Genomic DNA, 56,962 nt, shown 5'->3' with positions numbered 1-56,962 from the left:
AAAAATCTGCGAACTGACACGAATTCGTTATAGAGCGAAATAATAACGCATATTTCTGACCTTTTAATTAAGAAGTCACTTAATAACCTTGACGTACAGTAAACCGACAGTTACTTTTCAAACATAACATATTATAAAATCTCATCCGGTTGGCTCTATTATTACAATTACAAATAAAGTACCGCTAGCACCTTTGTCCTAGCTCAGCAAAAAGAATAAAACTCAAAGGGCATATGATGAAAAAGATAGTCGCGCTAGGTCTGTTTTTTGTTGCGCCATTCTTATCTGCAAGTACGATCGTATTTAGCAGTAGCCAACAACCTAGTGTCACATTAAAACTGGAAGAGATTCAATCTTTACCAACCACCAGCTACACAACCACGCTGCCTTGGATCCCTGCTTCTTCTGAATTTCTTGGGGTCAAACTTAGCACGCTCCTCACCCACGTCTATGGCAAAGTGCCAGAACAAGTTGATGTCAGTAGCTTGAATGACTATCACTCGACACTGTCTCGACAAGACATTCTTAGATACCAACCAATACTGGCTTACCAACAAGATCAACACTATATAAAAGTCAGGAATAAGGGGCCATTTTGGGTAATATACTCTCTTAGTCTCTATCCTGAGCTCAACTACAATAAATATCACGCGCAAATGGTCTGGCAAGTAAATGAGATGAAAGCAAAATAATAAGAATGAAGTTATCAGAACCCACCCATCAAAAGCAGAGAGCACCACAATACTCTACAACTAGTAAAATGTTACTTGTGGTGTTTGCCACTTCTTTGCTTCTCGCAAATGTATTGCTTCTGCAGCAGACACGCGCACTGTCACAAAACTTTAATAATGAGCAAAAACAAGCAACCTGGTTTTTATTCCAACTCTCTAAAGAGCTTTCGGAACTTGTCGGAGAAGCGAGACGAGTCGATGAAAATGTATTAAATATCGAAGGTGCAGAGCTGCAATATGAATTGGCCTGGAGTAGATTCGATTTATTAATTAGTAGTAATGAAGCCTACACTTTTTTCTCTCGAAATAATATGCATCAGTATTTCATTGATCTTTTTGAGGAATTTCAGGGGCTGGAAGCGCAATTAGTTGAAGCAAGAACTGGCGATAGCCAAGCTGCGGCTCAATTTTATCGATCCACTCAAACACTGTACTTAAGCTTGGTCGATTTCGTTAATCAGAACTTTCGCCTAAGCAGCAAAGTCTATGAGGCACAGAAAGGAGAAACGCAACGGTTAATGCAAGCGCAGTATATGCTGTTTGCTACATTCGTTTTGTCGATCCTGTCTCTGACTTATTTCTTTTATCGTGAATCCCATTTCCATAGAAAACTGGCGCTCAGCGACCCACTGACTCATCTTGGAAATCGCAATGCACTATTTATCAACCTGAATGAGCTCACTCAAGAGAAAAGGCCTTTTTCTCTGTGGATTTTAGATTTAAATGGTTTTAAAAGTGTCAACGATACACACGGTCACCAAGTGGGAGACACCGTACTACGTGAAATTGCTAGACGGCTTAAATCTATGGCGTTGAATGATTTTACCGTCTATCGCATGGGAGGCGATGAGTTCGCCGTCATCCTCGAAGGGGAGCATGTTGATGAAGAAGGCGTTCGTGAGCATATCAATGCGGTATTTGATGCGCCAATACTAAATTCCGACAACGTCGCAACACTATCAACCAGCATGGGCTTAGCCCAATACCCAAAAGACAGTAACAATGTTGACTTTCTTATCAGCATAGCGGATAAGCGCATGTACAAAATGAAATTTCAACGTTAAACGGTATTTATGATGAGAAAGTTCATGCAAGTACTGCTTCTACTAGCAGTCATTGCGGCAGGTGTGTTGGCTTGGGTATTTATCCCATCGCACGAAACCATCGGGCAAAAAACGCTTGAGCAGGCACTCAACGACGACTACAGCCTCGTTGGGCATCGAATCTACTCAACCGATCCGGATGCTGGCAACCGATTCGGCTACTTCGTATTGGCAACGGGACAGAGCATTGAAGAACAAGAGCCGTTTTTGGTCACTTCGGATCAGTTTATTCGCATGGAACAAACGGGTGATAATACCTTGTCTGTGACCGTCAATGGCCGTATCTACCAATACCACAACGATTTGTGGGTACCAAAATCGGATGGAAAGTTGCAGCACTTTTTAGTCAGCGCAACCGCTAAGTACGTACGCTAAAAAACGGGAACATTACTACCCCATCCCACCACACACAAAAAAAAACAAAGCCCCGCATGTACTGCGGGGCTTTTTACGTTAAGAAGAAAGTAACATCGAAAGGAGGGCGTTACTTCGCTAACACTTTCTCTTTAATCACTTTGAGTACCCCAGCCTCTTGGTTGCTTGGCGCAGAATAACGAGCGATTTTCTTAATCTCTTCATGCGCGTTAGCAACCGCATACGAATGCTCACTGACTTGCAGCATTTCGAGGTCGTTGAGGTAATCACCAAACGTCATGGTTTCTGCCGGAGTAAAATTCATCGTCTCTTGAAGATGCTTAATGGCGGCGCCTTTAGAGGCCTCGGCATTCATAACATCCAGCCAAATTTTTGCGCTCACTACAACTTTATGCGTTGCGCCAAACTTCGCGTTCATGGTCGGGAACAGGAGCTCTTCCGAACCGTCAAAGTGACAAATCGCTACCTTGATGAACTCGTCTTCGACCTCAAGCAAATCCGTCACCGTTTCACAGCGATGGTAGTACTTTTGAAACTCTTCCAGTGATTGCTGATCATGCGTTTCGATGTACGCCGAGCGCTTGCCACATAATACGATGTTCGCCCCGTCAATTTCACGAGCCGCTTTCACAATCTCCGCCACTTCCGCTTTAGGAATGGTGCAACTGTAGAGCTCTTTGTCTTGGTACATCACCAAGGTGCCGTTTTCGGCCACATACAACACTCGATCTTTGATTGGCGCGAACGTGTCTCGCAGGCTGTAATACTGACGACCAGACGCAGCGGAGAACAAAATACCTTGCTCTTCCAATTGCAAAAACAGATCGAAAAACTCTGGATCCAAACGACCGTATTGGTCAAGCAAAGTGCCGTCCATATCGGAAGCAATAAATTTTATGCGAACTTGTGACATTAACTAAAACTCTAAATGACGCTGCGAAAAATATATCCATGTAAGGTACAGGATCTTGTATGAATCTCAAGCCGGGATGACGAGGCCTTTCGCGATTACCAAGGGTGCTGTTTAAAGTAATCTTCACTGTGATCGATGAACGCTCTCACCGCAGGAGACAAGTGTTTACGCGATGAATACAGCGCGTAAATGTTGAGATCATTTGGCTTCCAATCCGGCAACACCGACTCAAGCTGACCCGATTGCAGATAGATATTGCTCAAATAGGTTGGCAGCATCGAAATACCCATGCCTTGCAAAGCGCCATGCAATAACGCCGTGGCCTCATTGCTGGTTAGGCTACACTCAATTCCCACCGATTCGAACTGGTCGCCCTGAGACAAATGCCACACGTGACGCTCAAAGTTTTTGTAACCCAAACAGTCGTGTGAAGATAAATCTCGCGGATGCGCGATCGCGCGATGAGTTTGCAAGTATTGCGGTGATGCCACCAACACCGATTCACACACCGCAATCGGCTTACCAATCAAAGAAGGATCGGGATCTGACGCAATTCGGATCGCTAGATCGATGCGTTGCTCGGTTAGATCACTCACTGAATCTTGCAGATCAATGTCGATATGCACTTTGGGGTGCTTTTGCATAAAACTGTTTACTGCTGGGATCAACTGTGAGAACCCAAATGAAGTGCTAGACGCGAGACGGATTTTTCCGGACAGCTCACCATCAACGGCAATGTTTGACGTCAACGTATCGGCCTGTTTTAACCAGCGCTCAATCTGAGGCAAGCTGCGTTCCCCTGCGGTGGTGAGGGACACCTTGCGCGTGGTGCGGTGCAACAAACGAGTTTGTAGCCAGTTCTCCATCGCCTCTACATAACGAGTCACCATTGGCCGAGACATGTCTAACCGCTCGGCGGTCGCGGTAAAACTGCCAGAATACACCACATCCACAAATACTTTTGCTGCCGTTACTCTGTCCATATATTTGCTCGAAATAAGAAATAGTGATGCACATTATTGTGTATTTTTCCGAGCGTATCAATTTCCTAATATAGCTCCCGTTCCCAAGCCATCGTCGCTTGGCCCCAAATTCTTTAGGAGCTTATTATGAAAAAATTCACTTTTATTGCTACATCCATTTTAATGGCAAGCCCTGTCCTAGCGGCAAACCACTCTCCCCTTACTCTTGAGGTTTACAACGCCGACGGTAACAGCTTCCACGTTAACTCAACCTTGGTATACGGTAAGACTGATGCCATGGTCATCGACACTGGCTTCACCAAAGCTGACGCGATGCGCATTGCCGCCAAAGTGTTGGACTCAGGCAAAACGCTTAAAACCATTTTCATCAGCCAAGCCGACCCAGATTACTACTTTGGCGCAGAGGCCTTACACCAACAGTTCCCTGATGCGCAGATCATCACAACGCCAGCGGTTCAAAAAATTATTAAAGAGAAGTTGGCTGGAAAGCTGGCGTACTGGGGACCAAAACTTGGCGCAAACGCACCGGTAAAACCAGTGATCCCTGTCGCGTACGACAAAGCATCATTAGAGCTAGAAGGCCATAAGATTGAAATCCGTGGTAACCATGGCACATCAGCACACCGCCCTTACCTATGGATTCCAGATAACAAAGCGATTCTGGGTAACGTAGCCGTGTACTCAAACGTGCATTTATGGATGGCCGATGCCGCTGACCAAACCGCCATCAATGCTTGGGAGCAGCAGCTTAGCGAGATGCTTGCGCTTAAACCTCAAGTGGTCATTCCTGGTCACATGAAAGCAGGCACAAAGCTGAACGCAGACACCATTCGCTACTCGCAACAATACTTGCAGGATTTTCAGCAAGCGAAAAAACACAGCAATAACAGCGCTCTACTCATTGACACCATGTCAGCGAAATACCCAGAAGCTCAATTGCCAATCGCGCTAGAAATCGGTGCAAAAGTGCATACTGGTGAAATGTCATGGTAACCGTGCATTACTTCTTCGATCCCATGTGTGGTTGGTGCTACGGGGCATCACCACTCATCGAAGCCTTGATGGACAACTCTCAATTTAAGGTAGTGCTTCATCCCGGCGGCATGATCGAGAAACGCGCGATTGAGCCTGAATTTCGTCAGCACATCATCAACAGTGACACTCGTATCGCAACCGAAACGGGAGCAACGTTTGGTGAGGCTTATTTACAACGCGTGAAAAGCGAAGATGCGTTTGTTCTTGATTCTTATCTACCAACACAAGCGATCTTGAGTGCGGAGAAAATGGGGCGGAATCCATGGCACATGCTAAAGGCCATCCAATCCGCGCATTATCAGCTCGGGTTAAAAGTGAATGAAGCATCGACGCTCAAAGCCATTGCAGAATCGCTAGGTTTAGCAAACGATGTGTGGGAGCAAAACATGACGTTAAGCGAAGCCGATCTAGATGAGAAAATTCGCTCTAGCCGACAGTTGATGCGCCAGTTACACGTTGGTGGTTATCCAACCCTGATTGCAGAAGTAAATGGCGAGTACCTGACCTTGCCGCACTCGGCCTACTACGACAAACCGGCACAGTGGAAGCTGGCATTACAAAAACTGCAATAAGCTCTTCCCCACTCGCTCTTGTTCTTAATCCAAGAGCGAGTGCCAACACCGACATGGCAATCCTGACTCAAACAGGTACAATCCTCGCTCGATTTTTTACTCGCGCGGATACCCACCATGCACTCGCCTGAACATTGTTTTACTCGTTTTACTGCTGATACTTCTGACTATGAATTACCAACGCAGTTTACGTTTCCGTTCTACTACACGCCGCATCCTCTTTGCGTTATGGCTGCAAAGCAATTGCAACAGCACTTATTAGCGCAAACCGACTTCGAACACGATTTTGGTTTGGTTAATGAAGAAACGGGACGAGGCAAAATGTTTGGCGTATTACTAGTAGAAAGCTCTCAAGGCGAGCTCGGCTTTTTAAGTGCGTTTTCTGGCAAAATAGCTGACCAAAACTTGATTCCAGGATTTGTCCCTCCTGTGTACGACATGCTGACCGATGAAGGCTTCTTCCGTGCAGAAACGGATGCCATCAACGCCGCCAATGCGGAGTACAAAACCTGTGCCGCGAATCCGGAATTGGCGGAGCTTAAAGCGCAAATCCAAGCCGACCGAGCCGCTTATCAGCAAGAGGAGCAAACACAGCGCCAAGTGATGATTGACGGCCGCGCCGCACGCAAACAACAGCGCCAACAGGGCGAGCAAACGCTCAATGCCGATGACCTCAAAATCTTGTTGGATGAGTTGGGTAAGCAAAGTGTCGCCGAGAAAAACGTTCTCAAATACTTAAAGCAAGCGTGGGATGAAAAGCTTGCAATCAAAGAAGCTCGCTTGGCCGAGTTAGAGCAGCAACTTGCTCATCTGAAAGAGCAGCGCAAAACGCTCTCCAACGCTTTGCAGCACAAATTGCATAAACAATACCGCTTCCTAAACAACCATGGCGAAGCACGCGACTTGGTGGACATTTTTTCGGACACCACAAACCCAATCCCACCAGCAGGTGCGGGGGAATGTGCTGCGCCAAAACTGCTTCAATACGCGTTTAAACACGGATTCAAACCGCTGGCGTTGGCAGAATTTTGGTGGGGTGTGTCGCCAAAGTCTGAAGTTCGCCAACACAAAAAATTCTACCCATCATGCAACAGCAAATGTCAGCCGATTTTAGGCCATATGATGCAAGGGCTGGACGTCGAACCCAACCCATTAGCGGAGAATTGGGCAGAAGACAAAGAGCTGGAGATAATCTACCAAGACGACGCTATGGTCGTCGTCAACAAGCCCTCGGGCTTACTTTCAGTGCCTGGTAAAACTATCAAGGACTCTGCTTATACGCGCCTACAAGCGATGTACCCTGATGTGGAAGGGCCGTTTGTGATTCATCGCCTCGACATGGCGACCTCTGGCATTTTGGTGTTTGCCTTAACCAAGCGCGCGAACAAAAGTCTGCAAAAACAGTTTATGGCTCGCGACGTACAAAAACGTTATATGGCACTGCTCGAAGGCGTATTAAACGAGCCTGAAGGGGAAATCTCACTGCCAATGCGTGGTGACCCCGACGACCGCCCACGTCAACTGGTGTGTTTTGAACACGGGAAACATGCAGAAACCTACTGGCAACTGATTGACGTCAAAGATGGACGCAGCAAGGTATACATGTATCCGAAAACCGGGCGAACTCACCAACTACGTGTACACAGTGCTCATCACATGGGATTAAACATGCCAATGGTTGGTGATGGTTTATACGGCGAAAAAGCGAATCGCTTGCACCTGCATGCTGAGATGCTAGAGCTGGATCATCCATACAGCAAAGAGCGTATGGTGTTCCAAGCTGAGTGCGAATTCTAACGTCTTCCCGATTTTAAATAACAAAAAGGCACTGACTAACAGTGCCTTTTTTGTTTTCTAACAACAGAATAAGCGTGATGCGCAATACCGAAAACCGTTAGCTCACCTTAAACTTGGTCCACACCTGAGAGCGCCAACGTCTTGCCATGATGATACCACGTACCCATTCATCGAGTGCGATTGCCATCCAAGCCCCTAAAACGCCATAACCCAAGTGGATGCCAAAGATGTAAGAGAAAAGCACGCCTAATCCCCACATACTCAAAATCCCCATTTGCACTGGGAACTTGATGTCACCCGCGCCTTTGAGCCCCGCGATAAAAATCAGGTTAAACACACGTCCAGCTTCGAGCAAAATTGAGCCCATGACTAACGAGCTTGCCAATGCGAGTATTTCCGGTTGATCGGTAAATACGCGCAGAATCTCTTCTCTAAACAGGTAAACCAGTGTGGTTGCAGCCGTTGATGCCACAAATCCCACTAAGAAGTAGATTTGTACGCGTTTTAAAATGCTACTCACCCAACCTTTACCGATGTAGTAACCGGTCTGAATTTGCGCAGCCTGACCAATTGCCAGCGCGAAAGCAAACGAGAAACGGGCAATGTTTTGCGCATAAGTGAAAGCCGCTAACGATGCCGTCCCCATTTGCACCACAAAGTACACAATGCAGATTTGCGCCACATTGTAAGACAGCACTTCACCCGCGTTCATACCGCCGATTTTTAAGATTTTTTTGTAAATCTCTGCCGGTACTTGTTTCATAGTCGACATTGGTAGTTCAATGCTACTGCGAGCGAGAATAAACCATAACATTAACGTACCGATGACTTGGCTGACGACGGTTGCTATTGCTACACCTTGCACACCATACACAGGTAAACCGAATGGCTGGTAAAGCGCAATATAGTTACCAATGATGTTGAACACACCCGAGATCAAGTTCACCACCATTGGAGAGCGCGAATAGCCATGGCTACGCAGAATGGTCGTAAAGACTATGCCTATGGTGACGTTGAACGTCGTCGCTCCGCTGATCAGCAAATATTCACGTGCGTATTGCTCGACTTGCGCCTCCAAACCGTAATACGGGAGCAGGAATATCGCACCAAGCACGGCAATCACACTCAATAGCACACCGACGAGCACAGACAACGCAATACTCGCAACACCAACGCTCACAGACTCTTGCTCGCGCCCTGCGCCATTGTATTGGGCAATCAAAATCCCCGTTCCGCTGCTGACAAACGTCGAAACGATGATTAAGAAAAAGGTAATCTGCGTGATCACACCAACAGCGGATACGGCTTTGTCCGAGTAGCCACTCAGCATGAACACGTCACTGGTTCCTAAAGCCGTCCGTAGCAAAATTTCGACAAGAATCGGCCAAGCTAACGCCACAATAGACATTCGCTGGTTGATGTTCTGGCTTTTAGGCATGTTTGTAACCTTTCCTACAACTAAAAACTGCCTCACAAAATGTGTGAAGCAGTTTGGAAAAAGAGTGACTCGAACGAAGCTCGATATGAGGTCGTGATTTAGCGCGGATTCTAGTCGCATATTGGTCACAACGACAACAATATTTCGCTCTGTTTCGGAAAAATATTTCTAATGCTTTTTCACAACGAAAAACTCATTGCCGGAACTTAGAGATCGTCGATTGACGAACAATGAGCTCAATAGGTAGAAGGCGCAGTTCATGCTACTCCCAACAGAGTTGAGTCAGGATAGATCCTGCAAATACGGCGGTGGAAATGCATTACTTTGAATTATAAATAGAACTATCTGAAGCCATAAAGATCCGCCATGGAAAAATTTATAAGCTTGTGTTGTGCTTTGAGCACTCTCACCAAACCACATTTCTAGGCCCATACTAAAAATGACTGACATCACATTTGGAAACTTTGTTGTTCTATTTATCGCTAAAATACCGCCTAGAATAAGCGTACACGTTAATTAAGTAAGGATACGTAATGTCGACATTGGCTGGAGCACGCTTAGAGGAAATGGCGGATATCCGCTCAACAAGAAAAAAGAAAATTGTCTTTTTATGCTCCAGTATCGCCGCGGCATGTTTAACTTATGGCTCCATTGCTCAATTGTTTGAGGATAATTGGGGATTAAGCTTTTTCCATGCTCTGTGTGCCTTAGCCTGTTTAGGTATCAGTTATGTGATAAAGGTTCAACGACATCATCAATATGCCGACCTATGGCTGAGTGCAGTTTTGATGTTCGAAGGGTTATTGCTACTTCTGTATAACGATGCCCCCTCAGGCAAACTACTATGGCTATACCCTATTGTCGCCACTCTGGTGCTGATCAATGAGTTTAAAGTCGGTCTGCTGTTTAGTGGCACCTATATCTTACTGATCTTTTTTGGCGTCGTTTTTTTAGATCGGCTACCAACAGCCAGTGACATCATAGAACGACGATTTATGCTGACCCTGATAGCAACTGCATTTGTGTGTCACACATTCTCGTATTACTACACAAAAGTCCTCAACTACATTCAAACACTTTATCGTGAAGGGATTGAAGAGTTGGCGTATTTTGACCAACTCACAGGGCTTGCCAACCGCTGGAGCTTTGAAACTTGGGCGCGAGCAAAGCTCGATGAGATCAACCATTCATCTGATGACAGCATCACTGCTCTGGTCTTCCTAGATATTGATAACTTCAAACATATTAACGACACCTACGGACACGATATTGGTGACCAAGTGCTTCAAGCCTTTGCAACTCGATTAAAAAACAATGTTCGCCATAAAGACAGAAAAACCGACAAACACGACTACTCCATCGCTCGATTTGCGGGCGACGAGTTTGTGCTCATGCTGTACGACATAAACAGTAAAGATGACCTCGACAGCATTTTGAAGCGTATTGTGAATCTATTCCCAAAAGGCTACCGAAGCTACGATATGATTAACGAGTTAACAATGAGTGTGGGCGCTGCTATCTACAAACAAGATGCGAAGGATTTATCTGAATTGACTCGGTGCGCAGATAAAGCAATGTATGCGGCTAAACACACAGGGAAAAACCAATACGCGTATTACGAACACTGCAATACCGAAGAGAAGTCAGCCTCTGAAACGCCGGCTGTGTCAGAAGCTTGCTAACGGTTAAGCGAATACATGCATCACCCATAGCCCCAGCACCAGAAATACGATTAGCCACACAGCTTGCAGCACTCTGCTCGGCTTATCTTGCTGGCGACCGAATTGGCCTTTAAACGCACGGTCCTTCACTTTGCCCATTAAGCCTTTTCCTAGAGCACGTCGATAGAATTCACGTCTCTTATGGGCTGCATTGGCGACCTCGGTAAAACGATGTCTTTGCTCATTGGTGAGATCTTTGTCCTCGTAACGAGGAGGGAGATCAGAATGCTTGCGTTGTACTGCCATCACTTCCTCCCTGGTCGATGGGTACATTTTTATTAAGTATATACCCAAATAACCAAAAGATGCGTTATAAGTGAAGGACATAGACGAAAAAACCACCCGAAGGTGGCTTTGTTACAGGCAAAAAGGACGCTTTAGAAGTACTCACATAAATACGCAGTCGCGTCTTTCACTTGAAGTTCAAATGAGGAGTTCCCTTCCACTTCAAAAAACTCACCACTTTGGTAAGTCGTCCAATCACTCTCGCCGACACGCTTGACCACAAGTGCACCTTTTACAACCGTCATACGCTCAGGCGCTTGAGTGCCGAACGTGTATTCACCAGGAAGCATTACACCAACGCTAACGTCCTGATCATTCTGGTTAAAGCCTAGTGATTTTACACTACCTGCAAAATAGCTATTTTCCTTAATACTCATTATTGGTTTCCTTATCAAAAGTCCGCTCTTTTTTACCTTGTTTCTTCCTGTTACTCAAGCTCTGAAAGCCATTAAGCTCAACGTTATAAAGCACATCCTTTGCTACTGAGCGAGGCCACCTTTTTCTAGGCTTAACCAGACGACGTAATTAGTGAGATAAAGTCGGTGAATTAGTTAACGCTAGCAAACAATAAAACCATCAATAAGAGTGTATCCGAATGTAAAAGTGGACATTAGATCATAATTTCTTAGTCTTAATGGCGGGATTGTTTGTTTTTGAGAAGGAAGGTTTCCACCATATTAAAAAAGGGAAGAAAAGTAGACCAATGACGGACTCAGCTCGCCGAAGGCGGAAAACAAGACAGGAACCAAAACTTTCATTTTGGGCTCGCCACCAATCCAAAGTCCTCAAAAGCACATTTGCCGTTTTTGGGGTGGGTCTTTTGACGTTTTTCAGCTATCAAATCCACCTATCCTATCAAGACCATATTGACCCGGAAAAAGTCTACGGCGAGTGGATTGAGATCGGCGCGCCACCCTACCAAACAGAACGTCTGACTTTCACAGAGGATGGGGTATATCGAAACCATCGACTCATCACGACAGAATTTGAATTCGATGGAAAGGTCATCACGTTGAACACTGGATTAGGAAAAACCGCGTACCAGATCTCGGGCTCTCACCTTTCACCTCAGATTCGCCGTATTGAGCCTCTTATTCCAGATCAACGATTCATCCGTAAGGGATTTGAGCATACCGTTCAAGGCTCAGAAACCGGAGCGGCTTCAAAACGTCGCGCTGCATTAAGTGAACATTTCAGCCGTGACTAGCACGTCTTCACGGCTATTTCTCCTTTCAATTCTCTTTCTACTTCGATGAAACAAAACCTTAATAAACAATGAAATAAGGTGTTCATCGCATTTATCACACTCGCTACTGAGTAAACAATAATTTTAGTTTCTGCTGAGATTTTATAAATTATTGACTCAGTCTGACACTTTCTGTGTAACAGAGTGCGAGTTTTAGTTAAGTTCTCTCAAGTGCCTCGAAAACCGTCTTAATTTTTTTTGACGAAAAAAAACTCTCTGAAATGCTGAGTGTGATGCTTTTGCACATGGAGTAAATCCAATCATCTTATCTGGTGCAAGAGCAGCCTATGTTCTAGGTAGAACATGAATCCAAGGATTGAGAGAGAAGTTATGATTCGATTTAACCTATGTGCAGCTGGCGTTGCTTTAGCACTATCAGGTGCTGCAGTTGCGGCTCCAACCGCGCCAAGTATCGATATGTACGGTTCCAACAACCTTCAGTTTTCTAAAATTGAACTCGCGATGGAAACCACGTCAGGCTACTACGACATGGTGAAATACCATGAGCAAGCGAAGATCACTGTTAAGTTTAACCAGTGGAGTGGCACGCCAGGTGATACTTACAACGTCTATTTTGATGGTGCAAAAGTAGCAACCGGCCCAATCACTGGTAGCCAAACAACAGCGACATTTGAATATGGTCAGGGCGGCCTATACCAAATGGAAATCGAGGCGTGTGATGCGACAGGTTGTGCGAAAAGCGCACCAGCTGAAATCACGATTGCAGATACCGATGGTTCTCACTTGAAGCCACTGACGATGAACGTTGATCCAAACAACAAAACGTACAATACCGATCCAAGCGTCGTGATGGGTACGTATTTTGTTGAGTGGGGCATCTATGGTCGTGACTACACGGTCGATAACATGCCAGTCGACAACTTGACTCACATCCTTTACGGTTTTATCCCAATTTGTGGCCCAAATGAGTCTGTGAAGTCTGTTGGCGGCAACAGCTTCAATGCACTACAAACCGCTTGTACAGGCGTGCCTGACTACGAAGTCGTGATCCACGACCCTTGGGCCGCTTATCAAAAGAGCTTCCCACAAGCTGGTCATGAATACAGCACACCTATCAAGGGTAACTACGCAATGCTAATGGCATTGAAACAACGTAACCCTGATCTAAAAATCATCCCATCTATCGGTGGCTGGACGCTGTCTGACCCATTCTTCGATTTCGTAGACAAGAAAAACCGAGACACATTCGTCGCATCGGTTAAGAAGTTCCTGAAAACTTGGAAATTCTACGACGGTGTTGATATCGACTGGGAATTCCCTGGTGGCGGCGGTGCAGCCGCGGATAAGGGCGACCCTGTAAACGATGGCCCTGCTTACATCGCACTGATGCGTGAATTGCGCGTAATGCTTGATGAATTAGAAGCTGAGACAGGCCGTACTTACGAGCTAACGTCAGCTATCGGTGTCGGTTACGACAAGATTGAAGACGTAGACTATGCAGATGCGGTTCAATACATGGACTACATCTTCGCGATGACTTACGACTTCTATGGCGGTTGGAACAACGTTCCTGGTCACCAAACTGCGCTTTACTGTGGTTCATTCATGCGCCCTGGTCAGTGTGACGGTAGTGGCGTTGATGAGAACGGCGAACCGTACAAAGGTCCTGCTTACACAGCAGATAACGGCATCCAGCTTCTTCTTGCTCAAGGCGTTCCTGCGAACAAGCTAGTACTTGGTACAGCAATGTACGGTCGTGGCTGGGAAGGCGTAACTCCAGATACGCTCACTGATCCAAACGACCCAATGACAGGTACTGCTACAGGTAAACTGAAGGGCAGCACAGCGCAAGGTGTTTGGGAAGATGGCGTAATCGACTACAAAGGCATTAAGTCATTCATGCTAGGTGCAAACAACACTGGCATTAACGGCTTCGAGTACGGCTATGATGCACAAGCAGAAGCACCATGGGTGTGGAACCGCACAACGGGTGAGTTGATCACATTTGATGACCATCGCTCAGTGCTAGCAAAAGGTAGCTACGCTAAGTCTCTAGGTCTAGCGGGTCTATTCTCTTGGGAAATCGACGCGGATAACGGCGACATTCTCAACGCAATGCACGAAGGTATGGCTGGCGGTGTAGTTCCTCAACCAAACCGTAAACCAACCGCAGCTGCTGGCGCAGATCAATCTGTAACTGGCCCAGCAAGTGTGGTTCTAGATGGTAGCCTATCGAAAGACTCTGACGGTACTATCGCGAGTTACGCGTGGGAACAAGTATCTGGTACAGCAGTGGTACTAGCAGGCGCAGACACAGCGAAAGCAAGCTTTGATGCAGCAGAGGTTACTGTTGAGGAGCAATTAACTTTCAAGCTGACAGTGACTGACAACGAAGGTGCAACGGCATCTGACCTTGTTGTAGTAACTGTGAAGCCAGCAGGTGTGGTTGACCCAGCGAACAATGCGCCAGTAGCGCAAGTTGTTGCTCCAGCAACAGCAAACGCTGGTGACGTTGTGGTTGTAGATGCGTCAGCCTCTAGCGATGCAGACAACGATACTCTTACTTTCAACTGGACGCTGCCTCAAGGTTTGAACGCAACGGTTGAAGGTTCTAAAGTAACTTTCACTGCTGCTGAATACCCGCAAGACACTAGCCTAAGCTTTACCGTAAGTGTGAGCGACGGCAAAGCGTCTTCAACGGCAAGCGCAACTGTTGTTGTTGCACAGCATACCACCGATCCAAACCCAGGCACCTGTGACAACGCATGGGATGCAAGCGCAGTGTACACAGGCGGCAACCAAGTCACTCATGCAGGTAAAACTTGGGAAGCGAAATGGTGGACTCAGGGTGACGATCCTAGCCAATCTGGCGAATGGGGCGTTTGGAAAGAAGTTGGCGTAGCTAACTGTAACTAAGCCCAACCTTGCAGACTTTCTGTAAAGTTAACGATCAAAGGACAGCTTCGGCTGTCCTTTTTTGTTTTTATCTCATAACGAGAAAGGCGATACCATAGACGAAAAACAATCCGAGGTATTGCTTTCAAATCGAATTAGCCCAAAACGGACCGAGCCAATTAGCAAGCATGAAGATTACCAAGCACGATCGAGTAAACGGTCAAAACTACTGAAGACTTGTGCACACTTCATCACTCGGCCATGGCCTTGACCTTGCGTTGTCACTAACTCAACATTTTCAATCTCTTCAGCGGCTTGTGCAGAGATACTGTACTTAGTGAACTTATCCTGCTCATCATGAACAATGATGGCTGGAGACGAGCGCTCAGCCAAACGCTTCAGCGGATCAATTGACTGTAATGGGTAACCAAATTGATCTTCAACTTCAGAAACTACGGCATTAAAAAGCTTCATCGAATAACCTGAACGCGCAATGCTACCGAATAGGTTCTCTACGTAATTCAATACCGGTGCAATAAGCAGTAAAGGCTTGTTTTCTAATTTGCTATGTCGGCACTCAAGAGCAGAAGCGGTGCCCATGCTGTGCCCAACTAGACCAACAATATCGTCTACCGTATCTAACACATCTTCTAACCCTTTGACAAAACCCGGAATGTGCCCATACTGCCCTTCACTCTCACCATGTGCTGGATGATCGTATGCCAAAGCGGTGAAACCTTTCGACGCAATATGTTCCATCAACGGATAAAACTGACTTGCGGTGCCAGACCAACCATGAGTTAACACCCAAATAGGTCCAGAGCCCAAAGTGTAGGTTTTGATAATGCCTGCATGCCCTTTAATTTCACCTTTGGCAAGTCCTTGAGGTTCGGTGTTTTTAGGTGCTGTGCGAGCAGGTGTCAGGAGCAACTTACGCGCGGTATTCTTTGCATGGGAAGGGGCCAGCGTATGGTGTAAACGCGTACTGATGTTCACCAAACTGCGCTTAATACTGAAACGTTGCGATGTATTAAAGTAAATTTTTTCACTCATGATTATGTCCTTAACTATCAGCTACGCACAAAAATAGAACGGTCGTGCTTTTTATGCTGATAAGAAAGAGCGAACTCAGCCGCTCTTTATGATTTTATGTCTACAAATCTGGAAAGCGAATAACTGGTATCAGCCTTTCCAGCGAGAAAATAAGTTGTCGATCCCTTGCCAAAACAGGCGCAAGCTTTCTTCCTCACCTTTAATTGAGTAAAAAACATGCGCACTCAAATAAAGACCGTATAAATCAAACGTTGCTTGGCGTGTATCTAAGTCTGCTGCAAATTCTTGCTTCTCTTTGCCTTTCGTTATTTGGATCTCCAAATAGCTCAGCCAAGTGTCTATGGATTTACGCAGTCCGGCCTGAAGTGGGCAATCTTTATCTGCCGTGTCATTCCAAGCGTCTAGAAACATACAACTTCCTTGAAATGCGTGGTTCCAAGTCATCCAAGAGTCGAGCAACCCTCGAATTTTACGTTCGATATTGCCATCCCCTGCTTCACGAACAGGCTCAATAACTCGGGCGGCGAACACTTTATTGGCGTGCTCCAATACCGATAGTTGTAAATTCAACTTCGAATTGAAGTGGGCAAACAGACCACTTTTCGACATACCGCATTGCTTGGCTAACTCACCAATCGTAAGACTTTCTAATCCGTCTTCGCTGGCGATCTCAAAAGCCCGTTGCAGAATAAACTCTTTTGTCACTTTTCCTTTTTGCATAATCTTATTTTTAGCACGATCGTTCTTTTTTGCAATCTAGAGTTAACTGGTCTAACCATACATTAGTGTCATTTTCGACTCGCTAATCACGTATTGAGTTGGTTAATGGGTTAATAATTAAGAAGTTTGAAGTAAGTCTTAAATTTAAACACAGCTTCAGTGTAAGCGCGAGTCTGTTGACTTTTTCACGCATTAATTCAGCCACAACCTGCTACTTTCACCTAAGTTTTTTTTATTTAGGTAAGTAATGTAATGGCAAAGAAACAAAAAATAGCCAGCTTAGAGTTTGCGCGTATTATTGCGATGTTTGCAATTATAGGATTGCACTGCCAGATGGCCCTGACATACTGGCAATGGGATGGAATACCGTGGGTTGGCTATATACTCAACCAATTGGCTCGTTTTGCTGTGCCACTGTTTTTTCTCATTTCTGGTTATCTTATCCAGCCCAAGCTAAGCCGCGCACCTATCGAAACACTAAAAAACTACGCCAAACCACTGATGAAGGTTTGGCTCATTTGGAGCGTGATCAGTTTATTGATGCCATTCCAGTGGCAAACTGTCGCTGAGGCGGGGTATCTCGCCGAAAGGCAGGGCTACTGGGGCTACTTAATGTCGACCCCGCTCAATTCACTCGTCGAAGGCGGGCTCGTTCACCTGTGGTTTATTCCAGCTCTGGTTATTGCCGTTGCCTTAATTGCCTTCCTCGTGCATATCAATATGGCTCAATTGGTACTGCCAACCGCCGTATTGCTATACATATACGGCGTGTTTGCTGGCAGTTATTCGACCATTACCGACCTGCCAGCGCCTTTCTTTACTCGTAATGGGCCGTTTTTCAGTACGTTGCTGGTAACACTGGGTTATCTAGCACGAGAAGAACAGTGGCGATGGTCGCGAAACAATACGATTCGATGCATTCTTCTTGGTATGGCGCTGCACTTTGGTGAAGCTTATTGGCTAATGCAACACGAGGTCGCTTTTAATTCTCACGACTTCCTGTTTGGTACTGTTATCTGGGCCCTGGGTGTCTTTATGTGGCTCTTAGTCCACCCACATTTTGGCGATATGCCTTGGGTATTCAAACTATCTCCTAGCGTGTTAGGCATTTATGTTAGCCATCTGCTTGTGATAATTATAATGATGAATGTCGCTGGATTTATCGGGTTGCAACACCTCGCGAAAGACGCATTTATTTATCCTGCAACGATTGTCGCAACCATAATACTTATGAAAGCAATTGAGGCTTCGCCGTTGAGAAAATGGCTGCTGCGCTAAATCCATTCAGCGCTCGATATAGCTAGCTCTAGCTCAAAAGGGTTAGAGCTAGCCAGTTAAAAATGAGATTTCTCTCTCACTGACCAATTTTTGACTTTCTAATCCTTCAGAATTTGCCGTCACTCACAAAAAACATTGTTCATTTCCTTTAAATTGGCTCGACTATTACAACATTGCTCATTAAACGGAGGCTGTATGTGGGCAGGTCAAGGACTCGTTCCTTTTTTAGAGATTAGCCATTGGTTAACTTACGGTTTGTATGCCGCTGTGGTTTTATTTGGCGCAGCAAGCATTGCGTCACTCAGAAAATAGTGGCGCACACTATCATTTCCTAACTCCTACTGTTAATTCGAGCTCTCTCACAACTAACTCATTAATTTGTGGCTAATATTTCTCCAACCAGACAAAGGAGAAATGTCTATGCCAATCTATCCAATTGTAGCTTTCTGCTGTTTGTTGTTCTCTAGCGCCACCTTTGCTGCCCCCACCAATGAACTGAACCTTGTTAATTCTGGTGTTGGTTACGCGGCTCTCATTATCTTTTCGATTGCTTACATACTGGTTATGTTGGAAGAGTATCTGAAAATGAGAAAATCCAAGCCTGTGCTGCTCGCTGCAGGGTTAATTTGGATTCTAATTGGCTACACCTTTGCTCAACACAACCAGCCAGAAATCGCCAAATCCGCACTAGAGCACAACTTGTTGGAATACGCGGAACTGCTGCTGTTTTTGTTAGTAGCGATGACTTACATCAATGCTATGGAAGAGCGCAAACTCTTCGATGCCTTACAGGCGTGGATGGTCGGCAAAGGCTTTGGCTTCAAAAAGCTGTTTTGGCTGACGGGGTTTATCGCCTTTATTATTTCACCGATTGCCGATAACTTAACCACAGCCCTCTTGATGTGCGCTGTGGTGATGAAAGTCTCTGGTGATAATCCTAGATTCGTGAATCTTGCCTGTATCAACATTGTTATCGCTGCCAACGCTGGCGGTGCATTCAGCCCGTTTGGTGACATTACGACCCTGATGGTGTGGCAAGCCGGGCATGTCAGCTTTGCTGAATTCATCCCGTTATTCGTCCCGTCACTGGTGAACTATTTGGTTCCTGCGTTTTTGATGTCACTCTTTGTTCCAAACACCAAACCGAATACGATTCACCAACACGTAGAACTGAAACGCGGCGCGAGACGTATTGTCGCACTATTCATTCTGACGATTGCCACCGCAGTCTCTTTCCACGCTTTACTGCACTTCCCACCCGTTATGGGCATGATGATGGGCTTGGCTTACTTACAATTTTTCGGCTACTTCTTACGCCAAACACTCAAACATTCCTTGGCAAAAAAAGCGGCCATGGCAATTGCCAATGGCGACGATCACGCATTAAAACGCTTAGGTTCAGTCGTTCCGTTTGACGTGTTCCACCGTGTATCTCGCGCAGAATGGGATACCTTGCTGTTCTTCTACGGCGTAGTGATGTGTGTCGGCGGTTTGAGCTTACTTGGCTATCTCGAACTGGTTTCAAACGTCATGTACAACCAATGGAACCCTGTCTGGGCCAACGTGATGGTTGGTGTTCTATCTGCCATCGTCGATAACATTCCGGTTATGTTTGCTGTACTGACTATGGAACCAAGCATGTCGATGGGGAACTGGTTACTTGTCACATTGACTGCGGGTGTGGGGGGCAGCTTGCTTTCAATTGGCTCTGCGGCAGGTGTCGCATTAATGGGAGCCGCGCGTGGTCAATATACCTTCTTTGGCCACCTAAAATGGGCTCCCGTCATCGCCTTGGGTTATGCCGCCAGTATTGCAGTGCACTTGTGGATGAATAGCGGTTTATTTACCTAAAAGCACCGTGAGTCAGGCGCTTAACTTGCGATATAACCTAACTGTCGGATGGATGGTTAACGCCATCCATCACTTCGATAGTTCCCAATTCATATGGGTTGACGCCCTCTAAACAGCCGACATTATAGCCGTACTCACTCGGGTCAGAGCGACGCTGATGGTGCGTATAAATACCACATTCGCCACAGAAAAAGTGCTTCGCTGTGCGAGTGTTAAATTGATACAGCTTCAAAACGTCTTCGCCTTGCACGATACGAATACCATTCAGAGGCACAGATGCCACAATCGCGCCGCGACGTCGACACATGGAGCAATCACATCGTCTCGGCTTCTCAATACCATTAGGTAATGCAAGTTCCAGCTCAACTTTTCCGCAGTGACAACTCAGTCGATGTAATGCGTTGATTTGGGTAGTGCCGACTGTCTTAATCATAACTTTTCCTTGTTGTTTTTCTACCTGTGTACATTATGTTAAACAGGCTAGCATCAGCACAATCTTGTCCAAAAACTCGACATTCATCACTTTTCGCGACATTTTATTGGCCGATTTGTTAGTTGCTATTTTGGCAACTGTTTATCGCGTTGGATGGACGTGTTGTCTCCGGCGCGTTTTTTAAACCAAGGAAAAAATTTTATGGATAAAGATCATAGCCTAAGAGAGAACCTCTTGGCTCTGACGCTCGGCAGTGCGTTAGTGTCGCTTGGGGTAATATTTTTCAGCAAAGTAGGATTGCTCACTGGCGGTACGGCTGGTTTGGCGATCTTCCTTACCAAAGTGAGTGACTTCAGCTTTGGTCAGATATTTTTCGCTCTCAACCTCCCTTTTTATATTTTGTCTGTAATGCGCATGGGATGGCGCTTCACCATTAATACCTTCATTGCGGTCTCGATTGTTTCTTTTGCGGTCGATCATCTGCACCATGTGATTGAAATTTCACGAATCGAACCTTTCTATGCAGCACTTCTAGGTGGTGGGTTAATTGGAATAGGTATGTTGGTGATTTTCCGCCACAAGATGAGTTTAGGCGGTTTTAACATTTTAGCGTTGTACCTTCAGGAACGTTTTGGGATTCGAGCAGGTAAAGTTCAGATGGCACTCGATTGTGCCATCGTAGTGATGTCGCTGTTCATTGTGGATGTGCACCTTATCGCTCTATCCGTCCTAGGTGCCGTGGCGACAAACTTGATTTTGGCGATGAACCATAAACCAGGACGATACCAGGCAAAAGCGCAAATAGCTTAATCAACATCGTGTAATGAGTGAACTTACAAAATATGAGCCCCGAGCCATTCGCTCGGGGCTTTTTTATTCAACGTTGAGATCATGTCAACGAACTCGTTGTGCAGTATTGCTGCATCCCCACATCCACTTGAGCTTTATATTTCTGGCTAAGATGGAAGTGCACTTGCATCAGCAAATCATGCGCATGGAACAGCTCAAACGCGTCACCACCATTTTGCTGACAAATGGCTTCGCAGCGCTCGGCATGCTGCTTGGCTTGTCCGGCTTCACCCGCTTTGAGTAAACTCATCGCTAAGCGATACTCAGCACGTTCTTCTTGCATCCAACCACCCGCCACTTTCTAGTAATCCAACGCGAGCTTCGCCGCTTCTAGCATCCTCGATTTTTCCACATCCGTGCGCTCAGCCAGCGCTTCATACTGGCACGCCAAGTTGTTTGCTGTGATTGCGATAGAGCGCGCTAGCGGCCCTTCAGCATCTTGTGGTGTCATACCTAGCGCGGCTTTCGCCAGCCATTGGCTCGCCAGTTCAAGCTGAGCAAGCGCAGACAGTTCATTCGAAATCAAAGCGTAAACTCGTCGTTGGTCTTGCTCTTCCAATAATTCCATATTGACAGTGCCATCTACGAAGTAGCGCGCAACGGCAATATTGCGTTGCAATGCCGAACTCTCGGCAACCTTGCGTTCATCAAAGCGCTCTAAACAAGCAAGAAACGGTTCTGGACGCTGGAGGTGCCCAATCGCGGTGTGCAGCATCAATGCGAATATTCGCTCGATGTGGTTAACGTTTTCCACCTCACTCAGAGCCGTTTCCAATTGAGCATAAGTTTGTTCGGGCTGTGTTTCGTGATGCTGCCAACACTCACTCATGAATGCATCAAAATCCGTTTTGAAAGGCATGTCCTTATTATCCTTTTTCTATTCGTATAACGAATATGAAACTCTACACTATCGTTTCCCCTGTGTAGCACGCTTGAATCGCCTCACTTAAAGCGGTGTACCTTGCTCCAACGCAAGTAAACGTTGCTTGCGCTCTACTCCACCAGCATACCCTGTCAATTTACCGCTTTTGCCAATAACGCGATGACAAGGCACCACGATAGAAATAGGATTTTTGCCGTTTGCCAACCCAACAGCGCGCACAGCTTTAGGGTTGCCAATCGCGTTGGCGAGCTCTTGATAGCTCCACGTCTCGCCGTATGGAATGGTCGTTAGTGCCTGCCAAACTTGATTTTGAAAATCCGTGCCTGTAGCCGCCAAAGGCAGCTCAAATTCATTACGTAGGCCAGAAAAATATTCATTCAACTGGGTAACAGCTTGGCGCAAAATCGGGTGTTGATCGTCTCGCGCTCCCAGTTCACTCGGCTTAGTGGTGCATGTTTCAAACCAAATGCCAAGCAAGCCCTCAGTGTTAGATTGGATGGTCACCGTTCCTAATGGGCTCGGCATTTCGGTATAAAATGTTTTCATGATTGATTCCATAAGTGAAACGTCGCGTAGCTTCCCCAAGGGGCCGCAGTGTGCGTATTCAGTGATGGGTAACGCTGCATCGCCTTTTTCACCACTAAGTCTTTATCTAAAAAGCAATCGGGTTGAGATTGCCCTCGCAGTTGAGCATAACTGACTGTCCAAGGTCCAATGCCTTTCAAGGCTAGCCACTGCTGGGGGTCGGCTTCTGAGTTGTCCTGCATGAACTGGGCGAAGCGCACTAGCGTCTCTTTACGGCTTTGCGGCATGCGCAAAAAGCTCACGTCGGTATTCGCTATCGCATCTGGTGTCGGGAAAAAGCGTTTTTCTGACTCTCCACTAAGTGTGGCCACCAATAAGTTAAGTTGACCAATCGCCGCTTTGACCGACACTTGTTGGCCTAAAATCGCTCGAACTCCAGCCTCCCATGCATTCCATACACCAGGAATCCGAATACCTTTACTCGACACAAGCCCCGGTGCAACATAATCCAAATGCTGCTCAACAGTACAAATATCGGCGTCAAGATCGAACATACGACGAATGTCAGACACCAAGTTTTGCAGCTTCGTTACGTCTTCAATTTCAAACGCTAGCTCTAGGTACCCTTCACCTTTGGTTGCTTTAAACCACGCTTTACTGGTATCCAGACAAACGTTGCGCTGATAACTCTCATCACTCACCAGCTCAACCCCCTCAATCGCTCGTAAACGGTAGAAGTCCAACATGTGCTGCCAATTCAATTCACCTCGATAAGGCAAGGCAATTCGATTGCTACCCATACCGTCAAACTCTTTGCGACGGACTTGAGAAGGCGTCAGTTTGAGAAACTTTTGGAAAGCATCGTTAAAACGACGCGTACTGTTAAAACCAGACGCAAACCCCACTTCGGTGACCGATATAGAACTGGAATGAAGTAACTGTTTGGCGAACATTAATTGTTGATATTGCGCATACTGCTTGGGTGACATGCCTAGATACTGCTCAAACAACATACGTAAGTAACGATCCGAAATCCCAACACGCTCTGCTAGCTCAGACACCGAGTGGTGATGCAGCTCCCCTCGATCAATTAACGAAATCGCTCGTTGAAAGGTCGTTTCTACGCCTTTCCATGCCCAAGAACCCGGCGCGCTATCAGGTCGACAGCGCAAACATGGACGGTACCCCGCTTGGAGAGCTTGCGCTTTATCGGTGAAGTACTCTACATTTTCTTCTTTAGGTAAATTAGCCGGACAAATTGGGCGACAAAAGATCCCCGTTGTTTTCACTGCCACATAAAATCGCCCATCAAAGCGGCTGTCTCGCGCAACTCGCGCCTTATGACACTGCTCGAAAGTCAGTGAGGTATGGGGGTGAATAAACATAGTGCTTTCCTTGCTCATGCCTTTTGTCATTTATTGTTCATAGGCATCGTTCAATATAATGTTATTGTAGCTTGCTTAAGCGCCTACCATTAGCCATTTTCGGAACTCAATATTGAGATTTATTGGCATTAGCGCTTTTGTACACTAAAGTTAGATTCAGAACATCACAACAACGTCGGCTAAAGGGAATTGGCATGGACTTACACACTTGCGTAATTGTACTAAGAAACCAAAAGGTTATTACCAGTAAATCCGTAGATCATTCAATTGGAATTATCGAACGAGACTCAGATAACGAGATCTCAGAAATTCAAATTAATGCCACGGATGGGCGTAATATTCGAACCTATCACTACAACAATGTAGAGGAGTCACTAGAGAGCTTAATGAACCTCTGACGGTTTTCTTTAACACACCTTTCTCCCTTGTTAATAGCGAAAGCAATAGAGCACAGCAACCTGTGCTCTTTTTTTGTTTAACAGCAAAAATGTTTATCGAAAATAATGATGGAACCTGATTTAAAACACGACAAAACTGGCATAAAAAACTCATAAAAAACACTCAAGCAACTGATTAAAAATAACAAAAATCCATTATTCAATTTTTTAGAACGAGTTTATCAAAATACTCCCGTTATTTTTATTCTCACCGCCACCTAAACTGTTCTCAACAGCACGGGAGCACACGCTTCCCACTCATTGAAAAGAGTCAGAGGACAGAATCATGAAAGCACTATTACAGAAAATCACCACTTCAAACGCAGGTTACAGCGCACTATCACTTCGCATTCCAATCGGCATTATCTTTATGGCGCACGGCGCACAAAAACTGTTTGGTTGGTTTGGTGGCTATGGGTTAGAAGGTACAGGTCAGTGGATGGCATCCATCGGTTTAGGTCCTGGCGTGCTAATGGCATTCCTTGCTGGCAGCGCAGAGTTCTTTGGCGGCTTGTTCATCTTGCTTGGCCTACTAACTCGCCCAGCAGCCGTTGCTTTAGCGTTCACGATGGTGGTAGCGATATTCTCCGTCCACTTTGAAAACGGTTTGTTCATGGCAAACAACGGTTACGAGTTTGGCTTAGCTTTACTGGCAGCAAGTGTTTCACTGGCGTTTTCTGGCGCAGGTAAAGCAGCATTAGATAACTTCTTAAACAAAAAGCTCTCTTAGGGAGGCCTTATGATTACGGTAAGACTTGCAGCAGACCGAGGTCGAGCAAACTTTGGTTGGCTTGATAGCAAACATACGTTTTCTTTCGGTAGCTATTACGATCCTCAACATATGGGCTTTTCTGAATTGAGAGTCATCAATGACGATGTAGTCCAACCTGGCGCAGGTTTTGATACACATGGCCATCGTGATATGGAGATCATCAGCTATGTGCTGGATGGTGTTATCGCGCACAAAGACAGCGAAGGTAACGTGAAAACATTACCTGCTGGGGAATTCCAACTCATGTCGGCAGGGAAAGGGATTTACCACAGTGAGTACAATGCGTCGAACCGCGACACGCTGCGCTTTCTACAAATTTGGATTCAGCCAAATACATTTGGAACCAAACCAGGTTATCAGCAAAAAGATTTTGGTCGCACGCCTGGATTAACAACTATCGCGACTCCAACAGGAGAAAACGGTACGCTACTTATTAAGCAAGATGCCACATTACATCAGTTAATTCTTGAACCAAATAGCGAACTTAACTTTGAAATAGAATCGGGTAGAAACTTATTCGTTCACCAAGTAACGGGGAGCCTTAGCATCGACAATACCACCTTGACGGCAGGCGACGGCGCGAAGATCGAACAGCAAAGTAAGGTTGTTTTACGCAATACATCAAACGAGAGCACAACCGCCCTGCTATTTGACTTGCCATAACTATCGATTCATCGAGATAAAAAAAGCCGCCTGGATCTTCCAAGGCGGCTTTTTAATTTCTCTGAGTCTTCACTCAACGCTATTCGTCGGAAATACCGGAACCAATTTGCTGAAAACTGTAAGCTGTCAGTGGATCAATCTCTTTAACAATTTCTTCCACTTGCTTAATCGCGTCTACAGACGAGCTAGCTTTACGATAGCTCAAATAGATAGGGCGACACCAATCTTCTACGCCAGACACCTTGTGAAGCTGCCCATTGGCGATAAATGGCTCTACCAGAGAGATGGGTAAGTAAGCGGCACCGCCCTTCTCCAAAATAAAGTCCAATGCTATACGCGCCGTTGACGTGCGCAGATACGGAGCCGGGATCTTAGGGTGACGTTCAGAATGTTCTGATGAGAAGCGCGTTCCCCAATCCACATACACGTATTTGTTTTCAAAAACGGTGTCTAAAGAGTCTTTCTCAGTCGATACCAGAACGAGAACAACATCAGCCACTTTTTTGCAGTTAAGCTCATCAGCTTTGATTTGGTCGAACGCAAATGCCATATCTAACGTGCGCTCTAGCAAGCTTCGACTGAGCATTTCCCGCCCCATCACTTCTGCCATAAAACCATAACCACCAAATGAATCTGTGACGACACTTAAACAGTTCTGCAAGTAGGCGTCCCAAATATTTGGCGTACCGCCTAACGTTAATTGCAGCGCTTTGCCATCTTCAAGCGATAACTCTAGCTTCGCTTGTTGCAATGTGGTGACCATCACCTCTGCATAACTGATTAAGCGCTCACCTGCAGAGGTCAACTTTATGTTATTTCGATCACGAATAAACAATTGCGTATCGAAGTAACTTTCCAATTGTTTGATACGTGCGCTCACTGCAGCTTGGGTAATATAAAGATTCTCAGCGGCGCGTCCGAAGTGACGAACCCTTGCCAGCTCTAAAAATGTTCGAAAGACTTTTACATCCATAAACCATCTCCTGGTTAATATAAAACCAGATTAACAACTAATTAAAATCATGACGACAAAAAAGTTTTGTTTTTCTTTTGTTAGCTTTACGCCTAATTTTCGCCGTAGTTCACTACATTCATCAATAACGGTTACAGAGGCTGTTGACATGTCTGACACTGAATTCCGTCATGGCAAAAAACGTTTTTACGACAACGTAAAATTCCCACGCGGCTTTGCAAAGTCTGGCGATTTTACTCTCTCGGAAGAGGAAATCCTAACAATTTATGGGGATACTATGCTTGGCTTAGAGTCAGGCGAATTAACACCTGAAAATAGCGAAGAGAAACACTTCATCAAGGTGCTAGAAAACCCAGGCAAAGCAAAAACAAAACTTGAGCGTACGTGGCTAAAGTACACCCAACTTGCTCGTGGTCGCAAGCGCTTCCACACGCTAAATGGTCGTAATAAGCCTGACGCGACAGAAGATTACATTGAAGAGAGTTTGGTCGAAGACGATTAATAACCAAATAAACTAATTCTCGCCTTTTTCTAGCAGTAGGTAATAGGCGAAAGCTCGTTTGGTTTGACTGAGCGAGCAAAAACAAGCTCATTTCTTCTCCTAAAGCCCAAGGGCGCGTTCTCCCAAGGGCTTTTTTAGTATTTAGTGCTAGTCTACTTTGCAAGCATCGCGATCTTTTTCAAAAAGCTCTCTTTCAAGTGCTCTTGGTCGTACTCCAATTGATAGGTATTGTGGAAGCCAACCTTTAGCTCAACACCATTCCCTCGTAAGAAAACGTTGTACCCGTCGTAATCGGAAAACGCTTCTACACCTTCATACATTTTGCCAAATTCGGTTGGTGTACCGTTGTTCATCACACATTCGTAAGCCTGTAGTACTTTGCTCGGATCTAACTCATTTTTCATACCGAATTCCTCACTGGTTTACACATTTCAATTATGGTTAAGGAATGAGCGTCGTGCCATGTCCATCCCATAATATTTGAAGTTCGTGTGCGGTTTCACACTCTGTAGGTTGTTAAAAAACAAGGTTAAGTGCGAAGACAGAACTTAATTTAGATCATAAATTTTATCTATCAATTCGTCAGTTTCATAATGCAATTTCTTTGTAAAAAATCGGCTTATAAAAGCATTTAGATATAAAAACAGTCGATAAAATCAACACTGGTTAAAGAAAAAGCAAAATTTTGACCTAAAACAATAGCAGTTCGTCATTACTTATTTTATAATGCGAATTAATGTTTCGGTACATCGTAAATTCCAATAACTAGGGGCACAAAATGAGACTTATCCCGTTAACTCGAGCAGCACAAGTAGGTAAGTGGGCAGCTGCGCATATCGCTAAGCGTATCAACGACTTTAAACCTACTGCTGAGCGTCCATTCGTTCTGGGTCTACCAACTGGTGGCACTCCTCTAGCAACCTACAAAGCCCTAATCGAGCTTTACCAAGCCGGCGAAGTGAGCTTCAAAAACGTCGTGACTTTCAACATGGATGAGTACATTGGCATCCCTGCAGATCACCCAGAGTCTTACCGCTCGTTCATGTACAACAACTTCTTTAATCACATTGATATCCAAGAAGAAAACATCAACCTACTGAACGGTAACACTGACGATCACGACGCAGAATGTAAGCGTTACGAAGACAAAATTAAGTCTTACGGCAAGATCAACCTGTTCATGGGCGGCGTGGGTAACGACGGTCACATCGCGTTCAACGAGCCAGCGTCATCTCTTTCTTCTCGTACTCGCATCAAGACACTGACTGAAGACACTCGCATTGCGAACTCTCGCTTCTTTGACGGCGATATCAACCAAGTGCCTAAATACGCACTGACTATCGGTGTGGGTACACTGCTAGACGCAGAAGAAGTGATGATTCTGGTAACAGGTCATAACAAAGCTCAAGCACTTGAAGCAGCAGTAGAAGGTTGTGTAAACCACCTATGGACGGTTTCTGCACTTCAACTTCACCCTAAAGCAGTGATCGTATGTGACGAGCCAGCTCAACAAGAACTGAAAGTGAAGACAGTGAAGTACTTCTCGGAGCTAGAAGCGGAAAACATCAAAGGTTTTTAATCCATAGAATGACAGCCTAGATGCACGCTAAAAATACGAAACCCGTGATCAATCACGGGTTTTTTCTTATCTGAACAGCGGGCTTAAGTCGTTAATAAGCTTTAATACCAAACTGACGAAGACGCTTAGGCAGCACTTCATCTAACTTGTCTAGTTCACTCGGTTCGACTTCGATAAGGTTAAAATGATGCTGCTCATAAACAGTACGAATGGTCTCACGGTCAGCCTCAGCCATCTCCCCAGTATCACTTCCCCAAAACTGTAAATAGACTTTACCGCCTGGCAAACAAAAATCACTGGTGACATCTTGGTCAATCGGCAGCTGACGTTCATAAGCGTGCACCACACCAGCCAAGTACAGCCAGTTGTCGATGAGCAACTCTCCCTTAGAGCGCACGTAATGCCCATCTAATGTTCGGTGTTTGGCTTCAAACTTTTGGCGAAAGCTTGAGTACGATTTATCCGTGGAGTGTGACTCCGCATCTTGCCCTAAAAATTCAATGACAGACTGCTTAAGACGCTTATTACGCAGCACCACATCGTGCCATACGACAAAGGTATTTTTTGTCTCTTTATCGGTTCTTTGCTGGCCACCAGCGCGTATACCAGCTTCAGTGACACTCCAACCTTCTTCAGATTTGGCGATCCACCCCAACTCACTCAACAGTTGGTTCATGCGCTTCGCATTCAGTTTCAGCTTTTCACCCAGCTGCGTGGCGCTTAATGTTTTCCCTGAGCTGGAAGTCAGCTCAATATGTAAATTGGTCGGCCAGACGATGAACTGGCCAAATTTAGGGTGATCCACATACTCGCCGCCAAACTTGGCGCCTTCTTCCGTCAGAATCCATTTTTCGTCTTGGCGAACAATGTAGCCAGCACGTTTGAGATCGGCAAACAACAGCTTGGCTTCAACCTTACGCATTTTCGCTAATGCCGACGTCGATATTTTTTCAGACATGTGGGTACCTCATGCTGCTGTAAAACTGAACACTATGTCATCATAGTAACGTATTGATTTCACGGCTTGAAGTCAGAGAAACAAGATTTCGTGTTACAAATAACAAAGCCAATCTCAAGGGACTGGCTTTGTTATGTTAAGTTGAAAGAAGCGGGGGCTATTTAATAAAAGCAATACAGCCTTGCAAAATCACTAAGTTCACAATGTCGATGAAGAATGCACCGACAATTGGTACCACCATAAATGCTTGTGGTGATGGACCATAACGACTCACGATAGAGCCCATATTCATGACCGCAGTCGGTGTGGCACCTAAACCGAAACCACAATGTCCACTGGCGATCACCGCGGCATCGTAATTACCGCCCATCATGCGAAATGTTACGTAATAAGTGAACACCGCGAGTACGGCAGACTGAATAGCAAGAATAATAAGGAATGGGATCGCAAGATCAAAGATATTCCACAATTTCAAGCTCATCAGAGCCATGGCAAGGAACAGCGATAGCGAAACCGTACCAAGAATATCAACGGTTTCTAAATCAACCTTGCGCACCTTGGTCACTTCCATGATGTTGGTGATGACAACACCAATAAACAGCGCATAAACAAAATCTGGGATCATCAACCACTTGATGCCAAAACTGCTCACCCAACTCTCCAGATAGCTCGCGCCTGTCACGCAAAGCAAAATAATGGATAAGCTTTCTACAACTCTTTTCGCCGTGACACGATCTTCTTCATGTTCGTTATAGGTCACCAATTCAGGGAAACTCTGATGACTTTGGTTGGTGCGTCCGTATTCCGATTCTAAGTTGTGCTTGTTGAGTAACTTTTGCGCGACAGGACTGCCAATAATCCCGCCCATGACCAAGCCAAACGTAGCAGAAGCCATCGCCACTTCTAGGACATTGTGCAAACCATACATTTCTTGAAAAGTTTGCGACCACGCCGCACCAGTTCCATGTCCGCCAGAAAGCGTAATAGAGCCGGCGATCAACCCCATGAGTGGATCTAACCCCAATGCGGTTGCTAAGGATACGCCGACCGCATTTTGGATAAGAATGTAGACCGATGCCACAACAAGGAAGATGAAAACCTTCGCACCGCCTTTAATAAGTTGGGTGTAATTCGCGGCTAAGCCAACCGTCGCAAAAAACATCAGCATAAAGGTGTTTTGCAGTGGCAAATCAAATGATACATCCACACCATTTAAGTGCATCGTCGTGATCACGCAAGCCACAACTAGACCACCAACAATTGGCTCTGGGATATTGAATTTCTTTAAGGTTGGTAATTTGGTGTTAATGAACTGCCCTAAAAATAACACGCAAATTGCGACGAGAAACGACTCTTGTGGGCCGATAGATATTACCTGATTCATGAGACCTCTTTACTCTCCTCTTTCTCATTCATTGAGCAAGCGCTCAACGTGAGATAGGTGCCTAAGTCAATCAGATTGCCTCTCGAACCTTTTGTTTTCTAGGGTGTATTTGCCACAAATTCTCATCAAGTAAGAAATTGATTTACCCAAAATCCCACTGATTATCATTATATGAGAATACCAATACCAAGCTGGTGGTAAATGCCTTGATTGGATTAGAAAGATAACACTTCTCAACTTATGAGAAGTGTCTAATTTATGTTCACAATAAAGTCTTCAAAATAGCTATCACATAGGTAGATAGTTAGGGAAAGCGAAGGCTGGTACATACGCTTTATTTTAAATTATTACTTTCTCTCCGGCACACTAGGTGTTATACCTATATATAACACCATTTCAGCCAAGAGATTCACTCATGACCAATTGGCATGATCGCCAACCGATTTTTCGACAGTTGGCTGACCAGATCACTCAACAAATACTGCAAGGTATCTGGCAAGAAGGCGATGCTCTGCCCTCTGTTCGTAGCATCTCTGCGGATATGAAAATTAACCACCTCACCGTCATGAAAGGCTATCAATTACTTGTTGATGAGGGATTAGTGGAGAAAAAACGCGGTCAAGGTATGTTTGTCGCTTCAGGGGCAAAACTAAAATTGCTCGCAGACGAGAAGGCACGTTTTCTTCAACAACAAATTCCGCAGATAGCCGACACAATACAGCGTCTGGATATGTCACTCGACGAATTCATTCAACAACTAAAACCACACTTGAAAGGTGACCAATGAGCGCATTAGTCAGTGTAAACAACGTCTCCAAGCAATATCAGCAACAAGGAGAAGCACTGCATGAAGTGAGTTTCGACCTACATGCAGGACAAGTACTTGGCTTACTCGGCCATAATGGCGCAGGTAAATCAACGCTTATTAATGCCCTACTCGGCGCACATGAATATCAAGGCACTGTTCGTATCAACGGATTTGAACCCATTATGCAACGCGACAAAATAATGCGGAGCTTATCCTATATCTCGGATGTGAACGTTCTGCCAGATTGGATGACTGTCGCTCAACTGCTTAACTATACCGAAGGCGTGCATCCAGGGTTCAATCGCGCTCAAGCAGATACGCTGCTTCGTCAAACGGACATCAAACCTCGTGCGCGCATCAAATCTTTATCCAAAGGGATGAAGGTGCAATTGCACCTCGCGATTGTAATCGCGACTAACACCCAAATCCTCATATTGGATGAACCGACACTCGGGTTAGATCTCGTGTATCGTGATACGTTTTATCGTCACTTATTGGAATGGTTTCACGACGGCGAGCGCGTGTTGATCATCGCCAGTCATGAAGTATCAGAGATTGAGCACTTACTGACTGATGTGCTGATTCTCAAGCATGGCCGCCCTGTACTACAAACCTCGATGGACAGTATCAGTGAAGACTACTTTATCCTTGAGGCCAGCGACGAATACCGCACACAAATTGAAGCGATGAACCCACTCTCGTCACAAAAAGGGCTCGGTTCAACGAAATGGTTACTCACTGCCCAGTATGCCCAACAAGCAGAAACAATGGGGGCCATCCATGGGGTGAAGTTAGCGGATCTATTTTTAGCATTGCAGAAGGAGGCAGCGTAATGCGTTCAGTTGTCGCGATGTTGCAAAAAGAGTGGTTAGAAAACCCTCTTGTTTTACGTATTCCACTGTTTGTGTTGGCATGTGGACTTATCCTCTTTGTCAGTTTAATGAGTAACGACACTCTACAACACAATATGTTTTTTCAAATGAGCTTTGGTGGTGATGTTAGTGACATTCACAAAGAGCTTGGTGACGATGTAAACATGTTGATTACCGGCGGTGCGGGACTGCTGTCTATCTTGTTAGCCGTTCAATACTTCCCGAGAACACTGCGCAAAGAGCGCGCAGAGGGCAGTATTATGTTTTGGCGCAGTATGCCGGTCAGCGATATAAAAACTCACTTAGTGAAGCTAGGGTTTGGCTTATTGGTGATTCCGCTCGTTTGCTCGGCGCTTGTGCTCGCAGCAGATTTGATGTTGTGGTTGCTGAACATCTCTACCGATCACCAATTGGCTTTATTGTACCGCCAAGCCTCGTTAGGTTACGTGCTGCTGCATTGGGGAGAGTTTTTAATCAGAATGTTGTTCGCCGGTATTCTACTGTTACCGTTGGCATTAACCGCAATGGCTATTTCTCAGAAAGTGAATTCACCACTGGTCATTTTGTTTATCGCCATTTATGCGCTGCGCTGGATGCCAATCGCACTATTTGGCTATTACGGCCTAGATCAGTTCTTCTCCGAAGTGCTTTACCTTCCACTGCACGCCATTGTTGCACCAAGCCCATTGAATGCAATTCCTCAAGCGGGTTGGTTAAACGTTGGCATTTACGCTTTCATCGGCGTTCTTGGTTGGACAGCTAGTCTCAAGTTCAGCCGAACCATTCAATAATCCGTCGTTCGATAAACGGCCAAAATCGAGCCATAAAAAAACGGTCACAACCTGTGTTGTGACCGTTTTTATTTCGACCTCAGGAGATCATGAACTTAAATTTAACCAAGGAATGAAATGTAACCTTGTAAAATGATTAAGTTAACGATGTCGATAAAGAAAGCGCCCACAATTGGCACCACCATAAATGCCTGCGGCGACGGGCCAAATCGGTTAACGATAGAGCCCATGTTCATCACGGCTGTTGGGGTTGCCCCCAAGCCAAAACCACAGTGACCACCCGCAATAACCGCAGCGTCATAGTTGCGTCCCATCACTTTGAACGTAACGTAGTAAGTGAAGATAGCTAAGACCACAGACTGCACAGCCAAAATGACCAAAAATGGAATCGCTAAGTCAAAGATATTCCATAACTTCAAACTCATTAATGCCATCGCCAAGAACAATGACAAAGAAACAGTACCGAGCATATCGACGGTTTCTGCATCTAACTTACGAAGCTTGGTCACCTCTAAGAAGTTCGTGATGATCACACCAATGAACAGCGCATAAACAAAGTCTGGAATCATCAACCATGAGATTTCATACGTGCTAACCCATTGCTCAACATACTTCGCCCCCGTAACACAGATCAGTAGGAAGAAGAGTTTCTCCACCACTTTTTTCGCCGTTACTTTATCTTCTTCGTATTCGTTGTAGGTCACCAACTCAGGGAATTTTTCGTGAGTTTTGGCATCTCGACCACCACGACCATACTCCGATTCAATGCTGTTTTTTTCTACGAGGCGCTGTGCCACTGGGCTACCAATGATACCGCCGATGATCAAACCAAAAGTGGCTGATGCCATCGCTATTTCCAAAACGTTATCCAATCCATACACGTCTTGGAAGGTTTGTGACCACGCAGCACCTGTACCATGGCCACCAGACAGAGTAATCGAACCAGCAATTAACCCCATCAAAGGATCTAAACCGAGCGCCGCCGCGAGTGAAACGCCAACGCCGTTTTGTATGATGATGTAAAACGATGCGACAGCTAAGAAGATAAAAACCTTCGCACCTCCTTTCATCAACTGAGTGTAATTTGCGGCCAAACCAACCGTCGCAAAAAACATTAACATAAACGTATTTTGTAACGGCAAATCGAACTCCAAGTCGATGCCGTTGAAATGAAGAGCAGTAATCATGCAGGCCACAATAAGGCCACCTACAATCGGCTCAGGTATGTTGAACTTCTTTAAAATCGGTAGCTTAGCATTAATAAAATGCCCCAGGAAAAGCACACTGATTGCGACCAAGAAGGACTCCAGTGCACCTACAGATATTAAATGATTCATATCGCCTCTTATTATTGTTCTCTTCATCCTCCGTAATGATCGAGTGTTAATTTAACCTTCATTCAATAGCAAATGTTCTCGCTTTACTGTTTCGAAAATACTCAAAAGTTGGTGTAGATGCGCCTTAGGCTAGTTTAAGGGACGCTCCTTTAGCGATGTGTCAGTTTTCCGCTGTTAGCAAGCCCTTAAATGTGAAAGGAGCCGATATAGCTCCTTCAAATGCCCCCTCGCAATACCTGTGCGTTACTGCTTGGGGTATAGTGTTGTGAGTAAATTCTGGGTGACACTTTCTGAACCACATTGGGCTCCCTTACTTAAACAGAATGTGTCAATTACTATCAAACAAAGTTCCTTCCCGTTGTAACCTCTAAACGCCGAGATCGCGTTCAAAACAATTGGGTTTGCTTGTTCCTGTCGTAGCTTTTCAACTCTGGCTCATGGTGTGTAAACGAGCCGAATCCAAGGAAACTCTCAAGCTGCAACAAACGTTTTCGTCACAACGGAGCCGGATTATAACATATTGCTGATAATTTTCTTCAATTCAGTGACATTCACCAATCCCATGGTTTCATTCCATAATGATTAACTGCTGAATAGCATTTTTACAGACAAAAGAGCAAAGCCAATTCAGCTTAGCCTCACCAAAAAATAAACCTTAAAAGCCAATCACTTATCTATCGTCTCCTGAATAAAACGTGTTTTGATAGGCTTTCTGGAGGGCCCAGCAACCAAAATGTACGGTGTTGTCATGGTAGTCTTTCGAGGCTAACTACCCGATTCTGGGTGATAAAAACAATCCCAGTTATGCATCACACAAAAACATGTATAATTTTTATGTAAGTTATTCAAATAACAAGAGCCCTACATGAAAATTCATTCGCTTTTCCCTGTGCTGTTACTCTGTGCCATCTCATCTGCCACTGCAGCGGAAAATATCCGTATTGAATATTCTCCCGTGGAAACAACCCATGAAAACATCGCCCTGCAATCTATCCAAAACAGCGATGTAAACCAAATTTTTGTTGAGCTATCTCAGATCCACTTTCCATTTCGCAAACCACTCACACTGGTTTACGGCGGAGAAGATGGCCCAATGTACGATCCCGATACGCACACGATACACATTCCTTACACTTTTTATTTGGAATCACTCAATTACTTCTCCAATAACCAGTATGAAGAACGCCTTGGGAAATCCCCAAAAACAGGGGCGTTAGATACGTTATTACACACCTTGCTGCATGAAGCCGGGCATGCTTACATCGAAGATCAAAACATCCCTGTTCTCGGAAAAGAAGAAGATGCCGTCGATAATTTTGCCACGATCTTAATGATTGACTTCCTAGAAGATGGCGCAGAGATGGCCATTAGCGCCGCCGACATGTTCGCATTTGAGTCCGATGACAGACCGGACTACTACGACTTCGGTGAGTACATTGATGAGCACAGTTTTGATTTGCAACGCTACTTCTCTACCTTATGTTTGGTGTACGGCAGTGATCCGGAACAGTACAAGTCGCTTCTCGATGAAGTTGAAAAAGACTACCTACGAGATCGCAAAGACTTTTGCCAATATAACTACGAGAACATACGCGCGAATTGGAACCACTACCTGCAACATAATGAACCAAAAGAAAAATCGCCACGTAGAACTCAGTAAGCCAAATCAAATAATAAGACGATCGCAATGACAAAACTCACCATATTTTATGACGGAACTTGCCCACTGTGCGCCAAAGAAATGCACGAACTTAAGCGACGAGATGTAAAACAAGCGATAAAAATCGTCGATATCTACAGCGATGAATTTTCTGATTACCCACAGATAGACGCGCAAAAAGCCAATACGATTTTGCATGCGCTGAATGACAACAATGAACTGATACTTGGTCTTGATGTGACTCACCGAGCATGGCAGTTGGTCGGACGAGGTTGGCTATATGCACCACTACGTTGGCCATTACTCAAACCAATTGCCGACTGGCTTTACCTGCGCTTTGCCAACAATAGGTATCGTGTCTCATACTGGCTTACTGGTAGCTCCCGCTGCAACTCGGGCCAATGCTCTCGCTAATTGTGATCCTGCTTAAAAATGTGAGTCTCTCTCGTCCACGATCACCAACTTCCTGTACTTCTCACCCGCCAACTCGGTTAATCTGCAATCAGTACAAAAATAATTATTAACACTTTTATTTGGTAAAGCTATTGAAGTTTACCAGTTTGTAACGCTGCGCCGAGACGTAAGGAAGTACCTATGAATCTAACGATAAGAAAGCGACTTTATATTCTTTCCATCATTCCCGTGTTAACGATTGCTTTGGGTATGATGTGGTTTACCTACCTCCAAACCAGTACCTACAACCAACAACAAATCAATCATACGCACACGACGATGATGGCGATGAAGAAAGCGGAACTGAAAAACTATGTGCAGATGGCTCATTCCGCACTCAAACCGTTATTGGATCGTAATGCCTCATTGCAAGAAGCCATTCAGTGCTCAAAGAGCTAGAGTTCGGCCAATCAGGTTATATTTTTGCGTACGACTCAAAAGGCGTGCGTGTTGTTGTCGGAAAAAACAATAAAGGGGTTGGAGAAAACTTCTATAACCTGCAAGACAAAAAAGGCAACTACCTGATCCAAGACCTGTGAAAAACGCCAAAACGGGTGACTTCACAACCTACTACTTCCCTAAGTTAGGGCAAACCGAAGCATTACCTAAACTCAGCTACTCCATGTTCATTCCCAAGTGGGATATTATGATTGGCACAGGTTTTTATACTGATGACATCGATGCGATCATTACAGAGATGGAAAACACAGCAAACGATGAGCTAAACAATACCTTAGCCGCTATTGCTATGTTTTGTGTCTCTATTGCCGTTGTCGTGGCCATTTTTGCCGTACTCGTCAAACCGTAGCATTATGCGCCCTATCGAACAGTTTGACAGCTCAATCCAATCTTTCGCGCAAGGTGACGCCGAACTTAACCGCGCGTATGGAAGAATCTAGCGTGCCAGAATTTAAGCAGCTCGCGCATAACTTCAATATCTTCGTTGAGAGCTTGCAAGGAATTATTAAGAGCGTCAGCCATGTCGGACAAGAGGTAGTATCTGAAACTAACAACATGTCTCAACGCGCCTCACAAGTGGATGAATTAGCTTCTGGTCAACGTGAGGAAACGGAACAAGTCGCGACAGCAATGACAGAAATGACGGCCACCGCTCACGAGATCTCTGGCAATGCAAACCAAGCCGCCGATTCCGCTAAAAACGCCGATGACAACGCACAACAAGCGAAGCACATCGTAGACTCCGCCGCTAATTCCGTTGAAGCGCTAGCGAATGAGGTCTCTGAAGCAAGCACTGTAATTTCACGTCTAGAGAGTGACGTGCAGAACATCTCATCATCACTTGAAGTCATCCAAGATATTGCTGAACAAACCAACTTGCTTGCGCTAAATGCCGCCATTGAAGCGGCACGAGCGGGCGACCAAGGACGCGGATTCGCAGTTGTCGCGGATGAAGTGCGTAAGCTTGCAAGCCGCACTCAGGACAGCACAGGTGACATTCACAAGATGATCGATCAACTTAAAGCAGGATCGGATGCCGCAGTAAAAGCGATGGAATCTAGCCAAGCACGTGGCGAAGCGACAGTAGAAGAAGCACGTGCTGCATCGGTTGCGCTGCAAGATATTCAAGCAGCGATTGCGAATATCATGGACATGAACACGCTGATCGCTACCGCGACCGAAGAGCAAAGCCAAGTTGGACAAGAGATTTCACAACGCATCGAAGTCATTTCTCAGCAAAGTAGTCAATCGGCGCACCTTGCCAATCAAAATCGCTCGGGCAGCCAAAACCTCAATCACAAAGCCAACGAGCTTTACGACTTGGTGGGACGCTTCACGGTTTAACTTCCTTAACCATACTTAATAGTAGAAACAGCGACGCCTTAACGTCGCTGTTTTTATTTCTGCTATCCTCAAGCGACTTAGCTATAATGCCGCCAACTAAGCACCCATAAGGGCAAAACCAGATGATTATCATGACCACCAATTTCGGTGACATCGAAATTGAATTGAATCTAGAACGAGCGCCAGTTAGCTCAAAGAACTTCAAAAAATACTGTGAAGATGGCTTTTACGACGGCACCATTTTCCACCGCGTTATCGACGGCTTTATGATCCAAGGTGGCGGTCACACCGAAGACATGGCAGAAAAGCCAACACGCGCCCCAATCGCAAACGAAGCAAACCGTGGTCTAAAGAACCTTGTTGGCACTATCGCAATGGCGCGTACCGATGCACCGCACTCTGCAACGGCACAGTTCTTCATTAACTTGGAAGACAACGATTTCCTAGACCACACCGCAACCACCAACTTGGGCTGGGGCTACGCGGTGTTTGGCAAAGTGACTGCGGGTATGGATGTCGTAAATCGCATCGCGAAAGTGAAAACGACCTCTAAGCTTGGTCACGATGATGTACCATGCGATCCAATCATTATTGAGAAAGTGACAATCAGCGAATAAGCCCATTCGCCTCTTCGGAGAAATCGTCGCTATAAAACGAAGAATGCGCCTAATGTCTGATGACTTAGGCGCTTTTTGTTTTTATGACTCAGCCTATTAGTTTGGCTTGTGCCGGAGTTATTGATAGAAAAGCTCGGCTTTTGCTCCAACCAAATCCAGTTCAGAGCCCTGAGAATCAGCCAGATATTCCGCGACAAGGTTGTACCCGACCCAATACCCCATGTACTTCGGCCAGCGGCTTTCATCACTGCCAAGAAAGTAAGCGTCGAAGTTGTAATCTAAGCTGGTCAACTTGTCTTTCATCTCAGCATAGAAAGGGCGCCAATCTTGATCTTTGATTTTCTCAAACAAGCTCGGAGTGACGCCACCATTTACCTTGCGTTCGAAATGACAAGCTAACCCTTCCATAATCAGCACATCACCAAGCGCAACGCCATTCTCTCCCGCTCGCATACGGAACAGGTGATGCAACTCATGCGCTAGCACCGCAGCTAGTTCTTTATCAATCACGTTTTTAATATCTGCACGTTGAGTATCAAGAAGAATCTCTACACGATGGGCGCTTAAGCAATAGCCACCAATCCCCGTCTGCGGTACGTCATTGCGATCAAACGGGCTAATGGTCAGGTCGACGTTACTTAAATCGTTGTTACTTAAATCAAAGTAACTAGAAAGCTGTGAGCTCAGGTCATCAAGTTTCTGATGCAAATACTCAGCGATTGGAGACAACTCTCCCGTCGCATTTAACAGGGTTACGCGATAACTCATTTATCTTCCTTGATAATGTAGGTTAAGAGCAGCGAGTTTACATTGTAAAGAGTGAGCAGTTCTAGCAATTACATCCCTTTGAACAAACTTTGAGATGCACGGCTCACAGGGAGCTTAGTTTCTCCAACGTGAACAAACATTCTGCCAGCAAAGTCTTTGTTTACTTTGCTAATTTTGGACACTTGCACCACGCTTGAACGGTGCACTTGCCAGAACTGTTCTGGGTTAAGCCGCCCTATCAACTCTTTCAACGATGTACGAATCAAATACTCCTGCACTTTACCTTGTCCTTGTTGGGCATACACAGAAACGTATTTTTCTTCCGCTTTGAAATACAGCACATCAGACGTGGCGATCAGATGAATATCTTCCCCTTGCGTTGCTTTGATCCACTGAAGATATTGCGGCGTTTGTGGCGCGGATAATTGTTGTAACTGTTCTAACAGGCTGTTCATCTGCACATTGCTGCTTTCTTGCTCTCGCTTAGCAAGGCGTGCTTTCACTCTTTCACACGTCGTCAGGAGGCGCTCATCCGAGATAGGCTTGAGCAAATAATCGGCGGCATTTTGCTCAAAAGCTTTGATGGCGTAATCATCGTACGCAGTGGCAAACACAATCAAAGGTTGATTGGCGAGTTGATTGAGTTTTTGCGCTAGTGTCATGCCATCCAAAACTGGCATACGAATATCAAGAAACACAATGTCAGGTTGGTTGTGCTTAATAGCTTGCAACGCTTGTTCACCATCCGCGACTTTGGCTATTACCTCTAGCTCTGGCCACACTTCAGCTAGGCTTTTATCAAGATGACGCCTCAATAACGGTTCATCATCAGCAATAATGGCAGTAAACCCTGTATTCATTCCTTTCTTCCTTGCTTACGATTCCATTGGCCAGCTCAAGCGAACACAAACGCCACCCTGAGCAGACTCACTGATAACAACCTCTCCTTGCCCTGCGAACAAAGCTTCAACTCGCTGCTTGAGATTACTCAAACCCACGCCGGAGCCCATGTGCCCACTAACATGATTCAAGCCAACACCTGTGTCTCTAACTTCAATCTGCAAGTTCTGTTGTTCGCGCTTAATGAGCAAACTGACTTCGCCGCCTTCTCGCTTTGGCTCAATACCGTGAACAATGGCATTCTCCACCAAAGGTTGCAACATCATCGGTGGCAGTTCTGTTGTTCCTAAACCGTCTTCTACTTCAATTTTGTAGCTTAGGCGTCCATCCAGACGTATCTTCTGAATACTCAAGTAGGCTTCAATTAAGGCAATTTCATTCTCAATCGTGGTGTGCTCTTCACGTGAGATTTTTAGCGTCGCACGTAATAGTGCGGTAAGTTGATCCAACATCTGCTTGGCCTTATCAACGTCCTGGGACATCAACGCGCTGATATTTGCCAAGGTATTAAATAGGAAATGCGGTTCAATCTGGCTTTGCATCTGTTTAAGCTGACTTAGCAACAGTGCACGTTCCTGCTCTGCCTTTTCACGCTTGATACTCTCTAATTCACGCTGAGCAATCGCTTCTTTCTCTCGTGAGTGGAAATAAAAGTAACACATGCCGCTGAATAACAAGCCCATCAGCAACACTGGCAGCATGCCCGAAATGCCGAAGTATTCACCGAGCCAAAACTGCGCATTAATGACGCCAAACAACAAACAGGCGGTCAGTGACAAAGCAATTTCTAGTCTACGAGGGATGCTAGGAAACAACTTGTCGACTAACCAAGAGAAGAACAAGGCGGAGTAACCAAAACCAAAGCTCACCAATACATGTACATAGTAAGGACCACCCCAAACAGACAATGTCATTACCGAGATAAACAAACAGAATAAAGTCGTGACAACCACACTGCGTAGCCATCCACTTTCTACCATTAACTTAGCTGAATACATTTAGAATTTCCCTTTGATATTAAATACAATCATATGCTTATCATTGATTTGTGCGTAAGCAGATTGCTCGTCTCCGGTTAAAAAGCGTGCGGCAACTTCCACTTCTACACTTTGATCGCCGGTATCAATCCACTGGTAGTTAAGCCACTGCGTGACAATCGCACCACCATCTTGTGGCGACAGCATCATATCCAAGGTGGGTGTTATATCGCTTAGCCAGCCCATATCCGCTTTACCGTTCCATGCAGCCCACGCTTCCACATCCCAACTCCAGTGCAGCATTACGTTATGCTGAACGATATTGGCATGCTGAAACCCTTGGGCGTAGCTTGTCGCAAGTAAAGCGCTGCTAGCCAACAGAGAGTTGTTAGGATCAGGGATCTGAGAGAGTAATTCGCCACGCTCTATTGCTTGTTGCCATTCGCTTTTCGACCATGCACGACTGTCGTACCAATATTCAGCAATCACGTTGTGTCCGGCTTGGTTTGCCCAGTTCAATCCAACTAAGGCTTGGAATGCGCTGCCCTGCTCCTCAACCGAAACGGGTTGGTAAAGGTCATCCTGCTGAAACTGAGAGCCGACACTTTGCTTTTGCCACAGCATGGAACCGTGCATGGCGATGGATTCATCCCACACGGCAATGGCACTGGCTCCGAGTAAACCTCTGCGCACATCATCGTAATAACCAATAAGTTGATACTCGGTGTCACCCACCAGCGCATAACGACGAATACCAATACCTTGTTGCTCTGCGGCTTGATCAAGTGCACTTTGGTCTTGTTGCCCCCAGCTTGAATCCGTTGCAATCACCGTCCACTCACCTGCCATATCGTAGTGTGAAAGTGAAAACACACCCGCACCTTCTTCTGCTACTAAGCCAACCGGGTTTTGTCGATAAGGTTTAAACAGATCCAAAGGTCGGTAGCCATAACCCACGCCCCAATCCACGCGCAACTTACCCAAACTCACATCAAGAGTGGTATCACCGACTTGCCACTCCCCTAGCCAGGCCAGCTCTCTAATCAGCAATTGGTTATCAGCTTCACTCCACCAATCACTCTTTCCTTGTTGATTGAGGTACAAACCTTGGCTATACAGAGCGAACAAACCACTGAAGTTCTGATAATTCACCTGCACATCCAACAGTGCATTAAGTGAATCACGAGAACTGCCCTGCGCCTGCATAAATGCGCTATCACGCTGCTTGGCAGTTTCGTAACTGACAGCCCAATCCCACTCAAAACTCAGCTCATCATTGGCAAAAACTGGGGCTGCCGCGCCCACACACAATGACGCAGCAATCAACAGACTGGTGCTTTTGTTAAGGTTAGGCTGGTGCGATTTCATGTGACTTCCTTGCTCGTTTTCATGGTTCTATTTACGAAGCTCAGACTAAAGCTGAGTCGTGTTGGCTTTCGGCAAATAACTTGGGTTGTAGAACTTGTTATCCAGCTGCCAAGACACGATTTCTTGGTACTCGATAACGGTCTTTTTGCTCGGCTGAATGCTATCAAGCAAGGTCATCTCACTGACATAGTCTTCGCCGTTGTCGCTTGCACGTCCATATTGCGCTTGCTTGGCGAGCTTGCCAGAGCGCAAGTAAAGATCAGCTTTGATTGGAAACGCATCTTGCTCAGACAACCACAAGTCGATCTTCTGATAGCTCGCCCCTTTGGTTTTCGCGGTTAAAGCAAGGTGATAAGCCGCGACACTCTCTCCGTTCACCGAGACGGTTTCTGTCGCTTTCCATTCACCTTGATAATCTTGACTCCACGTCAGGGTTGAGATGTCGCCGATAGACGCTTCACCAAGCAGCTTTTGCATCGGCGTAATGCGAATCGGACGGCGGCTCTTTGGCATTTGCAGCCAGTAGTTGTCGCCCATCATCAGCATCTTTTGCCCGGCTTCAACTGCCGATTTGAACACCACCAGCGATTCACGATTTGGACGCGTGTACACATGGTAAAGGCGGGTTTTATCTAACTCTTGGTCTTGATATAGGCGCACCAGTGACACCACTTTGGAGGAATCATCTTGCAAGCGGTAGCTGTCGGCTTTTTCAATCAATTGCGCAACTTGCTGTGCATCTAGCGCTGTTTCATTTGCACTTGCATTCATGCTTGCAACGCTGCTTACCATCAACAATGCAATTGGTAATAGTGATTTGAAATTAAACATAAATCAGAGCCTCCGTAATTGGCTTGTTCACCCCTTTGCGCGCTGAGAAAAACGCCGCAACCAAACAAATCATCAATACTGCGAATCCTGCGACAGCCACCAGCTCCCAAGAGAAGTAAATCGTCAATGGGTAACCTTCTGTACGTCCTGGTGGTGGCGGCATTTGCACATCCACGACCATCAGTAAGACGGTCACTAGCGCCGTAAACAAAGCTCCGATTAAGCTGCCAATCACGGCAAGTAACCCAGCTTCACGCAAGAATCCAGCAATGATTTCGCGAGGGTAGCTACCAAGAGCCGACAAGGTGCCGATTTCACGTGTACGCTCGGTGACCGACATGGTCATGGTGTTGAACAGCGCGACAAAGACCACCAACGCCATTACTGCGCCCATGATGCCGAAGATACGGTCGTACAAATCTTTCACTTTGAGATAGAAGAACGCGCGTTCTTGCCAAGGCGTAATCTCAATATCTTGGTCGCCAAAGTTCTTCTTTTGCTTACTCAGCACCGAAGCCACTTGTTGCTCGACTTGGCTAGTTAAACTGGTATCGAACAGAAAGACCGACAACGCACTGACTTTGTCTGAACCGAGCAGCGATTGCGCGCTGTTGATGTGCACGTACAACTGGCGTTTATCAAGCTCTGGTACGCCTGTTGAATAGATGCCACGAACTTTGAAGTCATACGCGTTCAACGCACCGTCGGTTGTGGTCGCCAGCAAGGTGATCCAATCACCAACGTGCACGCTTAGGTTGTTCGCTAAATCAACGCCAAGCATCACTTCTGGTTCTGCTGGGTCATAACGCGATGCATGAATGTTGGAAAGTGTTTGCCCTTCACGCACGTCCAAAAATGGTCCTTTCATATCGAATTCGCGTTCGTTGACGCCAATGCCGATAAAGATCGAGGACTTGTTGCCGTTGGAAATCAAACCGCTGAACTCAACTCGTGGCTGCACGCCTCGCACTTCATTCAATCCAATCAATTGCTTGGTAATGTCGTCGGCGTGAGTTAAACCGTTACTCAGCGGCATCTCTTCTTCTTTGACGAAGTAACCCGGCGTGGTTAACGTCAGATGCCCCGTGTCACGCGCTGTCGATTCTTTCAAACTGTCATAGGTGTACAGACCAAAACCACCCGCACTGGTTAACGCAAACACCGCAATGGCAATGATCAGCATCGACAATAAACTGCGACGGCGATTGCGTTGCAGGTTCAACCAAGCAAGGCGAACGAAAACAGGAATTAGCTTGCCCATGAAACCTCCTCCACACTTGCGTGCGTTTGGGTAATTTTGCCGTCCACCAACTCAATGGTGCGATCACAACGGGATGCCATACGAGGGTCGTGTGTAGCGACGATAAAAGTAGTGCCAAGCTCGTGTCCGAGCCCTTTCATGATGTCGATGACCTTGTTGGCAGTTTGGCTATCAAGACTTGCGGTTGGCTCATCAGCAATCACCAACGCTGGTTTGTGCACTAAGGCGCGCGCAATTGCCACGCGTTGTTGCTGACCGCCTGATAGGTTATCGGGCATGTGATGAATAAACTCGCCCAAGCCAACGTGTTCTAACATTTGTGTGGCGAGCTCGGTTTGTTCTGCTTTTGAAAAGCCGTTGAGATGCAGCGGATAAGCCACGTTCTCCAATGCCGTCATCACAGGCACAAGGTTGAATTTTTGGAACACAAAGCCAAGCTTTTCTCGGCGCATTTTCGCCGCCTGCATTTGCTCGGTTGGGTATGGGCTACCGGCAAATGTCACCTGACCTTGGTATTGAGTATCCAGCATGCCAAGCACGTTAAGTAAGGTGCTTTTGCCTGAGCCAGACGGTCCACACAATGCCACCATTTCGCCGGCAAATACTTCACCAGACACGTCTCGCAATGCACGCACGGTTTGGCTGCCAAGGGCGTAATCGCGACTAAGTTGATTAAAAACGATCATGACGCCTCCCTAATATTTCGCTAGCAGCGCTTTCGCGGTTTGCGTTTCTAAATTGCTATCACACAACTGCTCCATTTGCGCTAACCATGTTTTGGCTTGTTGGACGTCTTCAGCGCGCAGTGCCGCTTCAATGGCGTAGCGATAAATCCAAGACGTTGCCGCAAAAGGTTGTTGACTAAAACTCGGCTCACGGAGCAGAGAAAGGTACAGCTCGTAGCCACGCTCAAAGTGATTGAACATGTCAGGCAGAGAAGTAAAGGTGGTGGCAGCCATGGCGGTGGCTAGTTGGTATTCCGGCAAGCCTTGTAAACGTTGTTGCTCTTGAAGTGGTACTGGCTGATTCGCCATTAAATCCAAACCCTTTTGGATAGTGGCAAGACCGCGCTCGGTGAACTTCATCTTGTTCCAAGGCATAAACGCCTCACGACCTTGCAACGTCTCAGCACTGCCTAAATACACCAAGGTCACCGGCGTTGCGCCCTGCTCTTCGAGTTGTTTGGATAATTCGCCGTAAACAGTATCAACCAAACCAGAATCACCCTGCGCTGCTTGGTTGAATTGACTGAGTGTGCGCTCGCTTGGGTTAGCCAGAGCCAAATTGCTGCTGAGTGCAAATGCGGCGATAAACGTACTTGCCAGTTTAAGAGCTTTGATTGAGCGAGATTGAGAAACCATCATGTACTGTCCTTAGTTGAACGTGATTTGATGGTTTCAGATTAAGGGAGAAGATCGCACGCTGCTTTTGCATGCGACCAATGGCAGTTATTTAGAATGAACTGTTGTTTGCTGCGATGAATGACATTCCCTTCTTAAAGAGAGCATATATCCCTGCTTGTTTGTAAGCATCTGTCTTTCACCACAATAGGAATAAAAATACTGGCTTAAAACCTGCGTCTAGTGTATTTATCCATTCCACAGCTTTCCAAGCAGCTTACCCATAACAGACGACATCGACGCTCCTCTCATACACACCTTTGCATGGTGTCTGTTATTTCCAAATAGGATTCTTAGCATCGGAATAGTTCGAACTCTCGAGTTCTGGTTGTTTTCGCGCTCGAACTGGGTGCGTTATTAGGTCGTAGAAAATGAATAAGCGTTTTTTCCCCAGGGTCGATTTGCCACTGCTGATGGCGATCATTCCGATCATGCTATTGAGTACACTAACACTTTGGAGTGCCAGTGGCTTTAATGAGGCCATGCTCTTCAAGCATTTAGCACGCTGCGGACTGACCTTGGTTTGTATATTGGTCATGTCATCGATTCCCGCCGCTAGCTATCAACGCTCAGCTCCATATCTCTACATTATTGCGGTTGCGCTGCTACTTGCTGTCGCTTTGTTTGGCGATAGCACTAATGGCTCTCAACGTTGGCTCGATATTGGCTTTTTTCGCTTTCAACCCTCGGAGCTAATCAAACTCTCGATTCCAATCATGATCGCGTGGATGCTACATATTGAAGGTGGCAGACCAGATAGTAGGAAAATTGCATTTTGCTTACTCATCACTATGATTCCTGCCGGATTAATCGCGCTACAACCGGATTTAGACGGTGCGGTTTTTACCGTCATTTACGCCTTATTCGTTTTATTTTTAGCTGGCATGAGCTGGAAAATAATCGGTGGCTTTGTCGCGAGTATATTAACGTTGGCGCCAATTTTGTGGTTCTTCGTCATGGAGACGTATCAAAAAAGCCGCGTTACTCAGTTCTTGCACCCGGAGTCGGATCCGTTAGGTTCGGGCTACCAAATCATCCAATCTTTAATTGCGATAGGCTCCGGCGGAATGAAAGGCAAAGGTTGGATGAATGCTACGCAAGGAACACTTGGCTTTATTCCAGAAAGTCATACGGACTTTATTTTTTCGACTTATGCCGAGGAGTGGGGTTTTGTTGGTAGTTTAGTCTTGCTCGCACTGTACTTGTTTATTACCGCGCGCGTCATGTTGCTTGCATGTCAGTCTGATCACTTTTTTAGTCGGCTTGTGAGTGGTGCATTAGCGATGAGCTTTTTCCTGTATGCTTTTATCAATACAGGCATGGTGAGCGGCTTGTTGCCAGTAATGGGAAGCCCTTTGCCGTTCTTTAGTTACGGCGGCACGGCCATGCTGACGCAAGGCATCTGCTTTGGTGTGATCATGTCACTGTGTTATTCCAAATATCGCAACGTATAATGCTGCTAGCAAAGAGTGCGATCAAAAAAGGCTTCCCGAGGGAAGCCTTTTTACAACGGTGGAAGCTAAAAAATTATAGCTCTGCGTTGTGGTAAACCTGCTGAACGTCGTCACAGTCATCTAGAAGATCTAGGAATTTCTGGAACTTCTCAGCATCTTCACCCGCTACTGGAGTGTGAGTTTGAGGAACGAAAGTGATTTCTTCCACATCGATCGTTAGATCTGGGAACGCACCATTTAGTGCTGTCTTCGTCTTGAAGAACTCTGTATGAGGAGCGAATACAGTGATCACACCGTCTTCTAGCTCAACGTCAGTTACGTCTACATCTTCCATCATTAGCGTTTCTAGGATGATTTCATCATCGTCGCCTTTGAACTGGAATACCGCTTGGTGATCGAACATGTGAGAAACTGAGCCCTCAACACCAATTTTCGCACCCACTTTAACAAAGCATTGGCGTACATCTTGGAAAGTACGGTTGCCGTTATCGGTCAGACAGTCAACGATAACACTAGTACCGCCAGGGCCGAAGCCTTCGTAGCGCGCTGGTTGGTAATCTTCACCACCGCCGCCACTCGCTTTGTCTAGTGCTTTGTCGATAACGTGCGCTGGTACCTGATCTTTTTTCGCTTTCGCGATCAGGTGGCGAAGAGACAAGTTCATGTCTGGGTCACTACCGCCGTTTTTCGCGCACATGTAAATTTCTTTACCGTATTTGGAATAAACTTTAATTTTCGCGCCTGCAGTTTTCGCCATAGAGGCTTTGCGCACTTCAAAACTTCTTCCCATCGGGATGTCTCTCTAAATTCAAATTTAATGCGAAGGATTTTAGCAAAAAGCGAAACCTTTTCAATTTCGCTTAGCAAAGGAATGGGGAGGTTACCTCATTCGCCACATAGTTTTATACCGTTGTCACGATTCGCGTTAAGCGACACCCATTACTCGTTTGTACTTTTCGACCGATTGCTGAAAAAACGCTTTTTCATCAGCATCGTTAATCTTGGACAACTGTTCTTCTATTGCTTCAGGACCAGATTTGGCCTCTCTGAGCTTCCAAACCAAAAACGACGCTTGTTTATCCAGTTCGATTTTGTTTTTTTCATCAGGCGGCAATAGGGATAGATTGAACGACATTTACAGCCTCAAGGTACTTTAAATACTAGCCGCGCACTATAGCATACAGAGTTACAATTGCAGAATAGAAACGCACTTAACTTGATCAATTTCAAGTTAACTATTTGGGACCCGCACTGATTTTCAGTGCTTTTGGTAAAAACTGCTCGAATATTTGATGCAACCGATCTTTGGTCACAGGTTTGGCGACAAACTCATTCATACCGACGTCAAAGCAATGTTGTTGATCTTCCTTAATAACATTGGCACTCAACGCAATAATGGGAACGTGTTTCCCCCACTCTCCCATTTGTCGAATACGCTCAGTAGTAATGAAACCATCCATCACTGGCATTTGGCAATCCATAAACACCAAGTCAAAAGCTTGCTTCTCACATAGCTGAAGCGCTTCTTCACCATGATTTGCGACGCTCACTCGAACGCCGAGCTTTTCCAACATAATACGCACGACTTTCTGGTTTACGATGGTATCTTCAACAATCAATACCCAAGGTTGATTGTCATGCTGGAGGCTGGTTTCATTATCTTCAACTTTTGGAAACGTCAAAACATTAGGTCGTTCCGTGTAGGTAGACCGTGCTTTTACTACAACTGGAATCGAAAACTCAAAACAACTACCAAGCCCCAACTCACTTGTCAGTTGGATTTCTCCTCCCATTAAGTTCACCAACTGAGCACCAATCGCCAAACCAAGGCCGGTACCACCGTACTTTCTGGTTGTACTGCCATCGGCTTGTTGGAAACGTTCGAAGATCGCTTGTTGGTTCTCTTTTGCAATACCAATGCCAGAATCAACGACGCGAAATCGAATCATGGCGACATCATGCTCTTGACGTGTTAACTCAACAAGAAGCTTCACATGACCACGATCAGTAAATTTGATCGCGTTGCTCAACAAATTGTTCAATACCTGTTTTAAGCGTGCAGCATCACCTTGCACTTCCGCTGGCAAGTGAGGATCAATATCGCTAAGCAATTGCAGATTCTTCTGCTTGGCTTTGACGGTATGTAAGCTGATCACATCATCCAAAATACGGCGCAGATCATAGCTCGCATTTTCTAATTCGACTTTACCTGCTTCGACTTTAGAAAAGTCGAGAATATCGTCGATGATCGTCATTAAAGAGTGAGAAGAACTATCGATGATCTCTACAAACTCTTTTTGCTGAGGATCGAGTTTGGTGTCACCCAGTAATGAAGCGACACCAATAATGCCATTCATCGGTGTTCGAATTTCATGGCTCATAGTGGCAAGAAATTCACTTTTTTTGCGGTTGGCGACTTCCGCTCTATCTCTTTCTTCTTCAAGCTCAGTCTGATGTTCACGGACTTTCTCAACGCTTCGGTTGTATTTCTCCGCCAACACGCTCACTTCATCAAAACACCAACGCTTTGGGAGCGTAACTTTGCTTGGGACCTTCCCGCCACTAAAATCGCTCACGGCGCCGGAAAGCAGTTGGAGAGGATTGACCAAGAGGCGGAAGGCGACCCAAAGCACGCCAATTATGAGCAATAGGATCTTGATCGCTTCTGTCGTGAGCAAGAAAAAAAATTGTTGCCAAAGATCTTCATAAATCGAGCTCAGATCCGCCTGAACAGTCAATGTCGCCAGATCATAGGTTTTATCACCAACACGATATTGCATCGGCCAACTTCTTTCTACGACATCCTCAGAAAGTGCGGTGCCCAGTTCGACGATAACTTCATCTTCATTAGCGATACGTAAATAATCCACAGAGGGCATGCGCATTGCGCCCTCTGCTTGAGTGAGTAACAGCTCCCTATCCTCCACCCATAAGCTGGCAGAAAAGCTCGATAAGTAACTGGATTCGACCTGCTTTAGCTCGACGTGCAAATGGGCTAAATCTTCGTTAAAAACTCGATATAAACTCACAGCGGAAATGATGACAGTAAAGATTAAACTCAACGTTAGCACCGCCAACATAAGTTGGTTGCCGATACTAAATCGACGTTGAGATCGCTCTTTTTCATCCATATGAAATCGCTCCGATAAACTTGCGCTACTCTAAATATAGCCACGCGCAAATAATAATCGAGGATACGATGAAAAGACTTCTACTTAGATTGGCTTTTAGTTTTATTGCGATAGGAACTTATGCTACTGCCGCTGAAGTGAACTATTACGTTATCGCCGACCAAGCAAGGCCATTTCAAATAGAACAACAGGGGCAAATGCATTCCGGGATTGTGACTGACATCGTCAGTGCCATTTTCGCTGAATCAGATTATCAGGTGAATTATCATACTTATCCGTTTAAACGAATGATCTCCATATTAGAAGAAGGTGGCGAACCAAACTGGCTAACTTACGGCAGCCCAAATTGGGGCAAGGTGCAATCAGAAAACTTGTCTGAAGAGCCCATTTACACTGTAAAACATGTATTGGTCTCTAGTAGTGAGAAACCGTTAGAGTTCAAGAATATGGACACCATGCATGGCCGATCTATCGTATTACTACTCGGTTTTGATTATCCGAATTTAATCCCATTCTTTGAGGATGGTAGTGTGAATGAAATACGCGTTAAAGATTATGATGCCGCATATCGAGTGATAACCCGAACACCAGGAGATACAGCCTTCGTCGAAATGGAATCACGCGTTATGTACAACTTAAAACGCCTCAATTTGTCGCTAGAAGATTTTCAGATCCAATCTTTCGACTCAGTTATCCCTGACTACTCGATCTATTTGGCCTTTTCGCCCCAAATGCAGCCAGAAACTCAGGACTACATCAATACACGTTTGGCTGAGTTAAAAACATCGGGTGAAATTGATGAGATCATTCAAAGGTATCAATAAATGACCTAACGAATGAAAACGCCAACGATTCTATCGTTGGCGTTTTCATCTATTGAGACATAGATGATGCTTTACTTGGTGTGATTGACAAACTTAGGATCAAACATGTGCCCTAATTTACTCGCCTTAGTTTGCAAGTAGTGTTGATTGCTTGGATTATTACCTTCTTGCAAGGGCACACGCTCAATGACGTTGATATCAACCGCTTTTAACGCAGCCAGCTTACGTGGGTTGTTCGTCATTAGTCGCACCGCATCAATGCCCAAATGCTCTAACATCCCTTTACAGAATGCGTAATCACGCATATCGGCAGCAAAGCCCAAACGTTCATTGGCTTCTACAGTATCGGCGCCATCGTCCTGGAGGTGATAAGCTCGAATTTTATTAATCAAGCCAATACCACGTCCTTCTTGACGCAAATAAAGCAGTACACCACATCCCTCTTCGACAATATTTTGTAGCGCCCTATTGAGCTGAAAACCACAGTCGCAACGCGTACTAAACAAGGCATCGCCAGTAAGGCACTCCGAATGCAACCGAATAAGCGGTGCTGCGCTGTTTGCAGGCTCTCCATACACGAGGGCAAGATGCTCTTTGTTCGTGGCAGTTTCAACGAAGCCATACATCATAAATGTGCCCCATTGGGTAGGCAATTTGGCTTTATCGATGAACTTCACGAGATTGTAGGGCTCGACATGTCTCAGCTCAGCCCGAACGTTCATCAGAATTTCTCCTAAATGATTTTCTCCTTTACCGTCTCCCCCATCCCCCCAAAAGGCATCTTTGTGAGAATGCTCTGTAAGACAAGCGTTACCCGTTCTCATTAACTGCTGCGCTAAAGGTGGATTTTGCAGAAACTTTTCTCTAACGATGAAAGCCATAACGGCCAGCTTCATATCCTCCCAGTCACTTCTGACGAAATGTTCGTATTTTCGGCTTAAGGCGAATGCTTCATCGGGAGTGCTCGCGTGTTGAATTTTGCTTTGTAACTGCGCATCGAGGAACTTTTGGGCTTGATAATAATGTTCGCTGGTGGGCCAAGTTTGGGAGGATATATTGACTGGGGCATGGCAAAAATTGGAAAGAAAACCGTGGGGCTCATCGGGCTCATAAAAAAGGATTTGGTCAACCATACTCGCGCTCCTTGCTTTGTGGTCGCGATAATCAACAAAAAGCATATCGCTATTGATATATCTTTTAGTAACGCTAGGTAAGATTGTCAAACTTCTACACAGATGAAAATGAGTTTGGATCTAGAACTTTTTAGGTGAAAGAGAGGTGAATTAGAACGTTTGGATAAGAAAAATAAAGAGATGTGAGATGTTGTGGTGAGACGCTATGGCTAAAATGGAAGGAAAAATAAAAAGGGCAGTCCGACGACTACCCTATGGATTGCTATACCAAACTAGAGCAATCAGTGTATCAAGCCAAGCTCCCTTGCTTCTTCAATGGTCAATCCACTTTCACGGATTTCACGTAGCGCTTCAATGCGTCTTCTGGCTTCTGCTGATTTCACTGTTTTCTCAGGCTTCACAACGGCTTCTTCATCAGGTAATTCCCATTTGTGAGCGATGTTGGTCATCTCGTCATGGTCGATAGAATTAATGGACATATTTCCTCCGAACACACCATGTTTTCGATGCGTAATCTATAGCAAAACAGGAACGAGGTGGTAAGAAAAACTGTAGGGAAATGTGACCCCTCCCGCCCTTTCGTTAACTCCTTAATAGATCCATCATTTAAGTTTTGCCAAGGGGCAAATTTACGATTAGATTTGAATAATTACCCCTAAGAAAAGTGTGCTGATCCAGCTCTCAATTCTCGTCTTCCTTGGCCTCATTAACAACGCCGGATACCACTTTTTATTTCGCCTAACTTTCGAGTCACTTCACTGATTCGCCGCTTGCCACTTTCTAAAAACCATCACACCTGATAATGATAATAATTATCTTTTACATTGGTAAGGTGTTTATATGGATGGTATTAACTTAAATCATGCATACCACAATAATCCGGTCATCCAGATCCGAGATTTATGCGTCGATTACATCACCGATAATGGTGATTTCAATGCGGTAAAATCCGTCAGCTTCGATATCGGCAAAGGAGAAGTATTTGGGCTTGCTGGTGAATCGGGATGTGGCAAAAGCACGATCGCATTGTCGATCAATCGTCTCCATAAGCCGCCAGCGTTCATTTCTGGCGGTAAAATATTATTTGATGGCAAAGACATTCTTAGCCTCTCAGATTCTGATCTAACCGCTCTGAGGTGGAGTGAAATCGCCATGGTGTTTCAAAGCGCGATGAACTCACTCAACCCTGTCTTAACGATCCAAGAGCAATTCGCAGATGTATTGCGTCATCACCAAGGACTCACCAACGCTCAAGCGAAAGATCGAGCAGAAAAACTATTGGACTTGGTCAATATTCCACGAGAACGGTTAACGGAATACCCTCACCAATTTTCAGGTGGAATGCGTCAGCGCTTGGTGATTGCTATTGCTTTGTCTTTGAACCCTAAGCTGATCATTATGGATGAGCCCACAACCGCTTTAGATGTGGTGGTACAAAGGGAGATTTTACAGCAAATCTATCAGCTTAGAGATGAATTTGGCTTCTCAGTACTCTTTATTACGCACGACTTGGCGCTGATGAGCCAATTGTGTGATCGCATTGCCATCATGCGGCATGGAGAAATCGTCGAAGTCAATCAGGCATACGAAATTCGCAATAATCCTCAACATCCCTACACACAAAAGCTATGGGCTTCTTTTCCAAACATCCACGACGTCCACAAACAACCAGAACGACCAGGAGCGCAATCATGAATCAGCCTATCATCCAAATGAAAAACGTGATTAAAGAATTCAGAGTAGGCGGTGGTTTAGCGAAAGAGGAAACCTTCCGTGCGCTCCAAGGCGTGAGCTTTGATCTGTATGCAGGAAAAACGCTGGCTTTGGTTGGAGAATCAGGCTGTGGTAAAAGTACGTGTGCTCGCTTGATCACTAAAGTCTATCCGGCAACAGAAGGCGAGATCCTTTTCAATGGCACTAATATCAATGAGATTACGTCACGCTCAGCGCTCCAAGAGTATCGCAGTAAAGTACAAATGGTGTTTCAAGATCCGTTTGGTTCACTCAATCCAACTCATACCATTCGCCATCACCTCACACGCCCTTTAAAGATTCATAAGCAAATCAAAAGCGAGCGTGACATTCCTGTCCGCTTGGAAGCGCTTTTAAATTTGGTGGAACTACCTGAAGAGACATTAAATAAGTTTCCTCACGAGCTTAGTGGTGGACAACGTCAGCGAGTAAACTTAGCACGTGCTCTCGCCGTCGGTTCGCAAATCATTCTTGCGGATGAGCCAACATCGATGCTGGATGTCTCCATTCGCCTCGGGGTACTGAATCTAATGCAGCGCATGAAGCAAGAGCTAGGAATCGGCTTTTTGTACATTACTCATGATTTGGCGACCGCACACTACATCGCGGAAGAAACAGCTGTGATGTACAAAGGGCAAATCGTTGAATGGGGTGATACACACTCAATACTGAAGAATCCGCAGCACCCGTACACCAAACTATTGATTTCAGCCGTTCCCGATCCAGATCTTCCTTTTGGTAACTTAGTGAAAAGTGAACCAAACTATTCGATAGATGCCGATGAAATTCGTAGTCGTAGCAGCATCATTGTCGACGAATTTGATCAAATAGGACCCAATCACTATGTAAAACAATGGACTGAGGCTGCGTAATGGAGTTGAGGACTTGGCAAGATCAGATCGCCATGTGGTATGAACATCGGAAGCATGATCAAGTTGAAAAACTGGAAACGCTCTTATATCAAGCGCCCGACGGCGTGTTTGGCCCAGAACTGAACGAAGTTCAAAGCAAAGCGATTGCTTGCTGGCTAGACGGTTGTTTACGTGTGTTTCAACATGCTAGGTACCGAGATCCTCAAAAAGCGTATCGAACCTTGCTTTACACGAGCGCAAAGCTCGAGCAAGCGGCATGTCAGGTATCGACCGATATTCTGATCAAAGATTGGTGTTTAAAGCGACTTCAGCACCTTACCGTTTTAGCTTTAGAGTTTTGTAATCAGCAATGCGATCAAAATGAGTGGCAACAACAAGCACATAACTTGATCGAGTCGCATGTTGCTTTGATGCGTTCTTTACACTGGAATGAAGCCAAGAAGCATGATCAAGGTTTATCTCATTAATCTGGAAAAATGATCAAGGCTTACTTTGAGGAATTTGAGGTAAAAAAAAGCGAGTTTCCTGAGGAGAAACTCGCGAAGTCTATTCAGAATGAATGTAACAATATGAGCCAATCTATTAATCATCAGAAAGGACAAAAGGTTGTCTATTCGTGATAAATAGTAGTCTCAGGCTTGGCTCCTAAT

Annotated in this window: 56 protein-coding genes and 2 pseudogenes; 29 read left to right on the top strand and 29 right to left on the bottom strand. The window is 45.5% G+C overall.

Annotation, left to right across the window (positions count from 1 at the left end; translation table 11 throughout):
- Window positions 1-236: 236 nt before the first annotated feature.
- The 3 genes from FR741_RS15650 to FR741_RS15640 are packed head-to-tail and all read left to right on the top strand — an operon-like array spanning window position 237 to window position 2,209.
- On the top strand, window positions 237-692 hold the full coding sequence (locus tag FR741_RS15650) for a hypothetical protein (RefSeq protein ID WP_005391987.1): 456 nt from the start codon (window positions 237-239) through the stop codon (window positions 690-692).
- Between the two features lie 5 nt (window positions 693-697).
- Window positions 698-1,795 carry a GGDEF domain-containing protein gene (locus tag FR741_RS15645; protein WP_109169350.1) on the top strand — a complete coding sequence of 366 codons (1,098 nt, stop codon included), beginning with the start codon at window positions 698-700 and terminating at the stop codon, window positions 1,793-1,795.
- A 9-nt stretch (window positions 1,796-1,804) separates the two neighbouring features.
- A complete protein-coding gene (locus FR741_RS15640; RefSeq protein WP_031831553.1) occupies window positions 1,805-2,209 on the top strand; it encodes a hypothetical protein in 405 nt (134 codons plus the stop codon).
- 109 nt (window positions 2,210-2,318) lie between these two features.
- On the opposite strand, the gene FR741_RS15635 is transcribed toward FR741_RS15640, so the two are convergent.
- Window positions 2,319-3,122, bottom strand: coding sequence for a Cof-type HAD-IIB family hydrolase (locus FR741_RS15635; protein WP_005464970.1), 804 nt, complete (start codon window positions 3,120-3,122; stop codon window positions 2,319-2,321).
- Between the two features lie 95 nt (window positions 3,123-3,217).
- Complete coding sequence (locus FR741_RS15630; protein WP_167427147.1) at window positions 3,218-4,105, bottom strand: LysR family transcriptional regulator; 888 nt, start codon at window positions 4,103-4,105, stop codon at window positions 3,218-3,220.
- Between the two features lie 126 nt (window positions 4,106-4,231).
- On the opposite strand from FR741_RS15630, the gene FR741_RS15625 reads away from it, so the two are divergent.
- The 3 genes from FR741_RS15625 to FR741_RS15615 all read left to right on the top strand — a co-directional run bounded on the left by FR741_RS15625 (window position 4,232) and on the right by FR741_RS15615 (window position 7,509).
- Complete coding sequence (locus FR741_RS15625) at window positions 4,232-5,098, top strand: MBL fold metallo-hydrolase (RefSeq protein WP_167427146.1); 867 nt, start codon at window positions 4,232-4,234, stop codon at window positions 5,096-5,098.
- Window positions 5,092-5,712, top strand: a complete 621-nt coding sequence (locus FR741_RS15620; protein WP_167427145.1) for a DsbA family protein — start codon at window positions 5,092-5,094, stop codon at window positions 5,710-5,712. Before FR741_RS15625 ends, FR741_RS15620 begins: the two co-directional genes overlap by 7 nt.
- A 117-nt stretch (window positions 5,713-5,829) precedes the next feature.
- Window positions 5,830-7,509, top strand: coding sequence for an RluA family pseudouridine synthase (locus FR741_RS15615; RefSeq protein WP_167427144.1), 1,680 nt, complete (start codon window positions 5,830-5,832; stop codon window positions 7,507-7,509).
- A gap of 97 nt (window positions 7,510-7,606) precedes the next feature.
- On the opposite strand, the gene FR741_RS15610 is transcribed toward FR741_RS15615, so the two are convergent.
- Window positions 7,607-8,947 (bottom strand): MATE family efflux transporter, encoded by a 1,341-nt coding sequence (locus tag FR741_RS15610; protein ID WP_167427143.1) that lies wholly within the window; start codon window positions 8,945-8,947, stop codon window positions 7,607-7,609.
- Between the two features lie 533 nt (window positions 8,948-9,480).
- Here FR741_RS15610 and FR741_RS15605 point away from each other — a divergent pair.
- The gene (locus FR741_RS15605) at window positions 9,481-10,629 is read left to right on the top strand and encodes a GGDEF domain-containing protein (protein WP_048625526.1); all 1,149 of its coding nucleotides are present in this window, start codon (window positions 9,481-9,483) and stop codon (window positions 10,627-10,629) included.
- Between the two features lie 3 nt (window positions 10,630-10,632).
- Here FR741_RS15605 and FR741_RS15600 read toward each other — a convergent pair whose 3' ends face one another.
- The gene (locus tag FR741_RS15600) at window positions 10,633-10,914 is read right to left on the bottom strand and encodes a hypothetical protein (RefSeq protein ID WP_041853103.1); all 282 of its coding nucleotides are present in this window, start codon (window positions 10,912-10,914) and stop codon (window positions 10,633-10,635) included.
- A gap of 131 nt (window positions 10,915-11,045) precedes the next feature.
- Complete coding sequence (ppnP, locus tag FR741_RS15595; protein WP_005392006.1) at window positions 11,046-11,330, bottom strand: pyrimidine/purine nucleoside phosphorylase; 285 nt, start codon at window positions 11,328-11,330, stop codon at window positions 11,046-11,048.
- Window positions 11,331-11,656: 326 nt separating this feature from the next.
- On the opposite strand from ppnP, the gene FR741_RS15590 reads away from it, so the two are divergent.
- Window positions 11,657-12,160: a DUF2850 domain-containing protein gene (locus tag FR741_RS15590; RefSeq protein ID WP_104972159.1), complete on the top strand. Its 504-nt coding sequence runs from the start codon at window positions 11,657-11,659 to the stop codon at window positions 12,158-12,160.
- A gap of 369 nt (window positions 12,161-12,529) precedes the next feature.
- Entirely contained in the window at window positions 12,530-15,076 is a 2,547-nt protein-coding gene (locus tag FR741_RS15585) for a glycosyl hydrolase family 18 protein (RefSeq protein ID WP_167427142.1), read from the top strand.
- A 174-nt stretch (window positions 15,077-15,250) separates the two neighbouring features.
- On the opposite strand, the gene FR741_RS15580 is transcribed toward FR741_RS15585, so the two are convergent.
- Window positions 15,251-16,108 (bottom strand): alpha/beta fold hydrolase, encoded by an 858-nt coding sequence (locus FR741_RS15580; RefSeq protein ID WP_074190254.1) that lies wholly within the window; start codon window positions 16,106-16,108, stop codon window positions 15,251-15,253.
- A gap of 129 nt (window positions 16,109-16,237) precedes the next feature.
- Window positions 16,238-16,828, bottom strand: a complete 591-nt coding sequence (locus FR741_RS15575) for a TetR/AcrR family transcriptional regulator (protein ID WP_005392013.1) — start codon at window positions 16,826-16,828, stop codon at window positions 16,238-16,240.
- Window positions 16,829-17,080: 252 nt separating this feature from the next.
- Here FR741_RS15575 and FR741_RS15570 point away from each other — a divergent pair, with 252 nt between their 5' ends.
- Both FR741_RS15570 and nhaD read left to right on the top strand, forming a co-directional pair.
- Complete coding sequence (locus FR741_RS15570; RefSeq protein WP_167427141.1) at window positions 17,081-18,106, top strand: acyltransferase; 1,026 nt, start codon at window positions 17,081-17,083, stop codon at window positions 18,104-18,106.
- A 420-nt stretch (window positions 18,107-18,526) separates the two neighbouring features.
- The gene (gene nhaD / locus FR741_RS15565; RefSeq protein ID WP_167427140.1) at window positions 18,527-19,957 is read left to right on the top strand and encodes a sodium:proton antiporter NhaD; all 1,431 of its coding nucleotides are present in this window, start codon (window positions 18,527-18,529) and stop codon (window positions 19,955-19,957) included.
- Window positions 19,958-19,994: 37 nt separating this feature from the next.
- On the opposite strand, the gene FR741_RS15560 is transcribed toward nhaD, so the two are convergent.
- Complete coding sequence (locus tag FR741_RS15560) at window positions 19,995-20,390, bottom strand: GFA family protein (RefSeq protein ID WP_167427139.1); 396 nt, start codon at window positions 20,388-20,390, stop codon at window positions 19,995-19,997.
- 201 nt (window positions 20,391-20,591) lie between these two features.
- Between FR741_RS15560 and FR741_RS15555 the strand changes: the two genes are divergently transcribed.
- Window positions 20,592-21,200 carry a YitT family protein gene (locus FR741_RS15555; RefSeq protein ID WP_006740933.1) on the top strand — a complete coding sequence of 203 codons (609 nt, stop codon included), beginning with the start codon at window positions 20,592-20,594 and terminating at the stop codon, window positions 21,198-21,200.
- 79 nt (window positions 21,201-21,279) lie between these two features.
- On the opposite strand, the pseudogene FR741_RS15550 reads toward FR741_RS15555, so the two are convergent.
- The 3 genes and pseudogenes from FR741_RS15550 to FR741_RS15540 form a co-directional block, all read right to left on the bottom strand.
- Window positions 21,280-22,098 (bottom strand): annotated as a pseudogene (locus tag FR741_RS15550) (hypothetical protein).
- A gap of 87 nt (window positions 22,099-22,185) precedes the next feature.
- A complete protein-coding gene (locus FR741_RS15545) occupies window positions 22,186-22,668 on the bottom strand; it encodes a methylated-DNA--[protein]-cysteine S-methyltransferase (RefSeq protein ID WP_167427138.1) in 483 nt (160 codons plus the stop codon).
- Window positions 22,665-24,032, bottom strand: coding sequence for an AlkA N-terminal domain-containing protein (locus FR741_RS15540; RefSeq protein ID WP_167427137.1), 1,368 nt, complete (start codon window positions 24,030-24,032; stop codon window positions 22,665-22,667). The genes FR741_RS15545 and FR741_RS15540 overlap by 4 nt, the downstream gene beginning before the upstream one ends.
- A gap of 194 nt (window positions 24,033-24,226) precedes the next feature.
- Between FR741_RS15540 and FR741_RS15535 the strand changes: the two genes are divergently transcribed.
- The 3 genes from FR741_RS15535 (at window position 24,227) to FR741_RS15525 (ending at window position 25,904) form a co-directional block, all read left to right on the top strand.
- Window positions 24,227-24,430, top strand: coding sequence for a hypothetical protein (locus FR741_RS15535; protein WP_017633816.1), 204 nt, complete (start codon window positions 24,227-24,229; stop codon window positions 24,428-24,430).
- A 325-nt stretch (window positions 24,431-24,755) separates the two neighbouring features.
- Window positions 24,756-25,199: a DoxX family protein gene (locus FR741_RS15530; RefSeq protein WP_006740929.1), complete on the top strand. Its 444-nt coding sequence runs from the start codon at window positions 24,756-24,758 to the stop codon at window positions 25,197-25,199.
- 9 nt (window positions 25,200-25,208) lie between these two features.
- Window positions 25,209-25,904, top strand: coding sequence for a pirin family protein (locus FR741_RS15525; protein ID WP_167427136.1), 696 nt, complete (start codon window positions 25,209-25,211; stop codon window positions 25,902-25,904).
- Window positions 25,905-25,983: 79 nt separating this feature from the next.
- Here FR741_RS15525 and FR741_RS15520 read toward each other — a convergent pair whose 3' ends face one another.
- Window positions 25,984-26,877 (bottom strand): LysR family transcriptional regulator, encoded by an 894-nt coding sequence (locus FR741_RS15520; RefSeq protein ID WP_046875618.1) that lies wholly within the window; start codon window positions 26,875-26,877, stop codon window positions 25,984-25,986.
- Window positions 26,878-27,025: 148 nt separating this feature from the next.
- Between FR741_RS15520 and FR741_RS15515 the strand changes: the two genes are divergently transcribed.
- Complete coding sequence (locus FR741_RS15515) at window positions 27,026-27,379, top strand: DUF413 domain-containing protein (protein ID WP_005392041.1); 354 nt, start codon at window positions 27,026-27,028, stop codon at window positions 27,377-27,379.
- Between the two features lie 152 nt (window positions 27,380-27,531).
- Here the strand turns inward: FR741_RS15515 and FR741_RS15510 are convergent, their stop codons facing one another.
- Complete coding sequence (locus FR741_RS15510; RefSeq protein WP_005392042.1) at window positions 27,532-27,783, bottom strand: DUF3081 domain-containing protein; 252 nt, start codon at window positions 27,781-27,783, stop codon at window positions 27,532-27,534.
- 374 nt (window positions 27,784-28,157) lie between these two features.
- Between FR741_RS15510 and nagB the strand changes: the two genes are divergently transcribed.
- Window positions 28,158-28,958 carry a glucosamine-6-phosphate deaminase gene (nagB, locus tag FR741_RS15505; RefSeq protein WP_006740926.1) on the top strand — a complete coding sequence of 267 codons (801 nt, stop codon included), beginning with the start codon at window positions 28,158-28,160 and terminating at the stop codon, window positions 28,956-28,958.
- 91 nt (window positions 28,959-29,049) lie between these two features.
- On the opposite strand, the gene FR741_RS15500 is transcribed toward nagB, so the two are convergent.
- Both FR741_RS15500 and gltS (FR741_RS15495) read right to left on the bottom strand, forming a co-directional pair.
- A complete protein-coding gene (locus FR741_RS15500) occupies window positions 29,050-29,916 on the bottom strand; it encodes a glycerol kinase (protein ID WP_167427135.1) in 867 nt (288 codons plus the stop codon).
- Between the two features lie 157 nt (window positions 29,917-30,073).
- Complete coding sequence (gene gltS, locus FR741_RS15495; protein ID WP_167427134.1) at window positions 30,074-31,300, bottom strand: sodium/glutamate symporter; 1,227 nt, start codon at window positions 31,298-31,300, stop codon at window positions 30,074-30,076.
- A 415-nt stretch (window positions 31,301-31,715) separates the two neighbouring features.
- Between gltS (FR741_RS15495) and FR741_RS15490 the strand changes: the two genes are divergently transcribed.
- From FR741_RS15490 to FR741_RS15480, 3 genes are read left to right on the top strand one after another with little or no spacing between them, the layout of a single operon-like run.
- Window positions 31,716-32,087 (top strand): GntR family transcriptional regulator, encoded by a 372-nt coding sequence (locus FR741_RS15490; RefSeq protein ID WP_005392046.1) that lies wholly within the window; start codon window positions 31,716-31,718, stop codon window positions 32,085-32,087.
- Complete coding sequence (locus tag FR741_RS15485) at window positions 32,084-32,941, top strand: ABC transporter ATP-binding protein (protein WP_048625518.1); 858 nt, start codon at window positions 32,084-32,086, stop codon at window positions 32,939-32,941. The genes FR741_RS15490 and FR741_RS15485 overlap by 4 nt, the downstream gene beginning before the upstream one ends.
- Window positions 32,941-33,771, top strand: a complete 831-nt coding sequence (locus FR741_RS15480; protein WP_145472476.1) for a hypothetical protein — start codon at window positions 32,941-32,943, stop codon at window positions 33,769-33,771. Before FR741_RS15485 ends, FR741_RS15480 begins: the two co-directional genes overlap by 1 nt.
- Window positions 33,772-33,872: 101 nt before the next feature.
- Here the strand turns inward: FR741_RS15480 and gltS (FR741_RS15475) are convergent, their stop codons facing one another.
- Complete coding sequence (gene gltS, locus FR741_RS15475) at window positions 33,873-35,108, bottom strand: sodium/glutamate symporter (protein WP_006740921.1); 1,236 nt, start codon at window positions 35,106-35,108, stop codon at window positions 33,873-33,875.
- Between the two features lie 865 nt (window positions 35,109-35,973).
- Here gltS (FR741_RS15475) and FR741_RS15470 point away from each other — a divergent pair.
- The 4 genes and pseudogenes from FR741_RS15470 to FR741_RS15455 all read left to right on the top strand — a co-directional run bounded on the left by FR741_RS15470 (window position 35,974) and on the right by FR741_RS15455 (window position 39,641).
- The gene (locus FR741_RS15470; RefSeq protein WP_167427133.1) at window positions 35,974-36,768 is read left to right on the top strand and encodes a DUF4344 domain-containing metallopeptidase; all 795 of its coding nucleotides are present in this window, start codon (window positions 35,974-35,976) and stop codon (window positions 36,766-36,768) included.
- 27 nt (window positions 36,769-36,795) lie between these two features.
- Complete coding sequence (locus FR741_RS15465; RefSeq protein WP_167427132.1) at window positions 36,796-37,182, top strand: thiol-disulfide oxidoreductase DCC family protein; 387 nt, start codon at window positions 36,796-36,798, stop codon at window positions 37,180-37,182.
- A 180-nt stretch (window positions 37,183-37,362) separates the two neighbouring features.
- Window positions 37,363-39,024: pseudogene (locus FR741_RS15460) on the top strand (methyl-accepting chemotaxis protein).
- Between the two features lie 122 nt (window positions 39,025-39,146).
- On the top strand, window positions 39,147-39,641 hold the full coding sequence (locus FR741_RS15455) for a peptidylprolyl isomerase (RefSeq protein ID WP_005374458.1): 495 nt from the start codon (window positions 39,147-39,149) through the stop codon (window positions 39,639-39,641).
- A 117-nt stretch (window positions 39,642-39,758) separates the two neighbouring features.
- On the opposite strand, the gene FR741_RS15450 is transcribed toward FR741_RS15455, so the two are convergent.
- From FR741_RS15450 to FR741_RS15415, 8 genes are all read right to left on the bottom strand, one after another.
- Window positions 39,759-40,409 (bottom strand): DUF2268 domain-containing putative Zn-dependent protease, encoded by a 651-nt coding sequence (locus tag FR741_RS15450; RefSeq protein ID WP_167427131.1) that lies wholly within the window; start codon window positions 40,407-40,409, stop codon window positions 39,759-39,761.
- Between the two features lie 68 nt (window positions 40,410-40,477).
- On the bottom strand, window positions 40,478-41,269 hold the full coding sequence (locus tag FR741_RS15445; protein ID WP_167427130.1) for a LytR/AlgR family response regulator transcription factor: 792 nt from the start codon (window positions 41,267-41,269) through the stop codon (window positions 40,478-40,480).
- A gap of 15 nt (window positions 41,270-41,284) precedes the next feature.
- Complete coding sequence (locus FR741_RS15440; protein WP_005392070.1) at window positions 41,285-42,307, bottom strand: sensor histidine kinase; 1,023 nt, start codon at window positions 42,305-42,307, stop codon at window positions 41,285-41,287.
- Window positions 42,308-43,654: a hypothetical protein gene (locus tag FR741_RS15435; RefSeq protein ID WP_167427129.1), complete on the bottom strand. Its 1,347-nt coding sequence runs from the start codon at window positions 43,652-43,654 to the stop codon at window positions 42,308-42,310. It lies immediately after the preceding gene.
- 45 nt (window positions 43,655-43,699) lie between these two features.
- On the bottom strand, window positions 43,700-44,485 hold the full coding sequence (locus FR741_RS15430; RefSeq protein WP_167427128.1) for an outer membrane lipoprotein-sorting protein: 786 nt from the start codon (window positions 44,483-44,485) through the stop codon (window positions 43,700-43,702).
- Entirely contained in the window at window positions 44,478-45,746 is a 1,269-nt protein-coding gene (locus tag FR741_RS15425; protein WP_167427127.1) for an ABC transporter permease, read from the bottom strand. Before FR741_RS15425 ends, FR741_RS15430 begins: the two co-directional genes overlap by 8 nt.
- On the bottom strand, window positions 45,734-46,432 hold the full coding sequence (locus FR741_RS15420) for an ABC transporter ATP-binding protein (protein WP_167427126.1): 699 nt from the start codon (window positions 46,430-46,432) through the stop codon (window positions 45,734-45,736). The genes FR741_RS15425 and FR741_RS15420 overlap by 13 nt, the downstream gene beginning before the upstream one ends.
- A gap of 9 nt (window positions 46,433-46,441) precedes the next feature.
- Window positions 46,442-47,110, bottom strand: a complete 669-nt coding sequence (locus FR741_RS15415; RefSeq protein WP_167427125.1) for a hypothetical protein — start codon at window positions 47,108-47,110, stop codon at window positions 46,442-46,444.
- Between the two features lie 407 nt (window positions 47,111-47,517).
- On the opposite strand from FR741_RS15415, the gene rodA reads away from it, so the two are divergent.
- Entirely contained in the window at window positions 47,518-48,600 is a 1,083-nt protein-coding gene (gene rodA, locus FR741_RS15410) for a rod shape-determining protein RodA (RefSeq protein ID WP_005392081.1), read from the top strand.
- A 73-nt stretch (window positions 48,601-48,673) separates the two neighbouring features.
- Here rodA and FR741_RS15405 read toward each other — a convergent pair whose 3' ends face one another.
- The 3 genes from FR741_RS15405 to FR741_RS15395 form a co-directional block, all read right to left on the bottom strand.
- Window positions 48,674-49,390, bottom strand: coding sequence for a YebC/PmpR family DNA-binding transcriptional regulator (locus FR741_RS15405; protein WP_005392082.1), 717 nt, complete (start codon window positions 49,388-49,390; stop codon window positions 48,674-48,676).
- A gap of 135 nt (window positions 49,391-49,525) precedes the next feature.
- Window positions 49,526-49,735, bottom strand: coding sequence for a DUF3283 family protein (locus FR741_RS15400; RefSeq protein ID WP_005374484.1), 210 nt, complete (start codon window positions 49,733-49,735; stop codon window positions 49,526-49,528).
- Window positions 49,736-49,835: 100 nt separating this feature from the next.
- A complete protein-coding gene (locus tag FR741_RS15395) occupies window positions 49,836-51,731 on the bottom strand; it encodes an ATP-binding protein (protein WP_046875634.1) in 1,896 nt (631 codons plus the stop codon).
- A gap of 68 nt (window positions 51,732-51,799) precedes the next feature.
- On the opposite strand from FR741_RS15395, the gene FR741_RS15390 reads away from it, so the two are divergent.
- Window positions 51,800-52,555 carry a substrate-binding periplasmic protein gene (locus FR741_RS15390; protein WP_006740908.1) on the top strand — a complete coding sequence of 252 codons (756 nt, stop codon included), beginning with the start codon at window positions 51,800-51,802 and terminating at the stop codon, window positions 52,553-52,555.
- A gap of 71 nt (window positions 52,556-52,626) precedes the next feature.
- Here the strand turns inward: FR741_RS15390 and ribA are convergent, their stop codons facing one another.
- Together ribA and FR741_RS15380 are read right to left on the bottom strand one after the other, a co-directional pair.
- Entirely contained in the window at window positions 52,627-53,688 is a 1,062-nt protein-coding gene (gene ribA, locus FR741_RS15385) for a GTP cyclohydrolase II (protein ID WP_006740907.1), read from the bottom strand.
- Between the two features lie 281 nt (window positions 53,689-53,969).
- Window positions 53,970-54,167, bottom strand: a complete 198-nt coding sequence (locus FR741_RS15380; RefSeq protein ID WP_005392088.1) for a PA3496 family putative envelope integrity protein — start codon at window positions 54,165-54,167, stop codon at window positions 53,970-53,972.
- Window positions 54,168-54,528: 361 nt separating this feature from the next.
- Between FR741_RS15380 and FR741_RS15375 the strand changes: the two genes are divergently transcribed.
- From FR741_RS15375 to FR741_RS15365, 3 genes are read left to right on the top strand one after another with little or no spacing between them, the layout of a single operon-like run.
- Window positions 54,529-55,383: an ABC transporter ATP-binding protein gene (locus tag FR741_RS15375; protein ID WP_167427124.1), complete on the top strand. Its 855-nt coding sequence runs from the start codon at window positions 54,529-54,531 to the stop codon at window positions 55,381-55,383.
- Window positions 55,380-56,312 (top strand): ATP-binding cassette domain-containing protein, encoded by a 933-nt coding sequence (locus FR741_RS15370; protein ID WP_167427123.1) that lies wholly within the window; start codon window positions 55,380-55,382, stop codon window positions 56,310-56,312. The genes FR741_RS15375 and FR741_RS15370 overlap by 4 nt, the downstream gene beginning before the upstream one ends.
- On the top strand, window positions 56,312-56,779 hold the full coding sequence (locus FR741_RS15365) for a transcriptional regulator (RefSeq protein WP_104972137.1): 468 nt from the start codon (window positions 56,312-56,314) through the stop codon (window positions 56,777-56,779). Before FR741_RS15370 ends, FR741_RS15365 begins: the two co-directional genes overlap by 1 nt.
- The last annotated feature ends 183 nt before the right edge of the window (window positions 56,780-56,962 follow it).

Source organism: Vibrio diabolicus, assembly GCF_011801455.1.
Classification (GTDB): Bacteria; Pseudomonadota; Gammaproteobacteria; order Enterobacterales; family Vibrionaceae; genus Vibrio; species Vibrio diabolicus.
This window is presented reverse-complemented; position numbering and strand designations above follow the sequence as displayed.

Excerpts from the sequence above, each read along its gene's own strand:
- FR741_RS15650 (WP_005391987.1), top strand. The coding sequence starts at position 237 with ATGAAAAAGATAGTCGCGCTAGGTCTGTTTTTTGTTGCGCCATTCTTA.
- FR741_RS15645 (WP_109169350.1), top strand. The coding sequence starts at position 698 with ATGAAGTTATCAGAACCCACCCATCAAAAGCAGAGAGCACCACAATAC.
- FR741_RS15640 (WP_031831553.1), top strand. The coding sequence starts at position 1,805 with ATGATGAGAAAGTTCATGCAAGTACTGCTTCTACTAGCAGTCATTGCG.
- FR741_RS15635 (WP_005464970.1), bottom strand. The coding sequence starts at position 3,122 with ATGTCACAAGTTCGCATAAAATTTATTGCTTCCGATATGGACGGCACT.
- FR741_RS15630 (WP_167427147.1), bottom strand. The coding sequence starts at position 4,105 with ATGGACAGAGTAACGGCAGCAAAAGTATTTGTGGATGTGGTGTATTCT.
- FR741_RS15625 (WP_167427146.1), top strand. The coding sequence starts at position 4,232 with ATGAAAAAATTCACTTTTATTGCTACATCCATTTTAATGGCAAGCCCT.
- FR741_RS15620 (WP_167427145.1), top strand. The coding sequence starts at position 5,092 with ATGGTAACCGTGCATTACTTCTTCGATCCCATGTGTGGTTGGTGCTAC.
- FR741_RS15615 (WP_167427144.1), top strand. The coding sequence starts at position 5,830 with ATGCACTCGCCTGAACATTGTTTTACTCGTTTTACTGCTGATACTTCT.
- FR741_RS15610 (WP_167427143.1), bottom strand. The coding sequence starts at position 8,947 with ATGCCTAAAAGCCAGAACATCAACCAGCGAATGTCTATTGTGGCGTTA.
- FR741_RS15605 (WP_048625526.1), top strand. The coding sequence starts at position 9,481 with ATGTCGACATTGGCTGGAGCACGCTTAGAGGAAATGGCGGATATCCGC.
- FR741_RS15600 (WP_041853103.1), bottom strand. The coding sequence starts at position 10,914 with ATGGCAGTACAACGCAAGCATTCTGATCTCCCTCCTCGTTACGAGGAC.
- ppnP (WP_005392006.1), bottom strand. The coding sequence starts at position 11,330 with ATGAGTATTAAGGAAAATAGCTATTTTGCAGGTAGTGTAAAATCACTA.
- FR741_RS15590 (WP_104972159.1), top strand. The coding sequence starts at position 11,657 with ATGACGGACTCAGCTCGCCGAAGGCGGAAAACAAGACAGGAACCAAAA.
- FR741_RS15585 (WP_167427142.1), top strand. The coding sequence starts at position 12,530 with ATGATTCGATTTAACCTATGTGCAGCTGGCGTTGCTTTAGCACTATCA.
- FR741_RS15580 (WP_074190254.1), bottom strand. The coding sequence starts at position 16,108 with ATGAGTGAAAAAATTTACTTTAATACATCGCAACGTTTCAGTATTAAG.
- FR741_RS15575 (WP_005392013.1), bottom strand. The coding sequence starts at position 16,828 with ATGCAAAAAGGAAAAGTGACAAAAGAGTTTATTCTGCAACGGGCTTTT.
- FR741_RS15570 (WP_167427141.1), top strand. The coding sequence starts at position 17,081 with ATGGCAAAGAAACAAAAAATAGCCAGCTTAGAGTTTGCGCGTATTATT.
- nhaD (WP_167427140.1), top strand. The coding sequence starts at position 18,527 with ATGCCAATCTATCCAATTGTAGCTTTCTGCTGTTTGTTGTTCTCTAGC.
- FR741_RS15560 (WP_167427139.1), bottom strand. The coding sequence starts at position 20,390 with ATGATTAAGACAGTCGGCACTACCCAAATCAACGCATTACATCGACTG.
- FR741_RS15555 (WP_006740933.1), top strand. The coding sequence starts at position 20,592 with ATGGATAAAGATCATAGCCTAAGAGAGAACCTCTTGGCTCTGACGCTC.
- FR741_RS15545 (WP_167427138.1), bottom strand. The coding sequence starts at position 22,668 with ATGAAAACATTTTATACCGAAATGCCGAGCCCATTAGGAACGGTGACC.
- FR741_RS15540 (WP_167427137.1), bottom strand. The coding sequence starts at position 24,032 with ATGTTTATTCACCCCCATACCTCACTGACTTTCGAGCAGTGTCATAAG.
- FR741_RS15535 (WP_017633816.1), top strand. The coding sequence starts at position 24,227 with ATGGACTTACACACTTGCGTAATTGTACTAAGAAACCAAAAGGTTATT.
- FR741_RS15530 (WP_006740929.1), top strand. The coding sequence starts at position 24,756 with ATGAAAGCACTATTACAGAAAATCACCACTTCAAACGCAGGTTACAGC.
- FR741_RS15525 (WP_167427136.1), top strand. The coding sequence starts at position 25,209 with ATGATTACGGTAAGACTTGCAGCAGACCGAGGTCGAGCAAACTTTGGT.
- FR741_RS15520 (WP_046875618.1), bottom strand. The coding sequence starts at position 26,877 with ATGGATGTAAAAGTCTTTCGAACATTTTTAGAGCTGGCAAGGGTTCGT.
- FR741_RS15515 (WP_005392041.1), top strand. The coding sequence starts at position 27,026 with ATGTCTGACACTGAATTCCGTCATGGCAAAAAACGTTTTTACGACAAC.
- FR741_RS15510 (WP_005392042.1), bottom strand. The coding sequence starts at position 27,783 with ATGAAAAATGAGTTAGATCCGAGCAAAGTACTACAGGCTTACGAATGT.
- nagB (WP_006740926.1), top strand. The coding sequence starts at position 28,158 with ATGAGACTTATCCCGTTAACTCGAGCAGCACAAGTAGGTAAGTGGGCA.
- FR741_RS15500 (WP_167427135.1), bottom strand. The coding sequence starts at position 29,916 with ATGTCTGAAAAAATATCGACGTCGGCATTAGCGAAAATGCGTAAGGTT.
- gltS (WP_167427134.1), bottom strand. The coding sequence starts at position 31,300 with ATGAATCAGGTAATATCTATCGGCCCACAAGAGTCGTTTCTCGTCGCA.
- FR741_RS15490 (WP_005392046.1), top strand. The coding sequence starts at position 31,716 with ATGACCAATTGGCATGATCGCCAACCGATTTTTCGACAGTTGGCTGAC.
- FR741_RS15485 (WP_048625518.1), top strand. The coding sequence starts at position 32,084 with ATGAGCGCATTAGTCAGTGTAAACAACGTCTCCAAGCAATATCAGCAA.
- FR741_RS15480 (WP_145472476.1), top strand. The coding sequence starts at position 32,941 with ATGCGTTCAGTTGTCGCGATGTTGCAAAAAGAGTGGTTAGAAAACCCT.
- gltS (WP_006740921.1), bottom strand. The coding sequence starts at position 35,108 with ATGAATCATTTAATATCTGTAGGTGCACTGGAGTCCTTCTTGGTCGCA.
- FR741_RS15470 (WP_167427133.1), top strand. The coding sequence starts at position 35,974 with ATGAAAATTCATTCGCTTTTCCCTGTGCTGTTACTCTGTGCCATCTCA.
- FR741_RS15465 (WP_167427132.1), top strand. The coding sequence starts at position 36,796 with ATGACAAAACTCACCATATTTTATGACGGAACTTGCCCACTGTGCGCC.
- FR741_RS15455 (WP_005374458.1), top strand. The coding sequence starts at position 39,147 with ATGATTATCATGACCACCAATTTCGGTGACATCGAAATTGAATTGAAT.
- FR741_RS15450 (WP_167427131.1), bottom strand. The coding sequence starts at position 40,409 with ATGAGTTATCGCGTAACCCTGTTAAATGCGACGGGAGAGTTGTCTCCA.
- FR741_RS15445 (WP_167427130.1), bottom strand. The coding sequence starts at position 41,269 with ATGAATACAGGGTTTACTGCCATTATTGCTGATGATGAACCGTTATTG.
- FR741_RS15440 (WP_005392070.1), bottom strand. The coding sequence starts at position 42,307 with ATGTATTCAGCTAAGTTAATGGTAGAAAGTGGATGGCTACGCAGTGTG.
- FR741_RS15435 (WP_167427129.1), bottom strand. The coding sequence starts at position 43,654 with ATGAAATCGCACCAGCCTAACCTTAACAAAAGCACCAGTCTGTTGATT.
- FR741_RS15430 (WP_167427128.1), bottom strand. The coding sequence starts at position 44,485 with ATGTTTAATTTCAAATCACTATTACCAATTGCATTGTTGATGGTAAGC.
- FR741_RS15425 (WP_167427127.1), bottom strand. The coding sequence starts at position 45,746 with ATGGGCAAGCTAATTCCTGTTTTCGTTCGCCTTGCTTGGTTGAACCTG.
- FR741_RS15420 (WP_167427126.1), bottom strand. The coding sequence starts at position 46,432 with ATGATCGTTTTTAATCAACTTAGTCGCGATTACGCCCTTGGCAGCCAA.
- FR741_RS15415 (WP_167427125.1), bottom strand. The coding sequence starts at position 47,110 with ATGATGGTTTCTCAATCTCGCTCAATCAAAGCTCTTAAACTGGCAAGT.
- rodA (WP_005392081.1), top strand. The coding sequence starts at position 47,518 with ATGAATAAGCGTTTTTTCCCCAGGGTCGATTTGCCACTGCTGATGGCG.
- FR741_RS15405 (WP_005392082.1), bottom strand. The coding sequence starts at position 49,390 with ATGGGAAGAAGTTTTGAAGTGCGCAAAGCCTCTATGGCGAAAACTGCA.
- FR741_RS15400 (WP_005374484.1), bottom strand. The coding sequence starts at position 49,735 with ATGTCGTTCAATCTATCCCTATTGCCGCCTGATGAAAAAAACAAAATC.
- FR741_RS15395 (WP_046875634.1), bottom strand. The coding sequence starts at position 51,731 with ATGGATGAAAAAGAGCGATCTCAACGTCGATTTAGTATCGGCAACCAA.
- FR741_RS15390 (WP_006740908.1), top strand. The coding sequence starts at position 51,800 with ATGAAAAGACTTCTACTTAGATTGGCTTTTAGTTTTATTGCGATAGGA.
- ribA (WP_006740907.1), bottom strand. The coding sequence starts at position 53,688 with ATGGTTGACCAAATCCTTTTTTATGAGCCCGATGAGCCCCACGGTTTT.
- FR741_RS15380 (WP_005392088.1), bottom strand. The coding sequence starts at position 54,167 with ATGTCCATTAATTCTATCGACCATGACGAGATGACCAACATCGCTCAC.
- FR741_RS15375 (WP_167427124.1), top strand. The coding sequence starts at position 54,529 with ATGGATGGTATTAACTTAAATCATGCATACCACAATAATCCGGTCATC.
- FR741_RS15370 (WP_167427123.1), top strand. The coding sequence starts at position 55,380 with ATGAATCAGCCTATCATCCAAATGAAAAACGTGATTAAAGAATTCAGA.
- FR741_RS15365 (WP_104972137.1), top strand. The coding sequence starts at position 56,312 with ATGGAGTTGAGGACTTGGCAAGATCAGATCGCCATGTGGTATGAACAT.